49 protein-coding genes and 1 pseudogene (1 of these 50 running past the window's edge) are annotated in these 55175 nt (G+C 67.5%); 8 read left to right on the top strand and 42 right to left on the bottom strand.

The window, feature by feature from the left end; translation table 11 throughout:
- The first annotated feature begins 121 nt into the window (after positions 1-121).
- A pseudogene (locus GEV05_03955) lies at positions 122-1296 on the top strand (mandelate racemase/muconate lactonizing enzyme family protein).
- Between the two features lie 406 nt (positions 1297-1702).
- On the opposite strand, the gene GEV05_03950 reads toward GEV05_03955, so the two are convergent.
- The 12 genes from GEV05_03950 to flgB form a co-directional block, all read right to left on the bottom strand.
- On the bottom strand, positions 1703-2146 hold the full coding sequence (locus GEV05_03950; protein ID MPZ42553.1) for a hypothetical protein: 444 nt from the start codon (positions 2144-2146) through the stop codon (positions 1703-1705).
- 8 nt (positions 2147-2154) lie between these two features.
- Positions 2155-3366, bottom strand: coding sequence for a flagellar hook-associated protein 3 (gene flgL, locus GEV05_03945; GenBank protein MPZ42552.1), 1212 nt, complete (start codon positions 3364-3366; stop codon positions 2155-2157).
- 19 nt (positions 3367-3385) lie between these two features.
- On the bottom strand, positions 3386-5281 hold the full coding sequence (flgK, locus tag GEV05_03940; protein MPZ42551.1) for a flagellar hook-associated protein FlgK: 1896 nt from the start codon (positions 5279-5281) through the stop codon (positions 3386-3388).
- A gap of 52 nt (positions 5282-5333) precedes the next feature.
- Positions 5334-6335: a flagellar assembly peptidoglycan hydrolase FlgJ gene (gene flgJ / locus GEV05_03935; GenBank protein MPZ42550.1), complete on the bottom strand. Its 1002-nt coding sequence runs from the start codon at positions 6333-6335 to the stop codon at positions 5334-5336.
- A gap of 13 nt (positions 6336-6348) precedes the next feature.
- Positions 6349-7482 carry a flagellar basal body P-ring protein FlgI gene (gene flgI, locus GEV05_03930; GenBank protein MPZ42549.1) on the bottom strand — a complete coding sequence of 378 codons (1134 nt, stop codon included), beginning with the start codon at positions 7480-7482 and terminating at the stop codon, positions 6349-6351.
- 91 nt (positions 7483-7573) lie between these two features.
- Positions 7574-8179, bottom strand: a complete 606-nt coding sequence (locus GEV05_03925) for a flagellar biosynthesis protein FlgH (GenBank protein ID MPZ42548.1) — start codon at positions 8177-8179, stop codon at positions 7574-7576.
- A gap of 104 nt (positions 8180-8283) precedes the next feature.
- On the bottom strand, positions 8284-9066 hold the full coding sequence (gene flgG, locus GEV05_03920) for a flagellar basal-body rod protein FlgG (GenBank protein ID MPZ42547.1): 783 nt from the start codon (positions 9064-9066) through the stop codon (positions 8284-8286).
- Between the two features lie 51 nt (positions 9067-9117).
- Entirely contained in the window at positions 9118-9858 is a 741-nt protein-coding gene (locus GEV05_03915; protein ID MPZ42546.1) for a flagellar hook-basal body complex protein, read from the bottom strand.
- 18 nt (positions 9859-9876) lie between these two features.
- Positions 9877-11115 (bottom strand): flagellar hook-basal body complex protein, encoded by a 1239-nt coding sequence (locus tag GEV05_03910; protein ID MPZ42545.1) that lies wholly within the window; start codon positions 11113-11115, stop codon positions 9877-9879.
- A 40-nt stretch (positions 11116-11155) separates the two neighbouring features.
- Positions 11156-11815: a hypothetical protein gene (locus GEV05_03905; protein ID MPZ42544.1), complete on the bottom strand. Its 660-nt coding sequence runs from the start codon at positions 11813-11815 to the stop codon at positions 11156-11158.
- 10 nt (positions 11816-11825) lie between these two features.
- Positions 11826-12224, bottom strand: a complete 399-nt coding sequence (gene flgC / locus GEV05_03900; protein MPZ42543.1) for a flagellar basal body rod protein FlgC — start codon at positions 12222-12224, stop codon at positions 11826-11828.
- A gap of 16 nt (positions 12225-12240) precedes the next feature.
- Positions 12241-12663 (bottom strand): flagellar basal body rod protein FlgB, encoded by a 423-nt coding sequence (gene flgB / locus GEV05_03895; GenBank protein MPZ42542.1) that lies wholly within the window; start codon positions 12661-12663, stop codon positions 12241-12243.
- A gap of 395 nt (positions 12664-13058) precedes the next feature.
- Between flgB and flgA the strand changes: the two genes are divergently transcribed.
- The 4 genes from flgA to GEV05_03875 all read left to right on the top strand — a co-directional run bounded on the left by flgA (position 13059) and on the right by GEV05_03875 (position 16142).
- On the top strand, positions 13059-13763 hold the full coding sequence (gene flgA, locus GEV05_03890) for a flagellar basal body P-ring formation protein FlgA (protein MPZ42541.1): 705 nt from the start codon (positions 13059-13061) through the stop codon (positions 13761-13763).
- Positions 13764-13931: 168 nt separating this feature from the next.
- Complete coding sequence (gene flgM, locus GEV05_03885; GenBank protein ID MPZ42540.1) at positions 13932-14243, top strand: flagellar biosynthesis anti-sigma factor FlgM; 312 nt, start codon at positions 13932-13934, stop codon at positions 14241-14243.
- 16 nt (positions 14244-14259) lie between these two features.
- Positions 14260-14739 (top strand): hypothetical protein, encoded by a 480-nt coding sequence (locus GEV05_03880; GenBank protein ID MPZ42539.1) that lies wholly within the window; start codon positions 14260-14262, stop codon positions 14737-14739.
- 149 nt (positions 14740-14888) lie between these two features.
- A complete protein-coding gene (locus GEV05_03875) occupies positions 14889-16142 on the top strand; it encodes an MFS transporter (protein MPZ42538.1) in 1254 nt (417 codons plus the stop codon).
- A gap of 112 nt (positions 16143-16254) precedes the next feature.
- Here the strand turns inward: GEV05_03875 and GEV05_03870 are convergent, their stop codons facing one another.
- From GEV05_03870 to GEV05_03835, 8 genes are all read right to left on the bottom strand, one after another.
- Positions 16255-18915, bottom strand: a complete 2661-nt coding sequence (locus GEV05_03870; protein MPZ42537.1) for an NAD-dependent epimerase/dehydratase family protein — start codon at positions 18913-18915, stop codon at positions 16255-16257.
- Between the two features lie 70 nt (positions 18916-18985).
- Positions 18986-20935 (bottom strand): AMP-binding protein, encoded by a 1950-nt coding sequence (locus GEV05_03865; GenBank protein ID MPZ42536.1) that lies wholly within the window; start codon positions 20933-20935, stop codon positions 18986-18988.
- Positions 20932-21915, bottom strand: a complete 984-nt coding sequence (locus tag GEV05_03860; GenBank protein MPZ42535.1) for a hypothetical protein — start codon at positions 21913-21915, stop codon at positions 20932-20934. The genes GEV05_03865 and GEV05_03860 overlap by 4 nt, the downstream gene beginning before the upstream one ends.
- The gene (locus GEV05_03855; protein ID MPZ42534.1) at positions 21708-22763 is read right to left on the bottom strand and encodes a methyltransferase domain-containing protein; all 1056 of its coding nucleotides are present in this window, start codon (positions 22761-22763) and stop codon (positions 21708-21710) included. Before GEV05_03855 ends, GEV05_03860 begins: the two co-directional genes overlap by 208 nt.
- On the bottom strand, positions 22760-23596 hold the full coding sequence (locus tag GEV05_03850; protein ID MPZ42533.1) for a hypothetical protein: 837 nt from the start codon (positions 23594-23596) through the stop codon (positions 22760-22762). The genes GEV05_03855 and GEV05_03850 overlap by 4 nt, the downstream gene beginning before the upstream one ends.
- Positions 23577-26327 (bottom strand): hypothetical protein, encoded by a 2751-nt coding sequence (locus GEV05_03845; GenBank protein MPZ42532.1) that lies wholly within the window; start codon positions 26325-26327, stop codon positions 23577-23579. The genes GEV05_03850 and GEV05_03845 overlap by 20 nt, the downstream gene beginning before the upstream one ends.
- The gene (locus GEV05_03840) at positions 26324-26917 is read right to left on the bottom strand and encodes a CDP-archaeol synthase (GenBank protein MPZ42531.1); all 594 of its coding nucleotides are present in this window, start codon (positions 26915-26917) and stop codon (positions 26324-26326) included. The genes GEV05_03845 and GEV05_03840 overlap by 4 nt, the downstream gene beginning before the upstream one ends.
- A gap of 10 nt (positions 26918-26927) precedes the next feature.
- On the bottom strand, positions 26928-28064 hold the full coding sequence (locus GEV05_03835; GenBank protein MPZ42530.1) for a hypothetical protein: 1137 nt from the start codon (positions 28062-28064) through the stop codon (positions 26928-26930).
- Between GEV05_03835 and GEV05_03830 the strand changes: the two genes are divergently transcribed.
- Together GEV05_03830 and GEV05_03825 are read left to right on the top strand one after the other, a co-directional pair.
- Positions 28063-28941, top strand: a complete 879-nt coding sequence (locus GEV05_03830) for a helix-turn-helix domain-containing protein (GenBank protein ID MPZ42529.1) — start codon at positions 28063-28065, stop codon at positions 28939-28941. The genes GEV05_03835 and GEV05_03830 overlap by 2 nt on opposite strands.
- Before the next feature lie 254 nt (positions 28942-29195).
- On the top strand, positions 29196-29966 hold the full coding sequence (locus tag GEV05_03825) for a PEP-CTERM sorting domain-containing protein (protein MPZ42528.1): 771 nt from the start codon (positions 29196-29198) through the stop codon (positions 29964-29966).
- Positions 29967-30043: 77 nt separating this feature from the next.
- On the opposite strand, the gene GEV05_03820 is transcribed toward GEV05_03825, so the two are convergent.
- The 19 genes from GEV05_03820 to GEV05_03730 all read right to left on the bottom strand — a co-directional run bounded on the left by GEV05_03820 (position 30044) and on the right by GEV05_03730 (position 51228).
- Positions 30044-30796 carry an SDR family NAD(P)-dependent oxidoreductase gene (locus tag GEV05_03820; protein ID MPZ42527.1) on the bottom strand — a complete coding sequence of 251 codons (753 nt, stop codon included), beginning with the start codon at positions 30794-30796 and terminating at the stop codon, positions 30044-30046.
- 91 nt (positions 30797-30887) lie between these two features.
- Positions 30888-31631, bottom strand: a complete 744-nt coding sequence (locus tag GEV05_03815; protein ID MPZ42526.1) for a FliA/WhiG family RNA polymerase sigma factor — start codon at positions 31629-31631, stop codon at positions 30888-30890.
- 37 nt (positions 31632-31668) lie between these two features.
- Positions 31669-32550 carry a hypothetical protein gene (locus GEV05_03810; protein MPZ42525.1) on the bottom strand — a complete coding sequence of 294 codons (882 nt, stop codon included), beginning with the start codon at positions 32548-32550 and terminating at the stop codon, positions 31669-31671.
- Entirely contained in the window at positions 32504-33868 is a 1365-nt protein-coding gene (gene flhF, locus GEV05_03805; GenBank protein MPZ42524.1) for a flagellar biosynthesis protein FlhF, read from the bottom strand. The genes GEV05_03810 and flhF overlap by 47 nt, the downstream gene beginning before the upstream one ends.
- On the bottom strand, positions 33868-35961 hold the full coding sequence (gene flhA / locus GEV05_03800; protein MPZ42523.1) for a flagellar biosynthesis protein FlhA: 2094 nt from the start codon (positions 35959-35961) through the stop codon (positions 33868-33870). Before flhA ends, flhF begins: the two co-directional genes overlap by 1 nt.
- Positions 35962-35998: 37 nt before the next feature.
- Positions 35999-37156, bottom strand: coding sequence for a flagellar type III secretion system protein FlhB (gene flhB / locus GEV05_03795; GenBank protein MPZ42522.1), 1158 nt, complete (start codon positions 37154-37156; stop codon positions 35999-36001).
- Positions 37157-37233: 77 nt separating this feature from the next.
- Positions 37234-38097, bottom strand: a complete 864-nt coding sequence (locus GEV05_03790) for an HDOD domain-containing protein (GenBank protein ID MPZ42521.1) — start codon at positions 38095-38097, stop codon at positions 37234-37236.
- 14 nt (positions 38098-38111) lie between these two features.
- A complete protein-coding gene (locus tag GEV05_03785; GenBank protein ID MPZ42520.1) occupies positions 38112-38867 on the bottom strand; it encodes a class I SAM-dependent methyltransferase in 756 nt (251 codons plus the stop codon).
- The gene (motB, locus tag GEV05_03780) at positions 38845-39777 is read right to left on the bottom strand and encodes a flagellar motor protein MotB (GenBank protein MPZ42519.1); all 933 of its coding nucleotides are present in this window, start codon (positions 39775-39777) and stop codon (positions 38845-38847) included. Before motB ends, GEV05_03785 begins: the two co-directional genes overlap by 23 nt.
- An 18-nt stretch (positions 39778-39795) precedes the next feature.
- Complete coding sequence (motA, locus tag GEV05_03775; protein ID MPZ42518.1) at positions 39796-40656, bottom strand: flagellar motor stator protein MotA; 861 nt, start codon at positions 40654-40656, stop codon at positions 39796-39798.
- Between the two features lie 391 nt (positions 40657-41047).
- Positions 41048-41608, bottom strand: a complete 561-nt coding sequence (gene flhC, locus GEV05_03770) for a flagellar transcriptional regulator FlhC (protein MPZ42517.1) — start codon at positions 41606-41608, stop codon at positions 41048-41050.
- A gap of 13 nt (positions 41609-41621) precedes the next feature.
- Positions 41622-41942: a flagellar transcriptional regulator FlhD gene (gene flhD / locus GEV05_03765; GenBank protein ID MPZ42516.1), complete on the bottom strand. Its 321-nt coding sequence runs from the start codon at positions 41940-41942 to the stop codon at positions 41622-41624.
- Between the two features lie 296 nt (positions 41943-42238).
- On the bottom strand, positions 42239-43954 hold the full coding sequence (locus tag GEV05_03760; protein MPZ42515.1) for an EAL domain-containing protein: 1716 nt from the start codon (positions 43952-43954) through the stop codon (positions 42239-42241).
- A gap of 50 nt (positions 43955-44004) precedes the next feature.
- Positions 44005-45960: a diguanylate cyclase gene (locus tag GEV05_03755; protein MPZ42514.1), complete on the bottom strand. Its 1956-nt coding sequence runs from the start codon at positions 45958-45960 to the stop codon at positions 44005-44007.
- A gap of 612 nt (positions 45961-46572) precedes the next feature.
- A complete protein-coding gene (locus GEV05_03750) occupies positions 46573-47709 on the bottom strand; it encodes an MFS transporter (GenBank protein ID MPZ42513.1) in 1137 nt (378 codons plus the stop codon).
- Positions 47710-47717: 8 nt separating this feature from the next.
- On the bottom strand, positions 47718-48506 hold the full coding sequence (locus GEV05_03745) for a DUF72 domain-containing protein (protein MPZ42512.1): 789 nt from the start codon (positions 48504-48506) through the stop codon (positions 47718-47720).
- A gap of 51 nt (positions 48507-48557) precedes the next feature.
- On the bottom strand, positions 48558-49340 hold the full coding sequence (locus GEV05_03740; protein ID MPZ42511.1) for a hypothetical protein: 783 nt from the start codon (positions 49338-49340) through the stop codon (positions 48558-48560).
- Positions 49341-49594: 254 nt separating this feature from the next.
- The gene (locus GEV05_03735; GenBank protein MPZ42510.1) at positions 49595-49876 is read right to left on the bottom strand and encodes a hypothetical protein; all 282 of its coding nucleotides are present in this window, start codon (positions 49874-49876) and stop codon (positions 49595-49597) included.
- 23 nt (positions 49877-49899) lie between these two features.
- Positions 49900-51228, bottom strand: a complete 1329-nt coding sequence (locus GEV05_03730; GenBank protein ID MPZ42509.1) for a DUF21 domain-containing protein — start codon at positions 51226-51228, stop codon at positions 49900-49902.
- Between the two features lie 142 nt (positions 51229-51370).
- On the opposite strand from GEV05_03730, the gene GEV05_03725 reads away from it, so the two are divergent.
- Positions 51371-52657, top strand: coding sequence for an amidase (locus GEV05_03725; GenBank protein ID MPZ42508.1), 1287 nt, complete (start codon positions 51371-51373; stop codon positions 52655-52657).
- 35 nt (positions 52658-52692) lie between these two features.
- Here GEV05_03725 and pxpA read toward each other — a convergent pair whose 3' ends face one another.
- The 3 genes from pxpA to pxpB form a co-directional block, all read right to left on the bottom strand.
- The gene (pxpA, locus tag GEV05_03720) at positions 52693-53469 is read right to left on the bottom strand and encodes a 5-oxoprolinase subunit PxpA (GenBank protein MPZ42507.1); all 777 of its coding nucleotides are present in this window, start codon (positions 53467-53469) and stop codon (positions 52693-52695) included.
- An 83-nt stretch (positions 53470-53552) separates the two neighbouring features.
- Positions 53553-54503 (bottom strand): 5-oxoprolinase/urea amidolyase family protein, encoded by a 951-nt coding sequence (locus tag GEV05_03715; GenBank protein MPZ42506.1) that lies wholly within the window; start codon positions 54501-54503, stop codon positions 53553-53555.
- A protein-coding gene (gene pxpB / locus GEV05_03710; GenBank protein ID MPZ42505.1) for a 5-oxoprolinase subunit PxpB crosses the window boundary here: on the bottom strand, positions 54473-55175 show its 3' portion. 353 nt of this gene lie beyond the right edge of the window; only the last 703 of its 1056 coding nucleotides appear in the window; the start codon falls outside the window, past its right edge; it ends in the stop codon at positions 54473-54475. Before pxpB ends, GEV05_03715 begins: the two co-directional genes overlap by 31 nt.

The raw sequence follows: 55175 nt of genomic DNA, 5'->3' as shown, positions 1-55175 counted from the left end.
TCGCCTGCACCGTCACCGGTACACACGCATGACTCGGAGCCGCTGTGGCTGGCTAGACCTTCAACGTATGAAACTTTCATTCACAACAACTCGCCGGTTTGACCGGCGCACGGAGCCCCCGATGAAGGTCACGAAGGTCGAAACGCTGCGTTGCGATGCCGGCTGGCGGACGTTCTCGTTTCTCAAGGTCATGACCGACGAAGGCATCGTCGGCTGGTCGGAATACAACGAAAGCTTCGGCAGCGCGGGCTTGAGCCAGGTGATCGCGGCGCTCGCGGCGAGCGTGATCGGGAAGGATCCGCGCCAGGTCGAGCTCGTCAATGCCCACCTGCGCACGCAGACGATCCAGTCGCGCGGCGGGATCAACCGGCAGGCGGTGGCGGCGATCGAGAACGCGCTGCTCGACATCAAGGGCAAGGCGCTGGGCGTGCCGGTCTACGACCTCTTCGGCGGCGCCGTGCGCACCCGCATCCCGGTGTACTGGTCGCACTGCGGCAGTTACCGCGCCCGCTATCCGGAACTGCTCGGGGTCCCGCGCGTCAGCAGCTACGACGACCTGGCGCGGCTGGGCGAGGAAGTGAAGCAGCGCGGATTCCGGGCGCTGAAAACGAACGTGATGATCAGCGACGGCAAGACGCTCGGTGCCTATCGTCCGGGGTTCGGCTACAGCAAGGGCTACCCCGAGCTCAACTGGGACGCGGATATCGTCCAGGCCGGGTCGCCACGGCAGCCGCATTCCGCTCCGGCGCAGGCCCCTCCATGGGCATCATGATCGACCTCAACTTCAACTACAAGACCGAAGGCTTCCGCCGCATCGCGCAAGCGCTCGCACCGGTCGGCATGAACTGGATCGAAGTCGACACGCACGACCCGGCGTCGCTCGCGCTCATCCGCCGCGATTCGCCCTGTCCCATCGCTTCGTGCGAGACCTTGTGCGAGCGCCGCGACTTCAAGCCTTTCTTCGAAGCGTACGCGATGGACGTCGCCATCGTCGACGTCATCTGGAACGGATACCTCGAATCGCTCAAGATCGCGGCGATGGCCGACGTGTACGAGATGAACGTCGCCCCGCACAACTTCTACGGGCACCTGTCGAGCGTCATCTCGGCGCACTTCTGCGCAGCCGTGCCGAATCTGCGCATCATGGAGACCGACGTCGACGCGGTGCCGTGGCGGGACGACCTGGTCGATACGCCGCCGGTCATCGACAACGGCGAGTTCGTGTTGCCGACCGGGCCGGGCTGGGGCGTGGAGGTGAACGAAGCGGCGGTCCGAGCCCGGCCGCCGAAGGCGTAGCACGGAGAAATTGGGGACCAGGCTCGCTTCTTACGCGGATATCCCGCGTCGCGCTGACAGCCGACGGGGCAGAATCCTCGTTGCCCCGGCGTCCCGGCGTCGGGATCTCGTGCGGGGGACGCCCTCCGACGGGTCAGCCTTCGTTTTGCTTGTCGGAACTCACCTGCGGCTCACCAGGGGCCGCCGGCTGAGGCTCTTGAGACGTAGTCGGGTTGGCTCCGGTTTTCCGCAGCCGTTTCTCTTCCTTCTTTTGCTTCTTGGCGAGGTCTCTCTGCCGCTTCGCAAATGCGTAGTTCGGTTTGGCCATTCGGTGTCTCTCGTGCCCGGGTTCTCGAAAGCAAAGAGACTAACGCATTTTTGCCGAACAGTGGGCCAATCCCTTGGCGGGAAGGGCGCTGCGGCGTGCTTAGCGATACTGCACGACTCCGTGCGAGACGCGCTGCGCAATCGGCACGTTGGATTCGATCCCGGCGGTGAACTCGAGTACTTCGTAGGCCGCGTAGCCTTGCTCGCGCGCAAGCTCGGCCACACGCCGGCGGAACACCTGCGCGGCTTCGCCGTCGCCACCGGTGGTGAAGCGCTTCTTCTTGAGCGCGAACGCATAGCGCTTGCGGCCCAGGTCGTACTGCTCGATCTGCCAGTTGGGCGCGAGGGGATCGACCACCAGCAAGACGATCGCCCCGAGCACCAGGCCCTCGACGGGAATGGCGAGGGACTTGCTGATTTGCAGCTCCTTGTTTGGGATGAGCACCGGGCTGGGACCGTCGGTGCTCGCGCAGCTTGCGAGCAGCGCGCCCAGCGCAGCCAGGCTGCAGCGAAGCGTCGGCGAAGGGCAGCGCGACGGGAGCACGGCCCCGCTCACAGCAGGTTGAACAGAGACAGCCCGGCGATGCGCACGAACGACTTCTGCGCCGCCTCCAGGTGCATCTGCTCGAAAGTGAGATCGCTGATGGCGCGCGCGTAATCCAGGTCGCGCAATTGCGACAGCCGCGCCTCGTAATTGAGATCGATATCCTCGTTGGCGGTCGTGACGGCATCGGTCTCCCGCAGCCGCGTGCCGACCGAGGCGTGCACGGCAAGCACCCGGTCGAGCGCGTTGCTCAGGTTGAGGTTCGCCGTGTTGAGCGCGTTGGCGAGCTGGGTGTTCGCGACCGGGCCGTTGCCTGCCCCCTGCAGCGCGCTGCGCAGCACATCGAGGCTCGCGAACGCGCTGACGTTGCTGCTCGGGCGCACCGTGAAGCTGTCGCCGCTCGCCGGGTCGCCCTCGATCGCGAGCTGCAGGCCGTCGAAAGCGATCGGCCCGCCGGCCACGTACGCGGCGTTGTTGATCACGGTGGCGGCGGTCGTGTTGTCGACCACGCTGTAGGTCGTGGTACCAGCAGTCACGCTGAACGTGACGGTATAGTTGTGCCCGGTGAGCGAGGCGGCGTCGGCGACCGATCCGGGGCTCACCACGCCGGTCCCGGCGTTGGCCGCCGCGGCGGCCGTAACGAACGTGCCGTTGCCGTTCTTGATCCGCAGCAGGATATCGGAGCCGGGATCGTTGACGGCGATCGAGCGCGAATCGCTGACCGCCACTTCGCGCCGGCCTTCGTCGCCCAGGTAGGCAACCACGCCCGGCGCAGTCTCCGCGAACGGCGTGGTGCCGGTGCGAAAGCCCGCGAACAGGTATTCGCCGCTGCCGTCGGTGGCGTTCGCCAACCCGATCAGCTCCTGGTAGCGCCCGTTCACTTCCTCCGCAATGCTGCGCAGATCGCCCGGCGTCAGCGCCCCGTCGCCGGCCTGCACGGTCAGCGTACGTGCGTCCTGCAGCAGGCGGGTGATCGCGGAGAGCATATTCTCCTGCAAGCCGAGCCGCGCCTCGACCGCTTGCGCGTTGTTCGCGTACTGCTTGTTCAGGGCCTGCGCCTCGGAGATGTTCAGCATCTGCGAGGCCGCGACCGGATCGTCGGAAGGCGTGAGCACGCGCCGGCCCGTGCTGATGTGGTTCTGCGTGTCGGCGACTTCATGCTGGCGCGCCAGCATGTTGTTGACGCCGTTCTCGAACAGGATGCTGGAGCTGATGCGCATGGCGAACCGCCTGAATCGTCTAGATTGCGAGCAGGGTATCGAACAGCTTCGAGACGATCTCGATCATCTTGCCGCAGGCCTGGTACATCTGCTGATAGCGGATCAGATTGGCCGCCTCTTCATCGAGATTGACGCCCGAAAGGCTTTGCTGCGCGGTCGTCGTCTGTGTGACCAGCGCCTCCTGGGCCGCCGCCGCAACCTGAACTTCGCGCGTCTTCGAGCCGACGCTGGCGACCGACTGGCTGTAGGCGCCTTGGTAGGTCGCGGCGCCACCGCCGATCGTCTTTGCACTCTGCAACCCGGCGAGCAGGGTCGCGTTGCGGTTGTCCGAGACCCCGCCGGAATTCGGCGTGATGGTGAACGTATCCCCCGCCCGCGGGGCGCCCGCGATCGACACGGTCCAGCCGTTGTAGCTGATGTCGCCGCCCGAGACATAAGCAAGCCCGGTGGGATTGCCGGTGCCGACGCCGCTCACGTCGTAGCTGCCGGAGCCGGTGAACGTGATCGTCACCGGTTGCAGCAGATTGGCGTTCGTGGGCGGCGGGCCGTTCACCACGCCTGCCGTGATTGCCGCACCGCTCGTATTGCCGGTGCCGGCGGCGCCGCGTATCGGTGCGGCGGCGGCGATCTGCGAACCGTCGACCAGGCGCACCGCGAGGTCGCGCGCGCCGGTGCGGGTGGGCTGCAGTAAAAAGCTGTCGCCGTTGCCCGGCGTTCCGGAGCCGAGGCTGACTCGTACGCCGTCGATGGTCTGGGGCAAGGAGGCGTAAACGGTCACGCTCGAATCCGACAAGCGCGTGACGCTGTAGTTGCCGGCGTTGTACGCGATGCGGTAGTCGCTGGTGGTGAGCGCCGAGGCATCCACGACCGTCGCGTCGAGCACGGCCGATCCGGAATTCCCGGTTCGCCCGATCACGCCGGGTGTAGGCAAGGTGAAGAAATCGGTGCCCGCGGCGCCGTTCAAGTCCTGGCCGAGGCGGTGCTGCTGATTGAAGTCGAATGCCAGCGCGGTGGCGATGCGGCCCAGGTTGTTGAGCGTGGGCGCAGCCGCATCGCGCTGGAACGCGAGCACCGCACCGAGCTGACCGCCGGTGAGGCTCGACGTGATGATGGCGGTGCCGCTGGCGCTGGTGTAGCCGATCTCCAGGCGCTTGGGATCCTCGCGCGACACCGAGGTCGCGAGCGCTAAGGCCTGGTTGCCGACGACGAGGCTCTGACCGGTGCCGATCATGACGTTGAGCGAGCCGTCGCTCTGCGCCACGGTGGTGACGCCGGTCAGCTTGTTCAATTCCGCGATCACCGCATCGCGCTGGTCGCGCAGGTCGTTGGCGGCATGCCCACCGGCCGCGCCTTCGGCCACGATCACGCTCTGATTGAGGCGCGCAATCTCGGTCGCCAGGCCGTTGATCGAGGTGACCAGGTCGGCGATCTGCCCGTTGGCCGCTTCGTACATCTGCGAGACGCGCGCTTCGATCGAGCGAAACCGGCTCACGAGCGTGCCCGCCCCCGACAGCATCGCCTGCCGGGTTGCCGCCGACTCCGGATCCGAGCCGACCTCGTGCACGGTGTTGAAGAACTCGCTCAGCGCGGGCGTCAGGCCCGAATTCGCGTCCGCGAGCAGGTTGTCGATCTGTGCGATCTCGTCGCGATACGTGTTCAGGTACGCCTGGCGCCCGAGCGCGCCCGAGACCTGGTTGTCGAGAAACTCGCTGTAGATGCGGCTGACGGTCGCGACGTCGACCCCGGTGCCGAAGAAGCCGTCGCCGCTGGCTTGCGGTAAACCGTTCTGCAGCTCGACCCGCTGGCGATGGAAGCCGGGCGTCGCCGCATTGGCGATGTTGTGCCCCGCGGTCGCCAGGTGCGCCTGCGCCGCGTTGAGCCCGGTCAGGCCGATGTTGAAGACATTGCTGCCCATGGGATGATCTTTGTCCGGTGTAACGTGTTATCGGCCGGCGTGGCGCCCAACCTTAACCGGCCAGCCCCAGCCGCATCACCGTGCCGGTGATGACGCGCGTGAGCTTGTCCGCATAGGCGGGATCGGTCGCATAGCCGGCTTGCTGCAAGCCGCGGGCGAACGCCGCCGCATCGGTGCGTTCGTTCAAAACGTGCGCATAGCGGGGATTGGCAGCGAGCAGGTTGGCGTAGTCCTTGAAAGCATCGGCGTAGGAGCCATAGGCACGGAAGCGTTCGACCGTCTTCACCGGCGCGCCATTGACGTATTCGGTAGTCGTCACATCGGCCGTGGCGCCCTGCCAGCCGCTGCCCGCCTTGATGCCGAACAGATTGTGGCTGGACGCTCCGTCGGCCATCCGGATCTCGCCTCGACCCCAGCCGCTTTCGAGCGCAGCCTGACCCAGGATGAACTGCGGTGCGACCCCGGTCGTGCGCGAAGCCTCCAGCGCATGGGGCCACAAACGGCTCACGAAATCGCGCGCTGTATCGGCCGCGCTGCCGCTTGTGGTGGCGTCGGAATTGCTCGCCGCGCCGGCCGCGCTCGTGGGCGAGAGCGGGACGGCAGGCGTTGCAGCCGAATGCAGCCCGGGCCGCATGCGCAGGATGTGCGCCACGCGATCCAATAACGTCCCACCTGCATCCGCCTGCTGCAGCGCCCGGGTTACATCGGCTGCCGCGCGACTCGCGTCTTCGAGCGCATTCGCTTCCGCGACGGCGCCCCGACTCAGTTGGCGCACCATGACGTCGGAAAGTCCGACGCCGCGCTTCGCCATGGCCATCGTCAGCTGCTGGTCCAGCATCGACTTGTACGTTTTCGTGTCCTGCGAGTCGGTGGAGCTGGTACTGTCCGCGGCCTCGCGCATGCTCTTCAACATCATCTGCATGAGCAGCGCTTCGAACTGCGCGGCGGCGGACCGCAGCGCCTTGTCCGGATCGGAGCGCGCCTGGCGCTTGAGCGCCTCGACGCTGCCTACGTCGAGCGCGAATCGGGTCGAGAGATCGGTGTCCGGGGTCATGGCGCGGCCTCGCTCAGATGATTTCCAGGTCGGCGCGCAAGGCGCCCGCCGCCTTCATCGCCTGCAGGATCGCGAGCAGATCCTGCGGCGTCGCGCCGACGGCGTTCAGCGCCTTGACCACTTCCGCCAGCGCAACCCCCTTGAGCACGGTGAGACTGCCGCGGTCGGCCTTGATCTCGATCTGCGAGCGCTCGGTCTGCACGGTCTGTCCGCGGCCGAACGGATTGGGCTGGCTCACCAGCGGCTCGGTCGATACCACCACCGAGAGGTTGCCGTGTGCGATGGCGCAGGCGTCGATCTGGACGCTGCGGTTGAGCACGATCGACCCGGTGCGGGCATTGACGATCACCTTCGCCATCGCGGCCGCCGGCGTGATCTGAAGGCTCTCGAGCTGGGCGATGAAGCCGACCCGCCCGCTGACATCGCCCGGCGCGCGCACGCGCACCACGCGCCCGTCGAGCGCCGAGGCGGCCTCGGGAAAGATGCCATTGATCGCATCGACCACGCGCTGGGTGGTGCTGAAGTCGGTGACGTTGAGCTCGATGTAGATGTGCTCGGCATCGCCGATGTGGCTCGGGACCGCGCGCTCGACCAGGGCGCCGGCCGGAATGCGGCCCACGCTCAGGTGATTCACCGTGACCTTGGAGCCGCCGCCTTCGGCGCCCACGCCGCCCACCAGCACGTTGCCCTGGCCGATCGCGTACACCTGACCGTCGGCGCCCTTGAGCGGGGTCATCAGGAGCGTTCCGCCGCGCAGGCTCTTGGCGTTGCCCATCGAGGAGACGGTCACGTCGATCGCCTGGCCCGGCTTCGCGAATGGCGGCAGCGATCCGGTCACGATTACCGCGGCGACGTTCTTGAGCTGAAGATTGGTCCCGGGCGGCAGGTTCACGCCCATCTGCGTGAGCATGTTGAGCACGCTCTGCACCGTGAACGGCGTCTGCGTGGTCTGGTCGCCGCTGCCGTCGAGCCCTACCACGAGCCCGTAGCCGATCAGCGGATTGCCGCGCACGCCCTGGATCGAGGCGAGATCCTTGATGCGCTCGGCACTCGCGCCCTGCACGGCGGCCAGCAGTACGATGAGCGCGAGTGCGCCTTTCGCCGCGAACGCGAGTGCGCGTGCCCCTGACAGGGCGAGTGCGCGCATGGACGCGCGCGCGGCATGGCGCACGCGGCGCACTGAGCTGCGAAGATCGATGTGAGCGTGTGCATTTTGAGCGTGACGATTCATTCCGACCTCAGAACGGCAGGAAAGTGAGGAAGAAGCGCGCCAGCCAGCCCATCACCTGCGCGGACTGGATCTGGCCGTTGGCGCGGTATTCGATGCGGGCGTCCGCAACCTGCGAGGACGACACCGCGTTGCCGTTGGCGATCGTGGCCGGATTGACGATGCCGGAGAAGCGGATGAACTCCGAGCCCTCGTTGATGCCGATCTGCTTCTCGCCCGACACCTGCAAGTTGCCATTGGGCAGCACGTCGATCACGGTCACGGTAATGGTGCCGGTGAAATCGTTATTGCTCGCCGCCGCTCCCTTGCCGTCGAACTTGCTCTCGGAGTTGGCGTCGAGGTTCGAGCCCAGGAACGACTTGCCCGGCAGGCCGAGCAGGCTGGTCACGCCGAAGGCGCTGGTCTGGCTCTTCTCCACGGTCGAGTCGGAGTTCTTGCTCGCCGCGGTCTTCTCGTTGATCTGGATGACGAGGATGTCGCCGACGTGGCGCGGGCGCCGGTCTTCGAACAGCGGCCGGTAGCCGAAGTACGGCTGCGCCGGATGCGCCGCCTGGTAGATCGATCCGTTCGCGGCCTGCAACTGCGGCTGCGGCACGGGCGCCGGCCGGGCCGTCATCGGCTGCTGCACCTCGGTGGGCGGCACGGTGTTGCAGCCGGCGAGCGCGAGGGCGCCGAGCAGCAGCAGCGCGCAGAGCTTCGGGATTCGTATCACGCGCTCGCTCACAGCTGGGTCAGCTTCTGCAGCATCTGGTCGGAGGTCTGGATCGCCTTGGAGTTGATCTCGTAAGCGCGCTGGGTCTGGATCATGTTGACGAGCTCCTCCACCACGTTCACGTTGGAGGTCTCGACATAGCCCTGGCTCAGCAGCCCGAGCCCGTTGCTGCCGGGCTGGTTGACGCTCGCCGTGCCCGACGCGGTCGTCTCGGTGTAGAGGTTCTCGCCCATGCTGAGGAGCCCCGCCGGGTTGACGAAGTTGGCGAGCTGCAACGTTCCGATCTGCGTCGACGTAGTCGAGCCCGAGCGCACGACCGTCACGACGCCGTCGCGGCCGATCGTGACGCTTTGCGAGTTGGCCGGGATCGTGATCGCCGGCTGCACCGCGAACCCGCTGGACGTGACCAGCTGGCCGTTGGCGTCGGTGTGCAGCGACCCGTCTCGGGTATACGAGGTCGTTCCGTCGGGCATCAGGATCTGCAGGAAGCCGGCACCCTGGATCGCGACGTCGAGCGGGTTGCTGGTCTGCTGCAGGTTGCCTTGCGTGAAAATGCGCTCGCTGGCGATCGGGCGCACCCCGGTGCCGATCTGCAGGCCCGAGGGAATCTGCGTCTGCTGCGAGGATTGCGCGCCGGGCTGGCGCAGCGTCTGGTAGAGCAGATCCTCGAACACCGCGCGCGAGCGCTTGAAGCCGTTGGTGCTGACGTTGGCGAGGTTGTTCGAGATCACGTCGATGTGCAGCTGCTGCGCATCGAGGCCGGTCTTGGCAATCCAGAGGGAGCGAAGCATGGGTTGGGTCCTGGTTGGTGTTATGCGCGCGCGAACGTCATCGCGGCGTCTTTAGCGGTTCATCGACAACAGCTGGTTCGCCTGCCGATCGTTCTGATCGGCGTTCTGCAGCATCTTCATGTGCATCTCGAACGCGCGCGCATGGCTGATGAGCGCGATCATCTGCTCCACGGCGTTGACGTTGGAGCCTTCGATCGCGCCCGACGCGATCACGACGCTGCCGTCCGCGGGTGCGCTGCCACCGGCCTTGAGGCGGAACACTCCGTCCTCGCCGCGCACCAGGTCGGCTTCCGGCGGATTGACGAGCTTCAAGCGCCCGAGCACATTCACCGTCGCGCGTCCGCTGGTCGGCGTCGAGGACACCGTGCCGTCCTTGGCGATCGTGAGCGTCACGTCGGGCGGGATGGCAACGGGGCCGCCGTCGCCGAGCACCGGATGGCCTTGCGGGCTCTGCAGCATGCCGCCGGGTCCGATCTGCAGGCCGCCGGCGCGCGTATAGCCCTCCGAGCCGTCGGGCAGCTGCACCGCGAGAAAGCCCTTGCCCATGACGGCTACATCGAGCCCGCGGCCGGTCTGCTGGATCGTGCCCGGCCGAAAATCCGTGCCGACGGTGGAATCGACCACGTACGAGCGCGTCGGCATGCCTTCGCCGAACAGGTGCACCGCGCGCAGCGCATTCAGCTGCGCGCGAAAGCCGGAGCTGTTGACGTTGGCGAGGTTGTGCGCGACGGCCCCTTGCGCTTCCAGTGCATGCCGCGCACCAGTCATCGAGACGTAGATGAGTCGATCCATGATCCTGGCCTATTGCGCCTAGCGCAGATTCACCAGCGTCTGCATCACTTCGTCCTGCGTCTTGATGCTCTGCGCGTTCGCCTGGTAGATGCGCTGCGCGGTGATCATGTTGACCAGCTCGGCGGTGAGGTCCACGTTCGAGTCCTCGACCGCGGAGGACTGCACCGCGCCGAGATTGCCGCTGCCGGGCGTGCCGATCACCGGCAGCCCCGAGTCGGGCGAATCCGACCACTGGTTCTGTCCCAGCGGCTTCAGCCCGTTCGGGTTCGCGAACTGCGCTAGCGCCATCTGCGCGAGGTCCTGCGACTGGCCGTTGGTGTAGCGGCCCTTGATGGTGCCGTCGGAACCGATGTTCAGGCCCACCAGGCGCCCCGACGAGTAGCCGTCCTGGAACATGCTGTTGACGCTGAACGGCGAGCCGAATTGGGTCATGCTGGCCATGTCGAGCGCAAAGTTGATCGGCGTGGTGGCGCCGCCGCCGATGGTGAGCGCGGCATTGACCGGCATGGTGGTCGTCAGCGCGCCGTTGGAATCGAAGTCGAGCGCGAGCGGATTGCCCGCTCCGGCGCCCAGGTCGACATTGCCGATCGCCGTATCGTCGACCGAGGCATGGACGTTCCACTGGCCCGCCGTGGCGGTCTTCACGAAGTAGTAGCTGAGCACGTGCGCGTTGCCGAGCGTGTCGTAGACCGAACCCGAGGTGGTGTTGTTGTAGCTGGCGGGGTCGGCGGTGCTGAACGTCGCCGCGGTGGGCTGCGCGGAGCCGGCGTCCAGGTTGGCGCCGAAACGGAAGGTGGTCGTCGCGAGCGGCGGGATGTCCGCCGTCTGCAGCTGGACCTCGACCGGCGAGGTGGCGATGATGTTCCCGGAGGCGTCCGCGCCGTAGCCTGTGACGCGCTGGTTTTCCGTATTCACCAGGTAGCCCGCCGGGTCCAGGTGGAACTGGCCGTTGCGGCTGAACGTGACGGCGCCGTCCTTGCTCAGGCGGAAGAAGCCGTTGCCGTTGATCGCCACGTCCAGCGGGTTGTTGGTGGAGGTGACGTTGCCCTGGCCGAACTCCTGCGACACCGCGGCGACCTTCGAGCCGATGCCGACCTGGCTTGCACCCGAGCCGTTGAGCGAATTGGCGAACACGTCCGCGAACACGGTGCGCGAACCCTTGAAGCCCACCGTGGCCGCATTGGCCACGTTGTTGCTGATCACGTCCAGGTTCTTGGACGCGCTGTTCAATCCGGAGAGTCCTTGCTGGAAAGCCATCTGCTGCTCCTATCGATGATCCGGGAATTCGTTCGTGCCGCTACTGAACACGCCGCACGTCGGCGAAACGCACTTCGGTGGCACCGTCGATGATGACCGCTGGGTCCTTGCCGGACACACCAATGCCGGTCACTGTGCCCACGATGTGCGTTGCGGCCGAGACGGGCTTGCCTGCGCGCACCGCTTCGGCCTTGAAGGTGTAAGCGCCGTCCTTGGCTGCGCGGCCGTCCTGCGCCGTGCCGTCCCAGGTGAAGGCTTGCAGGCCCACAGGGCTCGGGCCGAGCTCGAGGCGGCGAACCACATCGCCCGCCGGACCGAGGATGCTCACCGTTACCTGGTCGGCCGCCTCGCTCAATTCGATCGCACCGGCGGACTTCTTGTCCGCGAGCGTCAGGGTGTGGCCGGGCGTGACGACCTGGCGCCCGATCATCGAAGTGCTCGCCATCGACTGGCTGGTGGCGAGCGCGGTCGCCAGGTTGGACATCGTTTCGTTCAGCTTGTCGATCCCGCTCACGGTGCTGATCTGCGACAGCTGGGTCGTGATCTGGGCGTTGTCCATCGGGCTCAGCGGATCCTGGTTCTTGAGCTGCGTGACGAGCAGCGTCAGGAAGCGGTCCTGAATGTCGGCGGCGCTGGTGGCGCCGAGCGGGCCGGTGGCGCTCTTGGTGGCGGCGATGACGTCCTGGATGGCGGTGGTCATGGCGGATACCTTACTGTCCGATGGAAAGGGTCTTGAGCGCGAGCTGCTTGGCGGTGTTCATAAGCTCGACGCTGGTCTGGAACGAGCGCGACGCGGAGATCATGTTCACCATCTCGTCGACCACGTTGACGTTGGGCAGCGTGAGATAGCCGCTCTCGTCCGCGGCCGGATGCTTGGGATCGAACACGCGCTTGAGCGGCGAGGCGTCCTCGACCACGGCGGAGACCTTCACGCCTTGCGCGGCCGGCGAATCGAGCGCGACGGTGGAGAACACCACTTGTTTGGCGCGATACGGCTCGCCGGTGGAGCTCACCGTGCTCTCGGCGTTGGCGAGATTGCTCGCAACCGCGTTCAACCGCTGCGATTGCGCCGTCATGGCAAGTCCTGCGATCGTGAATATCGGGTTCATCGTTGTCCTTCGCGTTCTATGACTGCATCGCGGCCAGCAGGCCCTTGATCTTGGAATTGATGAAGGTGAGCGAAGCTTCGTAGTGCAGCGCGTTGTCGGCAAACTGCGCGCGCTCGATGTTCACGTCCACGGTGTTGTTGTCGATGCTTGCCTGCGTGACCGTGCGGTAGGTGAGCGGCGCGTTGGCGGCCGTGCCTTGCGTGCCGCCAGGGCCCATATGCCGGGTGGATGTGCGCACCATCGCCGAGCCAGCCGCGGAGCCGGCGGCCGGCGGGCCACCCAGCGCCTGCGCCAGCGTGGTCTTGAAATCGACATCGCGCGCCTGGTAGCCGGGCGTGTCGGCATTGGCGATGTTCGACGCCAGCACCTGGCTGCGGTATGCCCGCGCGCCCAGTGCGGCCTGGTGCAGTGCGAAGAGTCGATCGATCGAGTTGCTCATGTTGGGTCGGAACGCTCTGGTTGTCGCGCTCTAGTTATCGCGATGGATGCCGTCAATGCAGCGGATGTGCCAGGATAGTAGGCATCTCCCGCGCGGCTGGGTGGCGCGATAAGCCGAACAAAGCGCGGTCATTTCGGCCGCGGCGGCAGCGGCGCGGCAAAGCGGCGGCAATCCTTGCCGTCATGCGCTCAAATGCGGCATGAACCACGCGCAAATTCGGACATCGCCGTCGCTTGCGCGCTCCTACAATGCCGCGCATGAACCCGATCCGCTTCGTCCGCCTATCCAAGAAACTGCCCGCCCCAGCGGGCAGCACGACGCTCCCCTCTCCCCACGGGAGAGGGGCTGGGGGTGAGGGAAGAGACGCCACGCGAGGTCCCTGGGCGCAAGCCGCGATGGGCGCATCGTGGCGTCTCTCCTCCATCGCCGCGACGCTCGCCACAGCGCTCGTCGTGGCGCCCGCCCTGGCGAACGAACACCAGGACCTCGGCCAGCTGCAGCGCGTGGTCGAGAACTACGTGCGCAAGGAAGCCGCGGGACTGCCCGGTGACTTGAGCATCCGGGTGGCGCCGCTGGATTCCCGCCTGAGCCTGCCTCACTGCCCGGCGCCGCAAGCGTTCATGCCGCCGGGCGGACGGCTGTGGGGTCGATCCGCGGTCGGCATCCGCTGTCTCGCCCCGGTTGCCTGGACCGTATATGCGAGCGTGACGGTCGAAGTGAGCGCCGAGTACGTGGTCACCGCGCGCCCGATGGGGCAAGGGGAAACGGTCAGCGCACAAGACCTCGCCACGATGCGCGGCGATCTCGCCCGGCTGCCGGCCGGAATCGTGGTCGATCCGCAGCACGCGGTGGGCAAGCAGCTCGCGATGAGCCTCGGCGCCGGCCAGCCGCTGCGGCGCGACATGCTGCGCCGGCCGAACGTGATCGCACAGGGGCAAGGGGTCAAGCTGATGAGCCAGGGCCCCGGGTTCCAGGTCAGCACCGAGGGCCGGGCGCTCGGCAATGCGGCCGACGGCCAGCTGGTTCAGGTGCGCGCGCCGTCCGGACAGACCATCTCCGGCGTCGCGCGCAGCGGTGGTATCGTCGAGGTCCGTTACTGAAAGGCGAAGGCGGCATGGCGACCGGCGCGCCGGCCGGTGGCAAGGTCTCAAGAACGCTCGGGTAACTCCGTAACAGCAGATGCGGTGATCGTGTCCGGCACGGGCTAAAGGTTTCCTCTTCCCATGCCGTTACGGTCGTATTAGTGGCTAGAAAGCGAGGAAAGCATCGTGAAGATCGATGGGAATTCACGCTCGATCCCGAGCGGCTCCGTAGCGGAGGGGCAGGCCCGCACCGGCAAGTCCGACGCGTCGCATGCGCAACCCGGCTCGAGCAGCGGCCCGCGCGTGGAGCTGAGCCCGCTCGGTTCGCAACTGGCAGGCATCGAAGCAAGCCTCGCCAGCGTTCCGGTGGTCGACAGTCAGCGGGTGGAAGAGATCAAGCAGGCGATCAGCGACGGGCACTTCAAGGTGAACCCGGACGTGATCGCGGACCGGCTGCTCGAGACGGTCCGGGAACTGATCCAGTCGCAAAAGAGCTGAGCGGACGCAATCGGCGATGAGCTCGACACCCACACAGTACGCCGCGGTTCTGGAGCAGGAACGGGACCGCGTGCGCGAGTTTCTGGAGCTGCTGCAGCAGGAACAGGCCGCCCTGGTGGCGGGGGACCATGACGAGCTGATGGCCTTCACGGAGCAGAAGGCCGCCCGCATCCTCGATCTGCGCCGCGTTTCGGATAGCCGCAGCCGCCTGCTCGCATCGCATGGCTTGCGCGCCGACAAGGACGGCATGAGCGCCTGGATCGAGCGCTCACGCGACGAGCCGATCCGCCGGCTATGGGGCGAGATCAAGTCGCTCGCCGCCCAGGTTCGCGCCGCCAACGAGATCAACGGCGCCCTGGTGGCCGCACGGCTCAAGCACAACCAGGCTGCCATCGCCGCCCTGCAATCGGCCGCCCGCAGCGGCTCGGGCGTCTACGGGCCCGACGGCGGGGCGCGCTTCACCGCCTCGACCACCCGCGCGCTCGCCAGCGCGTAGCCATCCGGCCGGCGTTGCGCCGGCTTCCCATCCCCGTCCAGTAGCCGGCCCGGTAAACTACCGGGCGGCGTGCGCACCAGTTCGCCTCGAACAACGAGCCGGCCTCGCGCCGGCGCGCACGGTGCGCCCTATTCAGAGCCCCGCACAACGTGACCGACCGTTCCGACGAGCACGCGCGCGTCGCAACCGAGCATGCGCACTGGCGGCGCAATGCACGCGCGCTGGCGGCGGGCAACGTGCTGATCAACATCGGCTGGAATGCCGCCTTCGCTTTCCTGCCGCTGATCGTCCAGGCGATGGGCGTCGAGCACAATCTCGCACTCTGGGTCGGCGCGATGATGTTCGGCTACTACGGCACGAGCTGCCTCTTCACCCCGGTCTGGGGCGTACTGGCCGATTACTACGGGCGCAAAAGCATGGTGTTGCGTGCCGGGTTCGGCATGGCGTTCGGGTTCGCGGTGCTGTCGACCGTAGCCAATCCGCTCGGTTTCCTGTGCGTGCTGGTTTTGGTCGGGCTCGCCAACGGATTCGTGCCTGCGGGTCAGGCGCTGGTCGCCACCAGCACGCCGGGGACCTACGTCGGCAGTGCGCTCGCGCTCACGCAGATCGGCGCAGCTACCGGCACGCTGCTCGGTCCGCTGGCCGGGGCGGCACTGATCGGGCTGCTGCCGAGCGCGCATGCGCTGTTCGCGTTCACCGCCGCCTTGATGTTCGGCGCAAGCCTCCTCGCCTTCGCCCGCGTGCGCGAAGAGCACGTGCGCCCGGCGCATCCGCTGCGCATCGATCTGCTTGCCGACATCGGGCAGCTGTTGCGGGTACCGGAGCTGAAGCTGCTCTATTACTTGCAGGTCCTGTTCTCCTTCACCGTGTTCGGCGCGATGCCGATCGTTTCTCTCTACACGATGCAGCTGCTCGACGAGCAGCCGGGTTTCGGCGGCCTGAGCGTGGAGAGCTGGGTCGCGGCGACCGCCATGGCGTTCACCTTCGCCGGCATCGCCGTGCTGCCGCTATGGGGACAGGTTCTGAACCGATTCTCGTCGCGGCGGGTGCTCGGCATCCTGCTCGCCGGCACCTGCGCGGCCAGCGTGCTGCTGCCTCTGGTGCGCAACCCCTTGGAGCTGACGGTCGCGCGCATGCTGTTCGCCCTGTTCGTGTCGGGCTTGCCGCCGACCTTGATCCGCATGATCAAGGATCGTGCGCCGCAAGGCATGGAAGCCCGCACGCTCTCCTACGGCACGGCCTTGCAGCAGATGGGCAGTGCAGCCGCACCGCTGATCGCCGGCCTGCTGGCGCCCTACCTCGGCCTGCGTGGCTTCTTCTGGCTGTGCAGCGGCCTCATCGCCCTGGGTTGGGTGTTGTGGAAAAGGCACGGCCGCGGCCCGGCTTCGGGCTCGCAAACATAGTCCGGATGTTTCACCAGGCCGGCCCGAATCCGAACCAAATGCTTTGCGTAACGAAGTGCTCGACCACATCCGGGCCAGGTTTCGACCCGCGCCCGCTACCTGGGCGCGAACTTCACGGCGCCGTACCGAGCGCGTTCGCAAGCTGCCACCAGGTGCGGGTGACACGCTCGAGAAAGCTTTGCGGCCGGAAGCGATGGGCGATGAAATACATCGGCAGGCGCCGCAGGCCGAAGTGCGCAAGCGCGATGCGGGCGCCGCTGTGCCATGCGGCGACATCGAACGCGCGCCTGGAAACCCGTTCCAGCGCGAGCCGCGCATATTCGAGGTAGCGCGTTGCTTGTGCTGCGCTTTCCGGCGTGAGCACGAAGCAGAGCAGCTCCATCAGATCGCGCTGCGGCAGGTCGTAGGCCGCCAGCTCCCAGTCGAAGGCGCATAGCCGCGGGCCGAGCGGCGTGGTGCGCAGCGCGATGTTGCGCGGATTGAAGTCGTGGTGGACGAGCGTGCGCGGCAGCTTGCTCGCAGCTTGCAGGCGCGGCCGCCCAGCGGCCGCGAGTTGAACATGCGCGCGAGCCGCCGCGTCGCCGAGCCATTGCCGCACCCAAGGCCCGGCGTGCGCGGCGAGCGCGGCCAGCCAACGCTCGGTTGCCGCAGGATCGGCGCCAGCGCCGCTGGAACGCACATGCAAGCCCGCGAGCTCTTGCGCGCGCCCGAGCCACTGGGCGTGGATGCGCGCGGCGCCGTCGAGCGCCGCTTGCACGCACGCCGGGCTCCAGAGCGCCGGCGTATCCACGCTATCGATGAGCGCGGCGTCGCGCACGCGCTCGAGCAGTAGCACCAACGTGCCACGCACCTCGATGGCACCGAAGTACACCGGCATACATCCCCGCAGCGGGCCGGAAGCGCCCGCATACAAGGCAAGCTCGCGTTGCGCCGTGCCCGCGAATTCGCTCGTGGCCCCATAGGCCGTGAACGCGGCGCCCAGCTCGGGATTGCAGCGCGCCGCCACTTCCGCGGTCAGCGCGCGCAACCGCTCCGCCCCTGGCTTGGGCTTGAGCATCAATTCGAGCGTCGATGCCCGGCCGCCGGCACGAATCACGCGCAGCGTGCGCGCATGCAGCACAGCCGCGCTTTCCGAGCGCCACGACGCGAGCTCTCCCAGCAGACTGTGCTCGGAACCGCAGTCGTGCGCGCTGGAATCGCGCAGCGCGAGGCCGGGCTCCGCGAAATGCGCCCGCAATGCCGCTTGCAGTGCCGAGTCCCATTCCTCCGCGGTGGGGCCGCTCGCGCGAAGCTGTGCAGCAGACGGCCGCGACAGAACGCCCTCGCGCACCCAGCTTTCCGCATAGCGCTCCAGGAGCTGCGAACCGAGGCGGGGACATTGCACGCCGAGGCGCTGCAGCCACGCGTCCGAGCTCTCCGCGCGCAAGGCGGGTACATGAGGCCGCGCGTAGAGCTGCGGCAGATAGCGCCCGCCCTCCCCCGCCGGTCGCTCCAGCAGGAAAGGCCGCAGCGGCTGCAACGGGTGAGCGGGCTCGCGTGTCTCCCGGCGCACGCGCTCGATCCAGGCCGCGAACGGCTCCAGCGCCACGCGGTGTCCATGCAGATCGAGCCACAGCACGGCTTCGTTCCAGTGCGCGGGCCGTGAATTGCGCAAATGCACGACGCGCTGCCCGCATTGCGGCTCGCGCGCAATACGGGCGATCGCGCGGACGACGAAGTCCACCGGGCAGACATCGAGCAGCCAATCGAGATCGGGCGCATGGCCGAGCGCCACGCAGCCGCCGATCAGGCGTGCGATCAGGTCCTGGTCGTTGCCCGCGCCGCCGGCGCTGTGGCCACCGATGAGCGCCGCGCGGTAGGTGACGGTCTCGAGCCCGCGCTCGTGCGCGCTCGCAACTAGGCGCTCGGCCGCCCACTTGCTCTGCGCGTAACCCAGATGAATGCCTTCGAGGTCCGGGATACTGTCGTCTTCGTGCACCGTGCCACTGCCACGCGTGGAGTAGCACGCGGCTACGCTGGAGACGAAATGCACGCGCTTGCGCGCGCCCGTGCAGGCGAAGCGCAGCATCGCTTCGGTTGCGCCGACGTTGATCGCGCTCAACGCTTCGTAGGGTGCGGCCCAATTGAGATCCGCGGCACTGTGCAGCACGGCCGTGGCCGTGTGCGCGAGCTGCGCATAGCGCGCTGAGGACAATCCGAACGCAGGCCGGCCGATATCCGCGGCAAAGATGCGCACTCGCGGGTGCGGAAGCGCCGGGCCGAGCGCATAGCGCGCGAGTGTCGCGCGCACGCGCGCCTGGGCTTCCGCGTCGGAGGCGGCGCGCACCGGACAAAGCAGCGTGTGCACGTCCGCGGCCAGCAGCTCCGCGATCAGGTGCGCGCCGAGGAAACCGTTGGCCCCGGTGAGGAGCACCGTCGCGCCCGACGCCGCCGGCACGCGCATGGGGTCGATGTCGGCGGGAAGCTCGGCGTCGGCGCGAATCCGCGTCAGACGCGCCAGGTGTGCCTCGCGTTCGTCTTGCTCCTCCTGCGGCACCGCGCGCTCGAGCACGCGCTGCGCGAGGCTGCGAATGCTGGGCGAATCGAGCAGCCAATCCTCGCCGACCTCGATGCCGACGGCGTCGCCGATCGCGGTGCCGAGCTCGAGCGCGCTCAACGAATCGAGTCCATAGCGGGCGAGCGGCGCTTGCGGATTGATGCCGGCGGGATTCATCCGCAGGCACCGGGCCGCGACGGCGATCAAGGTCGGTTCGAGACTTTCCACAACTCCCATCAGGCGCTCCTTGTTCGATCATTCCGTAGACGACCGTGCAATACGGATACGACGCTTATCCTCGACTCGATCAGGCAAGCCCGCTCGCCGGTGTGTCGAAGCGGGCGATCAGACGCAGGCGCGATTCGATGAAATCCTGCCGGCAACGAAAGCGCATGAGCTTGCCGCTGCTGGTGCGGGCGAGTGATCCGGGGCGCACGAAACCCAATGCGTCGATGGCGATCTCGTGGCACCGGTACACGTGGCTGCGAATCCGCTCGGCCAGCGACGCCGGCTCGTCCGCGTGTGCGCCGTGGCGTAGCTCCGCGAGCACGACCACGCCTTCGCCGTCGGCCTTTTGCAGCGCAAACGCGGCGACCGCGTCGAGCCGCGGCGCCAGCAGCGCGTGCACCGTGTGCTCGATGTCCTGCGGATGGAGCTTGCGCCCGCGCAGGATGATGAGATCCTTGCGCCGCCCCGTCACATACAAGTCGCCGTCCAGCAGCAAGCCCAGATCGCCGGTGCAAAGCCAGCGCGCCGTGATGCCGTCGATCTCGGCCAGGCGAAAAGTGTCGGCATCGCGCTCGCGCTTCCAGTAACCGGGCGCCACCGCCGGGCCGCTCACCCAGATCTCGCCGCTGGCACCCTCGGGCAGCGCGCGCGCAGTGGACGGGTCGACGATCGCGATGCGGGTGCCGGGCTGCGGCCTGCCGCAGGCCACCAGCGCAGCTCCGTCGGGCGCCGCGACGAAGTGCCCGGATTCGAGGCCGTGGCGCTGGGCGCGGCGAACCCGCGGACGCGGCGCGGCTGGATCGGATGCGCTGACCAGCAACGTCGCTTCCGCCAGGCCGTACACCGGGCGCAGCGCTCGGGCGCGAAACCCGCAGCGCTCGAAACGTGCGGCGAAACGCTCCAGCGTATCCGCCTGCACTGGCTCGGCACCGCAATAGGCCACCTTCCAGCACTGCAGATCGAGCCCGGCCAGATCGTCGTCGGTTACGCGCCGAACGCAGGCGTCGAAAGCGAAGTTGGGTCCGCCGCTCACGCTCGCGCCATGGCGCGAGATCGCGCGCAGCCAGCGCACCGGCCGCTGCAGGAACGCAGCGTGCGGCATGAGCCAGGTCGAATAGCCACCGTAGAGCGGCTGCAGCAGGCCCTCGATGAGGCCCATGTCGTGGTAGCTCGGCAGCCACGAGACGCCCCGACTGTCGGCGTCATTGCCCTCGGCGGCGTGAATGGCGGCGAGGTTCTCCATGACGTTGGCGTGCGTGACTTGCACCCCGCGCGGGCTGCTGGTGGAGCCGGAGGTGTATTGGAGGAAGGCGAGCGCTCCCGCGGCGATTCGATGGATGCCGTTGCGCTGGCTTGCGCCAAGACCCTCACCCCCAACCCCTGACCAGGAACTTGCCCGCTCGGGCACACGAAGCCCCCCTCTCCCCCCGGGAGAGGGGGTGGGGGTGAGGGAAAAGCGTTGGGCCGCGCCACCAAGCGTCGAAGCGCACGCCATCGCCTCGTCGCGCGCTTCCTGGATCGACCCGCGATCGGTGGCGATGATCGCCATGCCGGCCAGGTCGCGCGCCGAAGCGGCCCATTGGCCGATCGCGTGGGTCGTGAGCAACTGGCGCGCGCCACAATCGGCCGCGATCGCGGCCAGACGTTCGTTATCGCGGCGCGGGTGCGGCGGACCAACGGGCACGGCGACCACCCCGGCCTCGAGGCAGGCAAAGAAAGCGACAATGAACTCGAGCCCGGGCGGATACGCGAGCAGCACGTTACTGCCCGCCTCGATGCGCCCAAGCAATGCGCGCGCGAGCGCCTTTGCGCTGCCAGCGAGCTCGTCGAAACTCAGCGCCTCCGCTTCGTTCTCGCCGTCGGGGAGGAAAGTGTAGAGCCGCTTGCAGCCGAACCGGTTTGCCTGCGCGTGCAGCAGGGCCACGAGGTCCTCGGGTCCGTTCGCCGCGCACGAAGCTGCACGACTCGTGCGCTCCGTCGTAGCGTGCGCGTCGAGCACGCGATCGGCGCGCGGGGGATGTGTGCTCATTCCCAACCCGTCCCGACGAGCTCGGCGTGCCAGCGCACGTAATGCGCGCGCATGGCGTCGCGATGGGCTTCGACATCCTCGACCCGCCACCGGCTGGTATCGATCGGCGCGCCGACGAAGACGTCGACCCTGCCTGAGCGCGCGGCCAGGCCCTTGCCCGGATCGATGTCGCGCGGAATGCGGATGAAGAGCGGCACGATCGGCGCGCGCAGGTCGGCGGCGAGATGGAAGGCGCCCTTGTTGAAATGTCCGATGCGCCCGGTGGTGACGCGTTCGCCCTCGGGACTGAGGTATACCGATTCGCCGCTCGCGCGCAGGGTCGCTGCCGCGCGCCGGAAGATGCGCCTGCGCTCGTGCGGACGCTCCTGCGGCACCGTCCAGAAGATGCCGGTGAGATAGCCGATGAGGCCCAGCGGCAGCAGCTTTCGCAGGAAGCCCGAGAGGAAGAAGCGCGCATTGGGCAATCCCAGCGCCACCAGCACGAACACGTCGATGGTGGAGGTATGGTTGGAGACGTACACCACCTGTCCGGCGGGATACGACGCCTCGCGGTGCACGACGAAGCGCACACCGAAGATCGCGAGCACGATGCGCCCAAGCGTTGCCGCCAGGCACTCGCTATAGAAGCGGCGCAGCTGAAAACCGGTGACCAGCGCGACCAGCAGCATGACGAGCGCTCCGACGGTCATGACCATGAGGCTCGCGCCCACCTGCGCGCAGTAGCGCACGCGCGCGCCGAGATCGCGCTCGTTCGCCGTAACCGCCGCGGTGCTCATGGTGCGCCCCGCGTGCCGACGACGACGGTCTGCATCGCCAGGTTCAGACGCTTCTCGAACAGGAGCAGCGGTGCCAGCAGCGCCTCGCCTGCGAAGTAGGGACCAACCGCCCGGCCGAGATCGAGGCCGCGCCCGCGCAGCAGCTTGAAGGCGACGCCGGCGAAGAGATAGAAGTACGCCGGGAATGCGCCCCACGGCAGCCATTCGATCACTTCGAGCCCGGCGCGCTCGACCATGGCGAGCAGCGTGTCGCGACTGTAGAGCACGGTGTGCTGCGGCGCCTGCAGGCCAGGCCAGCGGTTGCCGAACAAGCGGAAGCTCATGCTATCCAGGCGCGGCACTTCGATCACCATGCGCCCGTGCGGTGCCAGCCAAGCGCGCGCCTGCGCGAGCGTGGCTTGCGGCTCGTAATCGTGTTCCAGAAAGTGCCACAGCGTGATCAGGTCGAAGCGGCGATCGAAACGCTGCTCGTGCGGCCGGCCGCAATGGAACTCGATCGCGCTCATCCAGGGAAGATCCGACAAGTCCTTGAAGTCGACGCCGGTCGCATGCGCCCCGGTCGTTGCTCCTAGCTTGGCGAGAAAAGTGCCGGCGCCGCAGCCCAGGTCGAGCACGCGGCTGGATGCGTTCAACGCCAGGTAGCGCTCAACCAGGGCGAGCTTGCGCCGGTCGTGCCGGTCCATCGCCCAGCGGTACAGCGGAGTGAACGGACCGAAATCGCTTTTCTTGCGGTGCGCGATGTACTCGTCGTCGTACCAGTCGGCGATCCGCTCGGCCGAGATGCGCGGATTCTGATAGACCAGCGCGCAATCATCGCAGCGCACGAAGCGGAAGCGTCCGGGCTTGCCGGTGAGATCGTCCTGCGCATCGATGAAGTGCGTCGCTCGCGTCGAGCCACAGGCGTAACAGACGACAGGCTCGGTCGCGGCCGCGCCAGCGTAGGCGCCGGCCGCGACGCCGGTCGCCGGCGCGGGCCGCGACGAGGCTTGCGCGCGCTCGAATGCGAGCGTGCCGGTGCGCGCGGTGCCCGGCAGATTGGATTGCGAGCTCATGCCTCGACTCCCAGGTGAATCACGAAAAGCGCCGCGGCGGCGCACACGAACGGCAGGTAGCGGGCCGGGCTTGCTGGCGAGCTTGCGGTAAATGCCTCACGGCTCGCTCCCTCACCCCCAACCCCTCTCCCGGAGGGAGAGGGGAGCAGATGCGTGCACCGCGCGATCGCCATGAGCGCCAGGCATAGCGCCCCGCTCCCGATGGCGGCGATGCCCGGGCGCAGCAGCATCGGCGCGACGGCGATTGCGAGCGTATGCGCAGCGAACGCGATCGGCTCGGCGGGCGTGCGCGCCAAGCCCGAGTCCAGCAGCTCGAACGCGCACATCGCGGCGTACACGATGAGCGCCGCGGCCATCGTTGCGGTCCCGAGCGGGGACGCAGCCAGCAGCAGGACGAATGCCGGGTACTTGAGCAGCAGGACATTCGCGTGCACGCGGCCGCGCGCGCGATGCCCGCGATACCACAACGCGAGCGCCCCGAACAGCGCCGCGGCCCCGAGCCCGTGCGGCCAGCCGCGAAGCGCCGCCAGGGCAATCATGTTCGCCGCCGCCAGAACGACGGCGGCATGCACGAACGGACCGGACGCCACGCCGGCGGCAAGCAAGCGCTGCGGATGCGTGCTGCGATCGCTGTTGCGGTCGACGAGGTCGTCCCACAGGCGGCACTGCGCGACCAGGCTCAGCGCGAGCACAACCAGAGCCAGTCCGCGTGCGCTCGCAAGCGCGCTGCCGCAAGCTGCCCAGGCGATCAGGACCGCCAGGGGCGCGAAGCGCGCGAGCGGCAGGCGCTGCGCGCGCCACGCGCCGATCGATTCAAGTGAGGACGTGAACATCGCCTTGATCCGCGTCGACCCGCACCGTGGCGCCGTCGGCAATGCGCCCGGTCGCGCCGGCGATGCCGACGATCGTCGGGATGCCGAATTCGCGTGCGAGGATCGCACCGTGAGAAAGCATCCCGCCGCGCTCGAGCACCAGCGCGCCGATGTGCACGAAAGCGGGCGCCCAACCGGGATCGGTCTGGCGCGTGACCAGAATGTCGCCCGAGGTCAACTCGCGGGTCTGGGACACGTCGGTCAACACGCGGGCGCGCCCGGTCGCCACGCCGCCGCAGACGCTGGTACCACGAAGGCGCGAGGTCGTGTCGAGCGCCATCGGCTGCGCGCCGGCGAAGCTCGGATACTTGCCTTCTTCCGCGACGAACGTATCCGGCGGCGACAGTGCATCGAAACGCGCATGGGCAGCGCGACGCAGCGCCACCAGGCGAGCCGTCTCGCCGGGAAACATGGCACTGCCGCTCATCAGCTCGTCAAGCTCGGGTGCGGTCAGGAAGAATACGTCGTCACGCGCCGCCAGTGTTCCGGCGCGGGCATGACGTGTTCCGATCTCGAGCGCGATGCGGCGCAGGCGGTTGTAGAGCAGCGCCTGCTTCAGCCGCGCCCGCTCCCGTAGCGCAATGGCGGCATGAGTCGCGGCGATGAGCGGCGGCACGACGGTTGCGCGATTCGGCCAGGGCAGCCAGCGCAGGTAACGTTGGCGCGATGCCTGCGCGAGCACGCGCCGGGTCGCGGCCGCGCGTTCGGTCCGTTGCCGCGCAAGCCGCGTCTGCGGCGACGCCTCGCTTTCGCGCGCATAGCTGCGCACGATCTCCAGCAACGCCTCGGGGCGCTCCTGGAAGCTCGCGGTCGTCAGCATCAGCTCTCCGGAGCAGCGGAAGCCCCAATGCTCCAGGTAGTCGTGGAACTGCTGCTGGAATTCTGCGCAGCGCGGATCGTTCTCGATGCGCTCGGCGATGCGCTGCGCGGGCTTGGCCGCGAACAACGCCGCCAGGTGCGCGTCGCTTCGCACCGCGTGCGCCAGCGCCCACAACGCGTTCACCGGCTCGGCGCTCTTGAGCCCCGTGAGGCCCTTCAGCAGGTCGTTGTGCAGGCTCGTTGGGTCGCCGCCCTGCGGATCGGCGTGCGCGACCGCCGCCTTGAGCGCGCCGTAGCACACCATGGCGGCCGCATCGCACAGGGCGGCATCGGTCCAGCGCTCTAGACGGATCTGCATGAAGCCACGCAGCAGATCGCGCAACGCCATCGCATCCAGGGACCCCAGGCTTTGCGGCGCCGAGCGAGCCGCGAACGCGTCAACGCGCTTTTCGAAGCGCTCGATGCGCCGGCCGATGCGTACATACTGCCACGCCGTTTTTGCGCCGATCCGGGCGAGCTCGAAGGCGTCGCGCAGGCCGCGCACGAACCCGGCCCTGGGTCCCGGCCCGCTCGGTTGCGGCGCGAATGCGCCGGTGAAATCGTCGAACCACGCGACCAGACGCTCGCCGAGCGGCACTTGGCGCAGGACCGAATGAATCGCCGTGAGGTTGTAGTACAAGCGGCCGGCGTGCACGCCTACGATCGCGCGCAGGTCCGCGGCCATGCCGTCCAGGCGCCAGCGGGCGATGCCGAACGCCCGCCCCAAGTTGCTGAAGTACGCGCTGTAGCCGGGCGCGACCACCGAGTAGAGCAAGGGCGAGATCGGCGCCGGGAAGTTCTCGTTGACGTTGGCGTTCGACCATACGATGCGTTGCGGTTGCGGTTGCGGCGCCGCGACCGTGATCGGCCGCGATTGGACCAGCCACAGGCGTCCCGCATGATCGAGCGCCCATTCGATGTCCTGCGGCGCATCGAACAGCCGTTCGGCCGCAGCCGCGGCCGCAGCGAGCGCTTCGATCTGCTCGCGCGGCGGCTGCTCGGCCTGCGGCAGCTCGTCGTCGCGGCTGAATTCGAAACTCGCGCGATCGATGCGCAGCCGCGCCGGCACGATCGCTCCGGCGACCAGGCGCTCCGCGAGCCCCGTGCAGTATTCGCACAGCATCTCGTGCGCCGAATCGCGGCCGGGACTGCGCGTGAACAGCACCCCCGCGTAACGCGCGTCGACCTGGCGTTGCACGATCACCGCGATGCCGGCAAGCAGCTGGCCGTGCGTGCGCGCGTAGGCCGCCACACGCGCCGACCAGCGCGAAGCCCACACGCGCTTGAGCGCCACCTCGAGCCCCGTCGCCGGGTCGACGTCGAGCACCGAATCCAGCAGCCCGGCATAGGACGCCTCGCCCGTATCCTCGCCCACCGCGGAGCTGCGCACGGCGAGCGGGCCGGAAGAGCCCAGCGCGGCTCGCACCCGAGCCAGCAGCTCGCGCGTCTCGGCGGGCAAGGGGGTCTGCGAAAACAGAAGACGCACCGACTGCTCCAGCTCCTGCGCACCATCGAAGCTTTCGCCGGCCTGCTTCTGCAGCAGCTCGATCTCGCGCTCGAGCCCGGTGGCGCGCAGGAAGTCGTGCAGCGCGTGCACGCTGATCACCAGGCCTGAGGGAACCGGCAACCCGGCCCGCATGAGCCGGCCCAGGTTGACCGCCTTCGCCCCGCACAGGGTCACTTCGGCCGCGCGTTCCAGCGACAGCCAGCGATCTTGGGACAGCGAGCGATCTTCCGGCGGCGAGCGATCTTCCGGCGGCGAGCGATCCTGCGGCGCCCCGCGCGCATCGGCGCAGGCATGTCGGAAAGCATCCCGGAGCGCGGCCGCGGTCATGCCAGCCGCGCCTTCACGCCGATTGCGAACAAGGCCGCGCTGAATGCCAGGTGCACCACCGGTCCGAACAGGGCGACCAGCACGGCCGTCTGCCACGGCAGCGGCGCGACCAGGGTCAATCCCAACAGCATGGCGGCGGTCGAGTCGATGCGATCGAGCGCAAGACAGAGCCAGCGCGCGCCGCCCGTCGTCGGCACGGCGCCTGGCGCGATGCCCCGCCTGCGCTTGTAGAACGAGTTCGGCAGCTCGCCCGCCATGAAGCAGAATCCCGCCCACACGCCGAGCGCGAACAACGCCGGCGCATCCCAGGACCACAAGCCGCAGGCAAGCCATGACGGCAGTGCATCGCGCATGGCTCCGAGCAATGCGAACGCCGCGCCGGCCGCGAGCGGCAGCATGACGAGTCCCCGCACGGTCTTGTGATCGCCGAGCAGGCGCCGGCCTCGCCACGTGAGGCCGGCGTCGAGCGGCACGCGCAGCGCAGCCGACCAGCGACACCGCATCCACCAGGCGTGCGCGATACCGGCCGTGCTCATCGCAATCACGATCACGCCCGCGCATGCAACCGGATCTGGCGCCGGTGCGTTCATGGGGCAAGCCTCATAGCGTGAAGCCGGTGCTGTCCCGGCTCTGGAACAGGAACACCGATCCCCGCATGCGCTTGACCGCCCTGAGCCAGGTCCACCAATGGACCTCGTTCGGCGCGGCGCAGGCGATTCGCCCGAGCCGGTACCCCGGTACGGCGGGGAAGCGGTGGTGCAGCTCGTGGGCGTTGAAGTTGATCAGCACGCCGTGCGCGAACCAGCACGGAAACGCGAGTGAGCGGGTATGGCGCAGCTGCGCACCGGGATCGAGCGGCGCCACCCGGCGCCCGCCGCTCAAGCGCTGCGGCAGGTGCGTGTGCTGGCTCAGCAGCAGCGGGTCCTGCAGCGCGAAGCTCAGCACGCCTGCCAGGGCGAACAGGCGCAAGAACTGCTCCAGCCCGAGCAGCCAGCACAGGAGCGCATACGCCGCAGTCAGCGCCGCGATGTTCGCCTGCATGGCCCGGCGCTGATCGGGCGCCGTGAAGAGGGCGCGCAGGCGCCGCAGGTGCCAGTAGTTGCCCCAGCGATAGATGAGCGAGAACAGCGGCAACCACAGCCGCCAGGCGAGATCCACCGCTGCGATCTCGGCCCTGCCGCGTGCACGCGGCGCCAGCGCCGCGGTCGTCGGGTCCCGGTCCTGCCAGCCGGTCCAGAGGTGATGCAGGCCGTGCACGCGCCGCCAGCAAGCGAACGGAACCAGCGCCATGAACCCGGCCAGATGACCGGCGGCGACGTTCAGGCCGCGCGAGCGAAAAAGACTTTTGTGCCCCGCTTCGTGCAGCAGGACGAACCACTGCAGCAGGGCGAGCGCAAGCAGGGCCTGACCGGCAAACCATGCGACAGGCGAGGGGCGGCTCGAGAGCCAGAGCGAGAGCAGCGTCGCGGTGGCTGCGCCGAGCAAGTAGGCGCCACCGACGCGGTCGCTGGGCGCGAGCGCTGCCTCGTCGCCACGTAGCGCGGCGCTTGCGAGCGCAGCCTGACTTGCGCGAGTTGCAGCCGTCATGTACGCGTCCTCGAAGAGAAAGACCCGCGATGCCGCTGGCATCGCGACGTAGCGCTCTGTGCTCTGTGCTCTGTGCTCTGTGCTCTGTGCTCTGTGCTCTGTGCTCTGTGCTCTGTGCAGTGCCGTCTCGGTCGAACCCGAAACCGGCATGGCCTGGCGCGCAGTATCGTCCGCCGAAGCATCGCTATGCAATACTTTTTTTTATGGTATCGTTTTCCGCTACCCATCCGCTCGGATCTTCGTCTTCGTCGGAGCGCGTTGCCGGAGCCACTATCCGAACATGACCGGTGTCGCCGAGATCACCGCTGCGCTCAAGCGCTGCCTCAAGTCGCGCGGGATGACCTATGCGCGCCTGGCCGCGGCGCTCGGGCTGAGCGAGGCGAGCGTGAAGCGGCTCTTCTCCGGCGGCGGCTTCACGCTCAGGCGGGTCGAGCAGATCTGCCGAGTCCTCGATATCGATCTGTTCGAGCTGGCGCGCCTCGCGCGCAGCGACGCGGCCGCCGTGACCGAGCTCACGGCTTCGCAGGAGCAGGCGCTCGCCGCGGATCACAAGCTGCTGCTCGTGTTCCATCTCGCGCTGGGCGGCTGGCGCGTCGACCAGATCGTCGCGCAATACAGCGTCTCGCGTGCCGAATGCCTGAAGCTGCTGCTCGCGCTGGACGCTCTGCGGCTCATCGACCTCAAGCCCGGCAACGAGGTGCGCCTGCGCACCGCACGCCACGTCAATTGGCGCCGCGACGGGCCGATTCGGCGCGCCTATCAGGAGAAAGTGCTGGACGAATTCTTCGCGACCGCCTTCGGCGGCCCCGGCGAGACGCTGCGCTTCGAGGCGAAAGAGCTCTCGGCCGCCTCGCGCGAGGTCGTGCGCCGCAAGCTCGAGCGCCTGGTGCGCGAGTTCAACGAGTTGGCGGAGGTCGATGCCGCGCTCGAGCCTTCCGAGCGCGACAGCGTGGGTCTTGTGATCGGTTTGCGTCCGTATGTGCTTTCGCTCTTTACGCGCATGCGGCGCGGGAAGCGCATTCGTTGACGCTCCGGAACGCCGAATCACTCGCTTTGTCCGTTTGGATTAGTTCATCGCTCGCGGTCTGCGGCAGCACCAGGACCTCGCGCTGAGAGCCAAAGCGCTCCTTTCGCTCGAAAGATGGGCATTCGACCTAATGCCTCCGGCGTATGGAGCGCGCCGGGCGCCAGGCCTATCGTTCCTCCACCCCGGTCGGCGGTGCCGATGCGATTCGCGCACGGCCCTCGATGCCGGCCGGCACCGTGACGAGGAGACTCGAGATGAAGCGCTTTTCCGCTCTGGCCGCAGCATTGCTCGCAATCGGATCGAGCCACGCGGCATTGCAACCGGGCGAGATCGCCTTCACGGCGTTCAACGCCGATGAAGACGGCTTCGCTGTCGTCGCCCTGCGCGATATCGCACCCTTCAGCGCCATCTATTTCACCGACAACGAGTGGAGCGGCGGCGCTCCGGGCGGCGGCGGTTTCAACACCGGCGAAGGTACGTATGCATGGGTCACGGGCGCGAGCGTAATTGCGGCCGGCGGGGTGGTGCGCTTCAGCGACATCGATGGCGCGGCGCGCGCTGCCTCGATCGGGGCGTTCGGCCAGGTGCTGAGCGGCCTGGCCGGATTCGCCGCAACCGGCGATACCCTTTTCGCCTACAGCGGCGATTCGGCAGCGCAACCCACCGCGTTGCTGGCCGCGATCTCGACCGACAACTTCAGCGGCAGCTCGCTTGCCGACAGCGGCCTCAGTCTCGGCGTCAATGCGCTGAGCGTGCAATCGGGCGCCGATTTCGCCGAATACAGCGGGGTTCGCAGCGGGCTTGCCGGCTTCGGCGCGTATGCGGCTCGCATCGCCGATTCGAACCAGTGGGTCTCGCATGCCAGCGGCGATTTCGCCGCGGCTGCGCCGAATCTGACGCCGTTTGCCGTGACTGCGGTGCCCGAGCCGCAAACCTATGCGCTGCTGGCCACGGGACTCGGGCTGATTGGCCTGCGGCTGCACCGGCGCCGGCAACGCCATGCGCTGTTGCCGCTGGCCTACTGAACGGCGCCAGGAGAGAGAGCCGCGCTCAGCCGTGGCCGACGAACGCCGCGCTCAGTCGCGGCCGACGAACGCCGCGCTTAGCCGCGGCCGACGAACGGCATCTTGGTCGCCATGATGGTCAGGAACTGGATGTTGGTGTCCAGCGGCAGGGCTGCCATGTACACCACGGCCTCGGCCACCCGCTTCACGTCCATCATGGCCTCTACCGCGACCGTGCCGTTCGCCTGCTTCACCCCCCGCGCCATGCGCGCGGCGAGCTCGGTCATGGCGTTGCCAACGTCGATCTGGCTGCAGGCGATATCGTATTTGCGCCCGTCCAGCGACAGCGTCTTGGTGAGCCCCGTGACGGCGTGCTTGGTGGCGGTGTAGGGCGCGGAATCCGGGCGCGGCGCGTGGGCCGAGATCGAGCCGTTGTTGATGATGCGCCCGCCGCGAGGGTTTTGGTCCTTCATGATCCGGAATGCCGCCTGCGCACACAGGAAGGAGCCGGTGAGATTGCAATCGACCACGGTCTGCCACTTCTCGTAGCTCAGATCCTCGAACGCAACGCCGGGTGCATTGGCGCCGGCATTGTTGAACAGCACGTCCACACGTCCGAAGCGCTCGACGGTCTTCTGGAAAAGGTTGGCGACTTGCTCGGGCCGCGCTACGTCGGTCGGCACCGCGAGTGTGCGCTCGGCGGCGCCGCCCAGAGCCAGGGTTTCAGCGAGTGCATCCTGGCGCCGGCCAGCCAGCGCAACGCAGTAGCCAGCCTCGAGCAATGCCAGCGCGCTTGCGCGCCCGATGCCCGATCCGGCGCCCGTGACCACCGCAACTTTCTTCGTTTCCATAGCTCCCCTCCGTGGTTGGGAGCATGGTAATCGGGAACGGGGATGGAGGGAAGAAGCGGCTCACCCTTCACCTTTCACGCTTCACTCGTAATTACACTTTGTCCCGTAGTCGGGAACGAAGCCGCGTCACGGCCTGCCCGTGCAGCTGACACACGCGCGATTCGGACACGCCCAGCACCTCGCCGATTTCGCGCAGGTTGAGCTCTTCCTGATAATAGAGCGCCATCACCTTCTGTTCGCGCTCGGGAAGGTCCTCGATCGCCTTGATGAGCGCGGCTCGCATGCGCTCGTCGAGCAGGCGCTCCAGCGGCTCCTCGGTCCAGTCGGCGAAATGCCGATCGAGTACGTCTTCGTCCTCGCCCGAGCGGAAGTCCTCGTAGTACACCAGCTGATGGCCGCGGGCGTCCTGCAGCATCTGCTGGTACTCGGGCAGCGGGACGCCGAGCGATTCCGCCAGCTCGGTTTCGTTCGGCGGCCGGCCGTTGGCCTGCTCCAGCCTGGCGATCGCGGTCTCGATCTTGCGCAGGTTCTTGCGCAGTCCTCGCGGCAGCCAGTCCGACTGGCGCAGGCTGTCGAGCATCGCGCCGCGGATGCGCTGCACCGCATAGGTCTCGAATTGCGCGCCCTGCGATTCCTGATAGCGCTTGGCGGCGTCGATCAGGCCCAGCATGCCCGACTGGATCATGTCGTCGACATGAACCGAGGGCGGAAGCGTGGCCATCATGTGATGCGCGATGCGCTTCACCAGCGGCGCGTACTTCACGACGCATTCGTCCGGGTCCATGAATCCATTGATGACATACTGCTTTGCGGATCGTGCGGCTTGGGCTTTCATCGAAGTCCTCGAATCGATTGCATCAGGTTCTTTCGGGTCATGGGGTCGGCTGCAGGCTCGCCGCCAGCAGCGCGGGCGCTTTGCGCCGCGCGCTGCGTGCCGCCGGGCGTACGCCTTTAGTCACAAACTCGGCCAGGCGGCGAAACGCGCGCGTGGCAGGTGCGTCGGGTTCGGTGTCCAGAACGCTCACGCCGTGCGCGGCCGCGCGTGCCAAGGCCTCGTCGGTGGGCACGAAACCGCACAGCTGCAGCTGGATATCGAGATAGCCTTGCGCGACCGCAGCCATGTTGCGGTAGATCAGGCGCGCTTCGTCCTCCGAGGCGACGCGGTTGACCAGCACGTGGAAGCGCGTCTGCATGCCCTGCACGCTCATGCGCTTGATGAGCGCATAGGCGTCGGTGATGGAGGCGGCCGCGCGAGAGAGCACGATCAGCACCTCGTGCGATTCGTGCTCGCCGGTCCATAGCAGCGAGCGGCCGCAGGCGCTATTCACCAGCACGCAATCGGGCAGCCGCGTACGACCGGGCAGCCGGGCCGGAATCGGGGTGGGCTCGAGCCCGCGCCCGCGCTGGGCGAGATCGAGCGGCCAGACGGCGAGGCCTTGCGTCGTCGTGACCTCGAGCGGCTGCGCCAGCGCGGCCGCCCATGCGCTTTGCGCATCGAGCCCGAGGTAGTCGAGCGCGCGCGCTTCGCTCGGATGGCGCACGGCCTCGACCAGCAGCGTGTCGCGTCCGGCTTGTGCCAAGGCGACAGCGAGATTGACCGCTACCGATGTGCGGCCCACGCCGTCGCGCCCGGCGACGATCTGGATCACGCGCGGGCGCCCGGGTGCGAACATGCGCCGCAGCCCGTGCGCCTGGTCGATTGAGCGATCAAGCAACATAGCCTCCCATGCGGGCAGCGAAGCCGCTCGCGGCATCGCGCTGCGGCTCCTGCCGCGCGGGGGCGAGCATCAGTGGATATTCCTCGTGCTCCAGCCCGAACACCGAGCCGCCGGCAGCGGCGCGCAGTGCGCGATGGATGAGGTACTGGCGGTTGGGGGTGTGCAGGTCTTCGGGTACGCGCTGGCCGTTGGCGACGAAATGCAATGCCAGGCGATTGCGCATGATCACGTCCAGAGATGCCCCGATCGCCTGCGCTTCGTCGATCTTGGTGAGGATGCAGCCGTCCAGGCTCGCTGGCTCGTAGCAGCGCACCACGTCTTCCAGCGTGTCACCGTTGCAGGTCGCGTTCAGCAGCAGCAGGCGCTTGACGTTGCCGCCGGAGCGCGTGAGCGCATGCACCTGCTCGGTTACGAGCTTGTCGCGCTGGCTCATGCCGACGGTATCGATCAGCACCATGTGCTTGCCGCGCAGCTCGGACAGCGTGCTCTTCAGCTCTTGCGCGTCGCGCACGATGCTGGTGGTCACACCGAGGATGCGCCCGTAGATGCGAAGCTGCTCGTGCGCGCCGATCCGGTAGGTGTCGGTCGTGAGCAGCGCCACGCGATCGGCGCCGTGGCGCACCACCCCGCGCGCGGCGAGCTTGGCCGTCGTGGTGGTCTTGCCCACACCGGTGGGGCCGACGATCGCATAGACGCCGCCGCGCTCGACGATGTCGTTGTCGGCTCCCGCCGTGACCAGGTTGCGATTCACTTCGGCCACCAGCCACTTCATGCCCTCGACCTCGTCCGAGCCGTCGGGCATCGGGTCGGTCAACCGGCGCGCCAGCTCCCCGCTGAAGCCGGCGGTGAGCAGCGCCTGCAGCGCCGCTACCTTGGCCGGATCGCGCCGCGAGAGCTCCGTCCAGGCGAGCCCCGACAGACGCTGTTCCAGCACGGCGCGCATGTTGCGCAGCTCCGCCACCATGTTGTGCACCAGCGCCTCGCTCAGCGCTTCCCTCGGCGGCGCAGGCGGGGCGGCCGCGATCATGGGTTGGGCCGGCTCCGCGCTGGTCGAAACCGCGGCGGGTGCTGCCTGACTCGGCGCGGCGGTGGTTTCGCGCCGGCGCGGCTCGGCCGTGGCGGCCGCAGGACTCGGACGCGCGGCGGCCGTTTCGCGCAGCGGCGCTGCCACGAGCGCCATCTCGGCACGGCTCGCCCCGACCAGCTCGCTGATCGAGGTTGCCGGCAGCGCGATCACCTCGAAACCGCCGGCGACCTTGGCGTTCGATACGATGAGCGCGTCCGGCCCGAGCGCATCGCGCACCAGCTTGAGCACCTCACGGGAATTCGCAGCGAAGAATTTGCGTGGTTTCATCATCGAGCTCCAAGCACGGCACTGACACGGATGCCCTTGCTATCGGGCACCTCGGAATGGGACAGCACGCGCAGCGTGGGCACGCTGCGACGCAGGAATCGGGACAGCAACAGGCGCAGCGCCGCCGGCACCAGCAGCACCGCCGACAGGCCGACGGCTTCCTGCTCCTCGGCGGCGCTCTTCGCCTGCTCGGCCAAGGTTTCGGCCAGGGCCGGCTCGATCGCGGCGGCATCGCCAGAGCCGACCGCCTGCATGAGCAGGCGCTCCAATGCCGGATCGAGCGCGATCACGCACATCTCCTGCGATCCGGGGAAGAGGTTTTGCACGATCGAGCGGCCGAGCGCGCCGCGCACCGCCGCGGTCAGCTCCGAGGGGTCCTGCGTGCGGCTGCAATGCTCGGCCAGCGCCTCGATGATCGAGCGCATGTCGCGCACGGGCACCGCTTCGTCGAGCAGGTTCTGCAGCACCTTCTGCAGCACCCCCAGCGGCACGGCCTTGGGTACGGTGTCTTCGACCAGCTTGGGCGAGTCCTTCGCCAGTCGCTCCACCAGGCCCTGGACTTCCTGGCGGCCGAGCAGCTCCGAGCCATGCTTCTGCATCAGATGATGCAGGTGGGTGGCGATCACGGTCGCGGCATCGACCACGGTATAGCCGTAGCCCTGCGCCGTTTCGCGCTGATTGGCTTCGATCCACACCGCCGGCAACGCGAACGCCGGGTCCTGAGTGCGTAAACCCTGCAGCTCGGCGCTGACCCGGCCCGGGTTGATCGCGAGGAACATCGTGGGATGGGCGTCGCTGCGCCCCAGCTCCACGCCCTTGAGCAGTATGCGGTAGGCATTGGGCCGCAGCTCGAGGTTGTCGCGGATGTGGACTGCGGGCGAGAGGAATCCGGCCTCCTGCGCGAACTTCTTGCGGATCGCCTTGATGCGCTTGAGCAGCTCCCCGTCCTGCGCGCGATCGACCATGGGAATCAGCCGGTAGCCGACCTCGAGCGCGAGCACGTCGACCGGCACGACGTCGTCCCAGCTCACGTCCGCCGCATCGGTCGAAGCGGCCGGCGTGTCGGATGCGACGGCAGCGGCCGCCGCTTCGGGTTCCGCGGGCTTGCGATTCTTCAGCATCCACGCCATGCCCGAGAGGGTCCCGGCCAGCACCAGGAAGGCGATGTTCGGCATCCCCGGGATGAGTCCCATGATGGCGAGAATGCCGGCGGTGAGCATGAGAGGCTGCGGGCTTCCCAGCATCTGCCCCACGAGCTGCTGGCCGATATTCTGATCGGTGCCGACGCGAGAGACGACGAGGCCCGCGGCGGTCGATATCACCAGCGCCGGGATCTGCGCGACCAGGCCGTCGCCGATCGTGAGCAACGTGTAGGTGCGTGCCGCGGTGGCGAGATCGAGATCGTGCTGCGCCACGCCGACGATCAGGCCGCCGATCACGTTGATGAGCAGGATCAGGATGCCGGCGACGGCGTCGCCGCGCACGAACTTGGAAGCGCCGTCCATCGACCCGAAGAACTCGGCTTCTTGCGAGATCGCCGCGCGCCGGTTACGCGCCTCGTCCTCGCCGATCAGTCCGGCGTTCAGATCGGCATCGATCGCCATCTGCTTGCCGGGCATCGCATCCAGGGTGAAGCGCGCGCTCACCTCGGCGATGCGGCCCGCGCCCTTGGTGATGACGACGAAGTTGATCACCACCATGATGATGAACACGGTAAGGCCGACGGTGTAGTTGCCGCCGACCAGGAAGTGGCCGAAGGCTTCGATCACCTTGCCGGCCGCGTCCGGTCCGGTGTGACCTTCCAGCAGCACGACCCGGGTCGAGGCGATGTTGAGCGACAGGCGCAGCAGTGTGGTGAGCAGCAGGACGGTGGGAAACACTGCGAACTCGAGCGGCTTGCGGGTGTTGACGCTCACCAGCAGCACCAGGATCGAGATCGCGATATTGAACGTGAACAGCACGTCGAGCAGGAACGGCGGCAGCGGCAGCACCATCATGGCGAGCACCATGACGATGAGCACCGGCCCGCCCAGGCCGAGCAGGTTCTTGCGGTCGAACACGGCGGGCATTGCGGCGGCGGCGGCCTGGCTCATGCGCGCACCTTCGCGGCAGGCGTGTCAGCGATCGGCTTCATCGTGTCTCTCGTGCGGTGGTCGCATGTTCCGGATCGAGCTCGACCGGAACGGCGATGCCTTCGGGCGCGACCGGCGCGGCGCCGCCGTGACTCGCTTGACGGCGCAGCTGGAACACCCAGGCGAGCACTTCCGCCACCGCGGCATACAGTGCAGCCGGAACCTCGTCGCCGATCTCGCTATGACGATAGAGTGCGCGCGCGAGCGGGGGCGCCTGCAGCACCGGCACGCGATGCTCTTCCGCCAGCTCGCGAATGCGTCCGGCGATGAGATGCATGCCCTTGGCGACCACGCGCGGCGCGCGCATGGCTTTGTCGTCGTAGCGCAGCGCGACGGCATAACGCGTCGGGTTCACCACCACCACGTCGGCGGTCGGCACCGCCGCCATCATGCGCTTGCGCGCCATCTCGCGCTGCTGGCTGCGGATAGCTGCCTTCACATGCGGATCGCCTTCCTGCTCCTTGGCTTCGCGGCGCAGGTCTTCGCGGCTCATCTTGAGCTTGGAGCGGTGGTGCCAGATCTGGAACGGGACATCGAGCGCGGCGATCACCGCGAGCGAGCCCACGACCGCGAGAAAGCACGATCCCACGATCCGTCCCCCATGCGCGAGCGCGGCCGGAAGCGGTTCGCTGGCGAGCCCCATGGTCGCATCGGTTTGCCCGAGCACGACCCAGACGGCCACGCCGAAGATCAGGATGACTTTTGCGATGGCCTTGGTGAGCTCGGCGAGGCCCGTGGCGGAAAAAATGTTGCCCAGTCCCTTCACCGGGTTCAGGCGAGCGAAATCGGGCGCGAGCGACTTGGAGGAAACAAGCCAGCCCGATAGCAGCATGGGCGCGACCAGCGCGACAACGAAAAGCACACCCAGTAGCGGTGCGATGGTGATGGCGGCCTCGATCGCCAAGGCCTGGAAGCGCTCGATCATTGCCGCAGGTTCGCCGATGTCGCCGGGCGCGATCGCAAGTCCCGAGCGCAGCAGACCGGAAAACGAGCCGCGCATCGCACCGGCGGACAGCCACAGCCCCATGCCGGCCGCGGCAAGCAGCATCAGCGTGTTGAGCTCGCGCGAGCGCGGCACCTGCCCTTCTTCCCGCGCCTGCTCGAGGCGGCGTTGTGAAGGGGCTTCTGTTCGTTCGAGATCGGATTCTTCGGCCATCCCGGCGCTCCTGGACGAACGCGATTATGGGATGGGGGGTCGAGCCCCAAAGGAGCGAGAAAGCGGGGGTTAAGCAGTCAAATGCCGCAACCAGGGTCGGCGGCGACCGACGAGGACTCGTCGGCGACGAAAGGCAGGAGCGCTAGAGCGGGCAGCGTACGGTAATAGTGCCATTCGCGTGCGGCGGCGAGCGCGATCTTGCGCACCCGTTCCCATGCCTGCGGCTGCGAGGTGCGCAGAAAGCGCTGCAGCTGGGCAAGATCGTCCTGGATCGGCGCGCACGGCCAGCCGGCGTGGCAATGGCGTGCGAGAACGCAGGCCAGACGGACGTTTACGACCCGCGGGTTGGGCGCGGCGGTGTCGTCGTTCAGTTCCGCGACCAGGCCGGGCACCTCGAGCCGCGCGAGGAGCTGCGCGCGCAGTTGGTCGGCTAGCGACGATTCGACATCGACCGGCAGTGCGCAAAGCACGAGCAGCAGGTGCGCGCTATCGTGCAGCAGCGCCGCCACCATGATTTCCTCCGGATCGATGTCATGGCGCTGCAGCGCCCAGTCGCGCGCGAACAGCGCGGCCAGCCGCGAGCGGCTCATGAGTGCCCGCACCTGCTCGAGCGCCGCACCGCTCAGGCGCTCCTCCAAAATGGGAAGCTGCTCGAACTCGCGGAAGAAGCGCGCCTGGCCGAGCATCATGATCGCGTGCGCGATGGTGGTGATATCGGCGGTCTGGCTGCGGGTGCGATGGCTGTAGAGAAAGCGCAGGACACGCAGGGTCATGAGCGGGTCGCGCAGGATCGCGGCGGCCAGCGCATTGCCCGAAACGCGCTCCTGTTCCGCGCGCAGGCTCGCGATCTCGTCCGCGGTCGCCCGCAATACCGGCACGCCGGCCGCCGCCTGCTGCAGCAGCATATCGACCCCTGGGTCGCAGTCAGCGGCTGGCGGCATGGTCGGCTCGGCGTTCACATGGTCCAGATGTAGAGCGTGTGGCGGGGCTTGGATCCGACCGCGATCACCCGATCGGCCGGCACGCCGGGCACGGCGAAGGCAAGGCTCACGAAGCGGCTGCCCGGGCGCATCTCGCGGCGCGCTTTCGCCCACAGCTGCGGCATCGGCGCCGGCGACAGGAATGCGTACACCACGTCGTAGCGCGACAGGTCCACCGCCATGAGGTCGCGCCGCTCGACCCGACAGCCCGAGCGCGCGCCGCGCAGGCGGCTCACCAGATAGGGCAGCAGCGCAAGCTCCACGCCGTGGCAATCGCACTCGGGGCGCAGTCGCTTGAGCGCCGTGATCACGCTGCCCAGCCCGCAACCGAGATCGACGATCTTGAGGCTGCGCGCAGGATCGACCAGCTCGCAGAGCGCAGAGCGCACTTTGCGCGCGGTGAGGAACAGGGGCACTTGCGTTCGAAAGGTCGCACCGAACGCGGCCAGCAGCAGCACGAACGCCCCCGCCCACCACGCGGGCGAGAGTGCGAGCGCGTGCGTCCAGACCGCCGCCGGTGCGAACACGACGTGCAGCCCGATCCACCACGATGCGGCGCCGGCGAACAATGCGATGCGCATGGCGATCGCGCCCTGGACCACGGCCCACTGGGCCAGCGTCATGTCCATGCCGGCGAGCAGCGGCAACAGCGCGCAAGCGGCGGCGCCCGCCTGCGTGAGGCCCGCCTGCAGCGGCGCGCGCATGCGCTCAGGGCTTGGCTGGCTTGTCATCGAGGGCCTCGGCCGTGAGCTCGGAGGACTTGCCGATGCTGACATGACGCCCGGTTGCTTCGGCCTCCGCACGCTTGTTCATGACGATGATGCTGATGCGGCGGTTGACCGGGTTGTGCGGGTCCTCCGGATCGTACAGCACCGAGGAAGACAACCCCACCACGCGCGCGATCTTGCTCTCTTCGATGCCGCCGGCAAGCAGCTCGCGGCGCGATGCGTTGGCCCGGTCCGCCGACAGTTCCCAGTTCGAGTAGCCGCGCTGCCCGCCCGAATACGGGTGCGCATCGGTATGGCCCGATATGCTGATGCGGTTCGGCACCTCGTTCAGGACTTTGGCGATCTCGTGCAGGATCTCGCGCGTGTACGGCTGCAGCGTGGCGCTGCCGATCGCGAACATCGGCCGATTCTGCTCGTCGACGATCTGCACCCGCAGGCCGTCGATGGTGATATCGATCAGCAGCTGGTTCTTGAACGGCTTCAACGCGGGCAGGGTCTCGATCGAGGCCTGCAGGCGGCCCTTCAGCTCGCTGAGCTTGCGTTTCTCGATGCGCGCGAGCTCCTGCTGGGCGGCCTTCAGGTTGAAGCTGCGCCGGGGGGCGTCCATCTCGCCCTGCTTGATCTGGCCTTCGAGGCGCGTCAAGTCCTTGCCGCCGTTCTTGATCACGTGCGAGGCATCGCCGGCGCCGGAGCCGCCGGAGAAGGCCACCTGCAGCGGTGTTTGAAAGTAATCTGCGATCCCCTGCAGATCGCCCTTGGCGGTCGAGCCCAGCAGCCACATGAGCAGAAAGAACGCCATCATGGCGGTCACGAAGTCCGCGTAGGCGATCTTCCAGGCGCCACCATGGTGACCGGCCGCCTTCTTCTTGACGCGGCGGATGACTATGGGGCGCTGGCTATCGTCGAGGGCCATTGGTTATTCCTCCCACCCTTACCGCGCCTTCGACTGCTTCACATGCGCTTCCAGCTCGAGGAAGCTCGGACGCTCGGTGGAAAAGAGCACCTTGCGGCCGAACTCCACCGCAAGCGCCGGGGCGTAGCCGTTCAAGCTCGCGAGCAGCGTGACCTTGATGGTCTGCAGCATCTTGGTCGCTTCGTTGAGCTTCTGCTCGAGCACGCTCGCGAGCGGCCCGATGAAGCCATAGGCAAGCAGAATCCCGAGGAACGTTCCAACCAGCGCCGCGGCGATCAGCCTCCCCAGCTCGGCCGGGGGAATGCCGACCGATTCCATGGTATGCACCACGCCCATGACGGCTGCCACGATACCGAACGCGGGCAGTCCGTCGCCGAGCTTCTGCACGCAATGCACCGGCACTTCGCCCTCGTGATGGTGCGTTTCGATCTCGTTGTCCATCAGGTTTTCGATCTCGAACGCGTTCAGGTTGCCCGCCACCATGAGCCGCAGGTAATCGGTCATGAACTCGATGATGTGGTGATCGGCGACGATCCCCGGGTACTTGCCGAAGAGCGGGCTTTCCTCGGGCTTTTCGATGTCGCCCTCGATCGCCATCAGGCCTTCCTTGCGCACCTTGGCGAGAACGTCGTAGAGCAGCGCCATGAGCTCCATGTACATCGTCTTGGTGTACGCCGAGCTTTTCAATACGGACGGCAGCGCCTTGAGGGTGGCCTTGACCGCCTTGCTGGTGTTGCCGACGCAGAACGCGCCGAGCGCCGCTCCCCCGATCATGATCAGCTCCACCGGCTGGAACAGCGAAGCAATATGCCCGCCGGCCATGGCGAAGCCGCCGAACACCGACACGATCACAATCAAGTAGCCGACGATTACCAGCATCCGAGCATCCAGCGTGAAGCGCCGCGCGCCGCAGGGGCACCGGCCGGGTTGGAACGCGTATCCGGGAGAATTTACGGCCGAGCAAGCGTGAAGCTTTACGGGGTTCTGCGGTGTGACGTGGGGGGAGCCGCTGGCGCAGTGAAGAGTGAAAGTGAAGCGCGATGACGGAAAGCTGCAGGATTGGCCACCAAAACGGCAACGGGCGAAGCCCCTGGAGCCCCGCCCGTCGCATTGCTGCGGCTGAAAGGGGCACCCGCCCCTTTCACCCTTCACTATTCACTATTCACTATTCACTCGGTCCAGCGCAGAGGACGACGCTCATCCCCTTCACCCTTCACTTTTCATTCATTCACGCTTCACTCCAACCGTCACCGCTTCACTTTTCACTCATTCACGCCGCTGCCTGCTGCAGCAGGGCCATGCGCGCCTGATCGGCGGCCTTCTTGGTCTTGCCGGCCCGCGAAGGCACGCGGCAAAGCCCGCAGACGAAGTTGTTGTACAGATCGAGCGAATGCACCACGAACTGCCCGCCGCAGCGGGTGCAGGGGGCCGTTTGCAGCAGCTTCGCGTCGAAGAAGCGAACCAGGCTCCAGGCGCGCGTGAGCGAGAGCACCGGCTCGAGCTGGTGCGCCTGGCAATGTTCGAGGTAGAGCTTGAAGGCCTTCAGCGTCGCTTCGACGCCGCGGACGTCGGCATGGGCGTGAAGATACTTGAAGGTGTCGATGAACAACGACGCATGGATATTGGGCTGCCAGCTGATGAACCAGTCGGTCGAGAACGGCAGCATGCCCTTGGGCGGGGAGACGCCGCGCACTTCCTTGTAGAGCTTGAGCAACCGCTCGCGCGAGAGCGTGGTTTCGGCTTCCAGCAGCTGCAGCCGTGCGCCATGCTGAATGAGGTCGATCGCCAGCTGGGTCTGGCGCGCTTCGTTGACGAGACTCTTGCCGGCCATGATCGGGTTCCCCTTAGGCTGCAATCGGCTCGGCCTTCTGGCCGGCCATCAGTACGGCGGCGTGCGAAGACGCCATGATCTTGTCCTTGACGTAGCCGGAGAGCATGTCGCCCAGCACCCGGTTGTCGAAGCGGAACCGGCACAGCAGCATGTTGCCTGCGGCGATCTTGAGCATCTGCGCAGGCGTGAGCGCTTCGATCAGCTCGGCGGCGTCCTTGGCGATGCCGAGGCGGAACAACGCCGCGGCCTTGTCGTCCTTGATCATCCGTTGCGCCAGCAGCAGGTAGGTGAGGTTTGTTTCCCGGATCTCGTTCAGCAGTTGCGAATTATCCATTTGGGTCTCCGTCGTTCCTGGTTTGCGCTGCACCGAATTGCAACGGTTCGCAGTGTGCCGGTGGAAACAGGGCAGCTTAATCGGTCGTATTCCGAAAATTGAGGGGTGCCAAGCCTTACTGGCTGTAGGAATTTTTCCTACATGCCCGTCAGGCGACGAAATCTGGACGCAAGCCCTTAAGCGCAGGGAGAAACCACGCGCTCCAGCGGTTCTCCGAGGAGGGCCGCAGCGATCGCCGCTACCGCACCCTGTCGGGAAAGCGCGACACCCGTGTCAGCAAGGCGAAATCTCGTCGCTCAGGCCGCGGGCAGGAGCCGCCCGGCCGCACGCACGAAATCGAGCAGGGCATGGGGCGGCAAGGGCTTGCTGAAGTAGAAGCCCTGCAGCCGGTCGCAGCCTTCGGCGCGCAGAAACTGAACCTGCTCCTCGGTCTCCACGCCTTCGGCGATCGACTCCAGGTCCAGATTCTTCGCGAGCGAGATGACGGTACGCACGATCGCGGCGTTGTGACCGTCGCGGGTGCAGTCGCGCATGAAGGACTTGTCGATCTTCAACGTGTCGATCGGAAAGCGTCTCAGGTAGGCGAGCGAGGAATATCCGGTGCCGAAGTCGTCCACCGAGATGCACACGCCCATCGCCTTCAGGGCAAGCAACGTGGCGATGGTCGCATCGGCATCCTGCATCAGCACCGTCTCGGTGATCTCGAGGTCCAGGCACCAGGGCGGAAGGCCGGTCTGGGCCAGCGCTTCGGCCACGATCTGCACCAGGTCGCACTGGCGAAACTGCACCGCCGAGACGTTCACGGAGACCTTCAACCCGCTCAAGCCCGTGTCGTGCCAGCGCCGCGTCTGCGCGCAGGCCTCGAACAGCACCCAGTGGCCGATCTCGCCGATCAGCCCGGTCTCGTCGGCCAGCGGAATGAACTTGTCGGGCGCGATCATGCCGCGCAGCGGATGGTCCCAGCGCACCAGCGCTTCCACCGCGGTGATGCCGCCCGACGCCAGATCGATGCTCGGCTGGTAGTGCAGGACGAGCTCGCGGCGCTTCACCGCATGGCGCAGCGCGGTCTCCAGCTCCAGGCGCTCGGCCGAAGCGTTGTTCGGATCGTGCACGTAGAACTGGAAATTGTTGCGGCCGTTGCGCTTGGCCAGGAACATGGCGTTCTCGGCATTGACGAGCAGGCTCGCGATGTCCTCGCCATCGCGCGGAAAGCGGCATACGCCGATCGAAAGCGTGAGAAAGAACTCGCGCCCGTCAAGCTTGAACGGCTGCGTGAAAACCTCGATGACGTGCTCGACCAGAGCCTGCGCCTCGGCCTCGCTGCCGGCCGAGCAGTCGAGCAGCGCGAAATCGTCGCGGCCCATCCGCGTCACGATGCCTCGCTGCGACACCGCACTTTGCAGCCGCCCGGCGACGTGTCGCACCAGCAGGTCGCCCACGTCGTAGCCGAACGTGTTGTTGATGCGCATGAAGCGGTCGACGTCCAGGAACAGCAGCGTCGCGCCGCTGCCTGCGGCGCACTCGGCAATGAGCCGCCCCGCCTGCTCGGAGAAGAATTGCCGGTTCGGCAGCCCCGTGAGCTGGTCGTAGTGGGTAACCCGGTGCAGCCGGTTCTCGGCCCTGACCCGTGCGCGCGCCTGCGCGACGGTCTTCATTTCGCGCTGGATGACGGGCAACAGGCGGCGCAAATTGCCTTTCTCGACGAAATCGTGCACGCCCTTGGCCATGGCCGTCAGCGCCGCGGTCTCGTTGATGGTGCCGGAATAGATGATGAAGGGGATGTCCTTGCCGCAGCGGCGCACCAGCTCGAACGCCTCGTCGGAGCTGAAACGCGGCATGGCGTGATCCGAGATCACGAGATCCCAGTCTTCCTCGCTCAACGCGGCGCGCAGCGCTTCCGGCGTATCGACGCGCTTGCAGCAGACTTCGCCTGCCGCCTGCTTCAGCTCGAGCGTGAGCAGCAGCGCCTCGTCCTCGGAGTCCTCAACGAGCAATACGCGCATGCCGTTCATGGTTCTTGCCTGGACGGGCTCAGCTTGCATGAAACGCTATCCCGAGCCGATCACGCACTGGCGGCGACATGGATCGGCGCCGTGCTGCGCGGACGGTAGACGCAGATGCGGTTGCGTCCGGCCTGCTTGGCGGCGTACACAGCCTGGTCGGATGCCTTGATCATCGCATCCGGGGTCGACATCCCCGCATCCATCGCCGCCACGCCGATGCTGATCGTGAGCGTGAGCGTCGCGGAGCCGAGCGGGATGCGCATCGCGCCCACGGCCTGGCGCAGGCGCTCGGCGCACTGGCCGGCGGCCGAGGCATCGCTATCGGGACACACCACCAGGAATTCTTCGCCGCCGATGCGGCAGATCACATCCTGCGTGCGGGCGCTGTGCTTGAGCGTGTCGGCCACGCGTTGCAGCACCAGGTCGCCGACATCGTGGCCGTGGGTATCGTTGATGCGCTTGAAATGATCGACGTCGATCAGCATGCAGGCGAGCGGACGGGCACCGCGTTCGGCGGCCGCCCATTCCTGCTGGATGCGATCCATCGCGTAGCGCCGGTTCGGTATGCCGGTGAGCGGATCGAGCAGCGCCGCATCCTGCAGGCGGCGGTTGGTCATGGCGAGCTCGGCGGCGAAGCGGCGGATTTCCTCGCGGTCGGACTCGACCTCGGATTGCAAGCTGACCACCCGTTCCCCGGCGCGCAGGCGCGCCAGCAGCATCTTCGGATTGATCGGCTTCAGCACGTAGTCGTCGACACCGGCCTCGAACGCTTCCACCAGGCGCGCGTCGTCTTCGACGCCGGTCAGCAGGACCAGGTAGACGCCGCGTCCCATCTTGGCCTTGCGCAGCGCGCGGCAGAACGCCAACCCGTCCATCTCCGGCATGAGCCAATCGGCGACGATCAACTGTGGACGGCACTCCATGGCCGTGTGCAACGCCTCGCGCCCATTGGCGGCGGTGAACACGGTGTAACCGGCGTGGGTCAGCAACTTCTCCAGCAGCATCAGCACCGACTTGTCGTCATCCACCACCAGCAGGCGCAGTTTCCGCCGGCCTCGCGTCTCGGTCTCGACGGGCGCGCCGGGCGCGCTGGCCGGATCAGGCTGCGGCGCCAGATCGGCGAGCGAGCGCACCGGCGGCGACGGCACTTCCAGCAGCTTGCTCCAATCCGCCCAATGGCAGATCGCCTCGTCGGCGATGGCGGCGACCTTGTCGGCGTCGAGTGCGATGCGCGTTCCGAGCAGGTACAGATTCGGCAGCAGCGTCGCGCGCGCGGCCTCGGGGGCGAGGCACAGATCGGCGAGGTAGGTTGCGAGATGGAGCGCGTGCGCGAGCACGAAACCGCGCGAGCCTTCGGCGAACTTTCCGCTCGCAGGATCCTCGTGGTAGAGCACCGGATCGACCAGCACCCTGGGCAATCCCCAGTCGCTCAGCAGCGACGCGGTCAGCTCGTTGTGATCGGTGGCGAAGGCCTGCTTCTCGCTGAAGGCGAGGTCGACCATCCCGCGCGAGCCGTGCGCATCCAGCAATTCGCCGTACTCCTCGGGATAAACCGTCGCCAGCGCAAGACAGCCGATGCGGCTCAGCAGCCCGAGCAGAAAACATTCCTCCGGCACGCCCACCCGCACCCGCGTGATGATGCCTTGCATGGCCAGCGCCGTCACCAGCGAACGCGACCAGAACGCGTCGTAGTCGAATCCGTTGCACTTGCCGCTGCGGTGGTCCGAGACGAGCGAAAAGCCGAGCGAAAGCTGGCGCACGGTCGAAAGGCCGAGCACCACGATGGCTTCGGGAATCGCGGCCACCGGCCGGCGGCCACCGAACTGCACGGTGTTGGCCGCTCTTACGATGCGGCCCGAAAGCGCCGGATCGGTCTTGATGGTGCGCGCCATCTGCGCATTGGTGGTGGCTTCGTCCTGGGCAAGGCGCATGACGGTGAGCGCAACGCCCTTGGGCGAGGGCAACAGGCCGCTCGCCTTGAGTTCCTCGAATCGCGACCTCTCGCTTATGCTCATTGAATCCTGCCTGACAGCGCGGCGCTTCAGGACGAAAGCCGGCGCACCCCGGAGAATCGGCTCGCAGCCGCCGAACTTGAGCCGCCCCTCGCGCCCAGGCCCCTCTGGGGCGCGGCGGTACTCGTCGCGCCCAGGCGCTCTTGGGCGCGGCGGCACTCCTCGGGTGCAAGCGCGCTTGCGCGCGGCATACGCCCGGTTCGGTCAGCCGCAGATAACGGCCATGCGCGCAGGAACCTTGAGGCCAGGCGAGCCTGAGCGAGCAATCCGCGCGCGTCCAGCGAGCTCACGCCGCGATGCAGCAGCGATACCCACAATTTTTGTGGATAACCCTGTGTACAAGCTTGGGATACGCGGCAGGCGCAGTCGTATCGCGCGCCGGAGCTGGGCGCTGCTCATTTCGTAGGCGGTGCGCGCGCAAGCTCACGAGTCGAGCCGGCCTGCCGCCGCTTCCTTACGCGAATGCTTGCCGCTCGACAAACCACGAGCAGCTGACAGCGTGCCCGCTGCAGTACGTGCGCGCTCGATGGTTCGAGCCACAGTCGTCTATGTCCCGAATCAGAACTTCGCCGCGAACGCCAAGAACATTGTTGCAACGACTTCCGACTCGGAACACTAGCGGCGGGCGGATGCGCGCAAGCTCAGATATCCGCCGGCGGCGAGAAAGCCCGCGTTGGAATAGAACACCGCCGCGAAGCCAACCGTGGAACCGACCGCACCGAACAGCAACGGCACGGCGACGTGCATGATCTGGTTGACTGTGATGCGCATGCCGGTCGCCTCCCCCGCCCGTCCCTTGGGCGTGGTGTTGAAGACGAGGGTCATCGATAGCGGTTGGCCGCAGCCGCAGCCGATGCCGAGCAGGAACGACACGCCGGCGAGCGCCCACGCGCTATGGAAGAACGGAAACAGCGCGAAGGCGCCGCAGGCGACGAACATCGCCCAGGTCAGCAGCTGCGCTTCGCCGGCCCGGCGCGTCGCGACCGGAAGCACCAGGCGCACCAGGATGATGGAGATGCCGAACGCGCTCATGACCACGCCGATTGCGGTTGCCGACAGACCCTGCGCGCGGCCGTAGATCGGCATGAAGAATTGATAGACGTCCCAGCCCGCCGACACGATGCCGCTCGCGATCAGCGTATCGCGCAGCGGCTTGATCTTGAGCAGATCGAGGAAGCCGGCGCGCGCTGCTTCGGCTTTCGCGCTCACCGGCGGTATCCAGCGCTTTCCGGCGAGCGCGATCGCGATCGCCGGCAGCAGCGGCAGCGCAATGGCACCGAAGGTATTGGCATAACCGATCTGGTCGATGAGAAAACCGGTCAGAAGCGGCCCGCTGAAGTTCGCCAGGGCGAATCCAATGCTGAGGAGACTGAAGTTGCGTGCGCGCTCGGACGGTTGCGCGATCGCACCGGCAAGCGTCTGGGTCGCGAGCTGCAAGGCCATGAACGCGATGCCGATGATTGTCGCGGTCACGTACAGCGTCCCCAGCGTCGGCCACAGGAAGGGCAGCAGCAGCGCGATCGCGACACCGGAGGTGCCGATCACCAGCGGCATCTTGAACCCCAGCCGGTCGGCGATGCGCCCGGCCGGTATGGCGAGAAACGCCGGAAACGCGGCGTACAGCGCCATGACCGTTCCGACCACGAACGGCGAGGCGCCTTGCTCGACTGCGAACAGCGGCACTGCCAGCCGGCTGCCCGCGAAACCCACATGCACCAGGAATGCGAGCGCGACCAGGAGATAAATCGTCATGCGCTCGATCAAAGCATGGACAGAAGCGCGCACGCCGCGGCCGGAGCACGCTCCTTGGCGCCGCTGATGAAATAGACGAACACGTCGCGCGCTCCCGCTCGCGCGCCGCCGGCAGGCGTATCGATGCGAGGCAGGTCGTCAGGCTCCGAGCCGCTTTCCCAGGTCTTCGCCCGCTGCGCCCACGCTTCGAGCGCCGCTTCGGAATAGCCCGTGGGTTCGGACGCCGCCGAGCGCATCAGCCGCGCATAGACGAAATCCGCCGTCACATCGGCGAACGCGGGGAACTCGTCGGTGTCGCTGAATACGACCTCCGCCTGGTGACGCCGCGCGAGGGCGACGAATTCGGTGGTCGCGAAGCTCCTGTGGCGCACATCGAGCACGTGGCGCAAGCGCCGGGCGCCGAGCTGCGGCGGCAGCAAAGCGAGGAAGCGCTCGAAATCCTCCGGCTCGAAGCGCTTGAAGGCCGAGAACTGCCACAGGATGGGACCGAGTTTCGGGCCCAGCTCGGCCAGCCCGCTCGTAAAGAAACGTTCGACGGAGTCGCCGGCCTCGGCCAGAAGCGCGCGGTTGGTGGCGTAGCGCGGCGCTTTTACCGAGAAGACGAAGTCATCGGGCGTCTCGTCGCGCCACTTGGCAAAGCTCGCAGCGCTCTGGGTGCGATAGAACGTGCCGTTGATCTCGATGCTGGTGAGCTTGCGGCTCGCGTACTCGAGCTCGCGTTTGTGCGTAAGTCCCTCGGGATAGAAATTGCTGCGCCAAGGTGCGTACGTCCAGCCGCCCACGCCGACCCGGATCATGCCGAGCTGCGTTCTCGCCCGGTCCTGCGCGCTTGCGGACTGGCGCGCGATCTAGCGGGCCGCGCTCTGTTCGCAGCGCTGCACGAAAGCCGGCCCGGGGCCGGCCGCCTCGGCGCATTTGAGCAACGGCACCAGGCTGCGGCCGTTGTGTTTCGCCGCCAGCTCGGCCGCCGTGTAGCCGCTGTTGATCAGGCGCGCGCGCGCATCGGCGCCGGCCCGCAGCAACAACACCGCCGAGCTCGTGTGTCCTTGTATGGCGGCCATCATGAGCGGCGTATTGACGTGCACCTGGCCGGGATTGAAGCCGGTGTTCACGCGCGCGCCGTGCTTGATGAGATATTGGATCAGCTGGTCCCGCCCCTGGAAGGCGGCGTATGCGAGCGCGGTGTAGGCGTACGGATGACTGTTGACCGCGGCACCCGCCTCGACCAGCATGTGCGCAACCTGTTCCTGCCGGCCGCCCAATTCGCCGCCCTCGGTCGGAAAATAAGTCGCGAGCATCAAGGCGGTTTCATAGGCCGGTGTCATGGCATTGAGGTCCGCTCCGGCCGCGATCAGATAGCGCACCACTTCCACCGAACCGGCGCGTGCCGCGATGGTGACGAGCGGCGTGCCTTCCATGTACACCGGCGCCGGAATGTTCGAATTGACATCGACCCAGCGTGCCTCGACCGCGGCCCGTACGTAATCTGCGCGATCCGCCACGATCGCATTGTGCAGCCCGTCGGCATCGAGCCGGGTGCCCGGTCCGGGCAGGTTGGCGCAGCCGCTGGCCGCAAGCAGCACGAAAAGAACAAGCCCCGCTCGTTTCAGTTCAGTCAGCCATGTGGTCATACCGGTTCTCCCGAGGTGTTTTGCTGCACGCGCATTGCGTACCGACTGTACGCCGGCGGTGCGTATTTCGGTCGAGGAAGATAAGCCCCGGAATAGTACCAAATGCGCGAATCGCGGTCGTGGGCTACTCTCTTCCAACGTGGTCGGAGCCTGAGCGAGGGCCGTGTCTCCAACGGGCTACGAGACTGAAGAAGGTTTGGCTCGATCATCCCGAGCAGGGTGATCGCCCTGAACGAAACGAGCGTGGCCCCGATTCAGCTCGCCGGCTCGAACCCGCGGGCGCGGAAGACTTCGCACGCGGGCGGCGAGGCGAGAAATTCGATCAGGCGCGAAGCCGCCGCCCCGGCTTGCGACCGGGCGAAGACGCCCGCCGCCGTGGTATTGATCTTCTGCACTTCGTCCGGAAGCGGCCCCACCACGTCGATCCCGGGCACGGCCAGCAACTCGGGCAGCTGTTGGATCGCGATCTCCGCTTGACCGGCGACGACCAGCTCACCGACCAGACCGCCGGGCTGCGTGCGCGCCTTGGCCCGCACGCTCTCCCCCTTCTTCTTCGATGTTAGCCGAGATCGGTTCCGCTGGTCGCGCTACCGGCGCGCGGCAGCGCGCGCTCGTGTTGGGCAGCAAGCACCTTGTCGACGCGCTTTCCGTCCATGTCCACGACCTCCAGGCGCCACGACTCCCATTCGACGATATCGCCGGTTCGCGGCACCCGGCCCAGGAGCAGCATGACCATGCCGCTCAGCGTGTTGTAGCGGCCGCGCTCTTCTTCCGGCACGCGCTCCAGGTCCAGCCGGTCCTTGAGCTCCGGCACCGGCATGAGACCATCGATCAGCCAGGAGCCATCCGCGCGTGGCACCGCCCACGCTTCCTCGACGTCGTGGTCGTGGAATTCTCCGGTGATCGCCTCGATCACGTTGCGCAACGTCACGATGCCCTGCACCTCGCCGTACTCGTCGATGACGATGACGAGCTGGGCGGACGAGGAACGGAAATTCTGCAGCAGCTCCATGCCGGTGAGCGATTCCGGCACGAACACCGCAGGCGCCAGGTTGCGCGCCAGATCCGGCGTCTGGCGGCGCAAGAACTGCGTGAGCAGCTCCTTCGCGCTGATCACCCCGACGATATCGCGCAAGCCGCCGCGACATACGGGAAAGCGGGTGTGCACGGCCTCCGCCATGCGCTTGAAGTTCTCTTCCAGCGCAAGCTCGAGATCCAGGTACACGATCTCCTTGCGCGGGACCATCATCGATGCAATCTGGCGGTCGTCGAGGCGGAAGACGTTGCGCACCATCTGGTGCTCTTCGGTTTCGATTACGCCGCTGTCCGAGCCCTCTTCGAGCAGGGCGTGGATCTCCTCCTCGGTCACGCTGGACGGCTGCTTGCCGTAAACGCCGATCACCTTCAACAACAGGTCCGTCGACCATGCCAGCAGCCACACGAACGGCTTGGCGGCAAGCGCGATCCCTGCCATCGGGCGCGCCACCATGCGCGCGATGTCTTCGGCGCGGATCTGCCCCAGGCGCTTGGGCACCAGCTCGCCGATCACGATCGTCAGGTAAGTGACGAGGATGACCACCAGCGCAGTGGCGACAAGGGCGCTGGTAGCGGGATCCAGACCAAGGCCCTGCAGCCATAGCGCGAACGGCGGCGAGAACGCCGCATCGCCCACGATGCCGTTCAGGATGCCGATCGAGGTGATGCCGATCTGCACGGTCGACATGAACTCGGTCGGCTCGGCGCCCAGCCGGATGGCGGCAGCCGCGCCGAGGTCGCCGCGCACTTCCAGCGACTGCAAGCGGCCGCGTCGCGCCGTCACGATGGCGATCTCGGACATCGCGAAGACGCCGTTCAACACGATGAGGCCCAACAGGATTGCAATGTCCATGACTGTGCGTCTCCGCCAATGCGCTTGCAGCTGTCCGCCGTAAGGATAGCGTCCAGTCATCGTTCCATTCCACCCCGGTATACTGCCGCTGCGTGCCGCAACGCGGCGCGCAGGCAACCGACCAACGACGGAATCGCCGCCCATGACCGCACCGAATCGTCTCAGCGCCACCGAAGCGCTCGCGCGCATGCGAGCCGGCACACTGAGCGCCGAGGCGCTCATGGCTGCGTGCCTGGATCGCATCCGCGCGCGCGAGCCTGAAGTACGAGCCTGGGTTCATCTCGAAGCGGCGGCCACGGCGCTCGAACGCGCGCGCGCCTTCGACCCGGCGTCGATGCGCGGCGCGCTTGCCGCAATCCCGCTCGGCGTGAAAGACGTGATCGACAGCGGCGACATGCCCACGCAATACAACTCGCCCTTCTATGCCGCTTTCCGGCCACGGGTGGACGCCGCTTGCGTGGCCATGGCGCGGCGCGAGGGTGCGATCGTCGTCGGCAAGACCGTCACGACCGAGTTCGCATCCCGCGTCCCGGGTCCTACGTGCAATCCGCACAATCCCGAACACACGCCGGGCGGCTCTTCCAGCGGTTCGGCGGCCGCCGTGGCCGACTGCATGGTCCCGATCGCATTCGGCACCCAGACGGGCGGCTCGGTCATCCGGCCCGCCGCGTACTGCGGCGTGGTCGGCTACAAGCCGACGTTCGGCTCGATCAACTGCGCCGGCATGAAGCACTTGTCCGAGTCGCTCGATACCATCGGCGTGCTGGCGCGATCGGTGGAGGATTGCGCGCTCACCGTGCACGCGACTTCGGGTCGCCTCCTGCCCGACTTCGCGGCGGCGGACCATGCACCGCGCATCGGCCTATGCCGCACGTCGCGCTGGGACAAGGCGTCGCATGCGACCCATGCGATCCTCGAGCGGGCGGCGCAGACGCTTTCGCAGCGCGGCGCCGCCGTGCGCGAGGTTGCGCTGGCCTCCGACTTCGATCGGCTCTACGAGGAGCAGCAGACCATGTCGAATTTCGAGATGGCGCGCGGTCTGGCCGCCGAGTGGCGTGCTCACCCGGCGCTCCTGAGCGAACACATGCGCCGCCAGATCGAGCTGCATATCGACATGCCGCGCAGCCGCTATACCGAAGCCGCACAGCACGCAGTGCAATGCCGCAGCCAGTTTGCCCGGCTGCTCGCGGAAAGCGCGGTGGATGTGCTGCTCACGCCCAGCGCGCCCGACGAGGCGCCGAAGGGTCTGGCCAGCACGGGCGATTCGCTCTTCAATCGCAACTGGACGCTGCTTGGTGCTCCGTGCGTCACGCTGCCCGCCGGCACAGGGCCGAACGGGCTGCCGATCGGCGTGCAGCTGGTCGGCGGGCGCGATGACGATGAGCGGGTGCTGTTGTCGGCGTACTGGGCACAGCGCGCACTGAGCTGACCTGAATTCCCGCGTGCGCGGGAATGACAGTCCAATCAGGTTTCGCGAACGATCTCTCGCATCGGCCGCACGCGACAGCCCGCACGTTCCAGCGCTGAGCGCACGGCCCGCACGATCGCCGGCGCGCCGGGCGTGTCGCCATGACAGCAGATCGTGTGCACGCGCAGATCGATGTCGGCGCCGTCGATCGCGCGCACCTTGCCCTCGGTCGCCATGCGTGCGGCCTGCGCGGCCGCACGCTGCGGATCGTCGATAAGCGAGCCCGGCAGCTTGCGCGACACCAGCGTGCCGTCGGCATTGTAGGCGCGGTCGGCGAAACCCTCGGCCGCGACCCGCAGCCCCTTTGCCCGGCAACTCTGCTCGGCCTTGCTCCCGGCAAGGGTCACCATGACGAGCGATCCGTCCCCCGATTCGAGCACGGCTTGCGCGGCAGCTGCGGCGAGCGCCTCGTCCTTCTCCATCATGTCGTAGAGGATGCCGTGGGTCTTCACGTGCTGCAGTTGCGCTCCCGCGGCCCGAGCGAACTCGCGCAACGCCCCGGTCTGGTAGCAGATGTAGTCCTTCAGCTCCTGCGCCGTGACCGCCATCGCCCGCCGGCCGAAGCCCATCAGGTCGGGCAGAGAAGGGTGCGAGCCGATCGCAACGGCGTGCTCGGTCGCGAGCGCCACGGTCGCACGCATGACATGCGGATCGCCGCCGTGAAAACCGCAGGCGATACTTGCCGAGGAGATGAAGGGCATGATTTCGGCATCCGCGCCGAGCGTCCAGCGGCCGTAGCTTTCGCCCATGTCGCAGTTGAGATCGATGTCCATGCCGTTGATCCCCCATGCGGCCCAGGCCGCGCATCGTGTCGTGGCTGCGGATTTCGGTTGCTGCGTAACCCAGGCGGCCGCGCTCAAACCGCCAGCTCGGAGAGCATCGTACGCCATTCGCGCAGTAGCGCGTGCGCCTGGGCGATTTCGACGGCTTCGAAGCGAAGCGTCTGACCCGGCCGCAGCTGGGCGATGCGGCCGATGTCGAACGAGCACACGGTCGCAGCCTTGGTATAGCCGCCGGTCGACTGCCGGTCGACCAGGAGCACGATCGGCTGGCCGTCGCCCGGCACCTGCACCGAACCGAGCGCGATGCCATCGGAAACGATGTCGTGGCCGCGCACGTGCTCGATGCGGCTGCCTTGGAAGCGCGCGCCCATGCGATCCGACTGCGGCTGCAAGGTGTAGCTGCTGCGCAGGAACGTTTCGATGCCCGCGGGCGTGAAGCGATCGGCCTGCGGGCCGAGCATTACGCGCACGCACGTCTCGGCCGCGTAGACCGGACACGCATCGCGCGGCACGGTGCGCACGCGCGGACGAGCGGCGGGCAGGGTCGCCAGCCGATCGCCCTTGCGCAATGCACGTCCTTCCAGCCCGCCCAGCCGCCCGCGCAAATAGGTCGAGCGCGAGCCCAGGCGCAATGGAACGTCGAGCCCGCCGCAGAACGCGACATAGCCGCGAAGCCCGCTACGCGCGGCTCCGACCTTCACCATGTCGCCCGCAGCCAGCAGCAGCGTCGACCAGTTCGCGACCGACTCGCCGTTCACGGCCACCGGCATGTCCGCGCCCGTCACGGCGATCGCGCATGGCGCGTCGACCCGAAAACGCGGCCCGGTGAGGGTGCATTCGAGCGCAGCCGCAGCGTCGGCATTGCCCGCCAGCCGGTTGGCCAGCACGAAAGCGAACGCGTCCATCGGCCCGGACGGCGGAATGCCGTAGCGCAACTGACCGTGACGGCCGAGGTCCTGCACCGTGGTCTGCGGGCCGGGCTCCTGGATCTCGATCATGCGCTGCGCGGCCGATAGCTGCCACACGCGACCTCGGCCGCGATGGCGTCGTATTCGTCGCGCCCGATGCTGCGAAAGCGCAGCCGGTCGCCGGGCTCGAGCAGAATCGGCGCTCTAGCGTCGGGGTCGTACAGCCGCAGCGGCGTATGACCCAGGATCCAGAAGCCGCCCGGGCTCTGCACCGAATAGATGCAACCCTGCGTGCCGCCGATGCCCACGGCGCCGGCGGGTGTCTTCGTGCGCGGGCTTTCCAGGCGCGGGATCGCAAGCTGCGGCGCAAGCCCGGTGAGATACGGCTGGCCGGGCGCGAAGCCGATGAAATAGACCAGATACTCGGCCGCGCTGTGCAGCTCGATCACGCTCTCGACGCTCACGGCCAGCCGCGCCGCCACGGCCTGCAGATCGAAGCCGAGCTCCGGATCGTTGTAACAGCACGGGATCTCGATCGAGCGCGTGTCCGGAGCGGGCGTGTGCGCCGTCTGTCCGACGCGCGCCTCGATCGCCGCGCACAGTGCGTCGTAACCGATCGCATCCGGATCGTAGTAGACCAGCAGTGAGCGGAAGCTCGGCACCGTTTCGGTTACGCCCGCAAGCCGGCCCTCGCCGAGCAGCCATTCCAGCACGCGCAGGCGGCGATTGAGCTCAGGCCCGATCTCGGCGTCGAGCTCGATCACGACGGCGCAATCGCCTGCGGGAAGA

The sequence above is a fragment of the Betaproteobacteria bacterium genome (assembly GCA_009377585.1).
In the GTDB taxonomy this organism is placed as follows: Bacteria; Pseudomonadota; Gammaproteobacteria; order Burkholderiales; family WYBJ01; genus WYBJ01.
The sequence above is the reverse complement of the archived record's forward strand: the minus strand, read 5'-3'. Positions and strand labels throughout refer to the sequence as shown.

What these genes read in the sequence shown, in the direction of transcription:
- flhA (MPZ42523.1), bottom strand. Translation starts at nt 35,961, where the DNA reads ATGAGCCAGGCCGCCGCCGCCGCAATGCCCGCCGTGTTCGACCGCAAG.
- GEV05_03835 (MPZ42530.1), bottom strand. Translation starts at nt 28,064, where the DNA reads ATGCCGGTTTCGGGTTCGACCGAGACGGCACTGCACAGAGCACAGAGC.
- GEV05_03865 (MPZ42536.1), bottom strand. Translation starts at nt 20,935, where the DNA reads ATGAGCACACATCCCCCGCGCGCCGATCGCGTGCTCGACGCGCACGCT.
- motB (MPZ42519.1), bottom strand. Translation starts at nt 39,777, where the DNA reads ATGGCCCTCGACGATAGCCAGCGCCCCATAGTCATCCGCCGCGTCAAG.
- GEV05_03840 (MPZ42531.1), bottom strand. Translation starts at nt 26,917, where the DNA reads ATGAACGCACCGGCGCCAGATCCGGTTGCATGCGCGGGCGTGATCGTG.
- GEV05_03725 (MPZ42508.1), top strand. Translation starts at nt 51,371, where the DNA reads ATGACCGCACCGAATCGTCTCAGCGCCACCGAAGCGCTCGCGCGCATG.
- GEV05_03850 (MPZ42533.1), bottom strand. Translation starts at nt 23,596, where the DNA reads ATGTTCACGTCCTCACTTGAATCGATCGGCGCGTGGCGCGCGCAGCGC.
- pxpA (MPZ42507.1), bottom strand. Translation starts at nt 53,469, where the DNA reads ATGGACATCGATCTCAACTGCGACATGGGCGAAAGCTACGGCCGCTGG.
- GEV05_03750 (MPZ42513.1), bottom strand. Translation starts at nt 47,709, where the DNA reads ATGACGATTTATCTCCTGGTCGCGCTCGCATTCCTGGTGCATGTGGGT.
- flgA (MPZ42541.1), top strand. Translation starts at nt 13,059, where the DNA reads ATGGGCGCATCGTGGCGTCTCTCCTCCATCGCCGCGACGCTCGCCACA.
- GEV05_03760 (MPZ42515.1), bottom strand. Translation starts at nt 43,954, where the DNA reads ATGAACGGCATGCGCGTATTGCTCGTTGAGGACTCCGAGGACGAGGCG.
- flgC (MPZ42543.1), bottom strand. Translation starts at nt 12,224, where the DNA reads ATGAACCCGATATTCACGATCGCAGGACTTGCCATGACGGCGCAATCG.
- GEV05_03825 (MPZ42528.1), top strand. Translation starts at nt 29,196, where the DNA reads ATGAAGCGCTTTTCCGCTCTGGCCGCAGCATTGCTCGCAATCGGATCG.
- flgI (MPZ42549.1), bottom strand. Translation starts at nt 7,482, where the DNA reads ATGCGCGCACTCGCCCTGTCAGGGGCACGCGCACTCGCGTTCGCGGCG.
- flhB (MPZ42522.1), bottom strand. Translation starts at nt 37,156, where the DNA reads ATGGCCGAAGAATCCGATCTCGAACGAACAGAAGCCCCTTCACAACGC.
- flhF (MPZ42524.1), bottom strand. Translation starts at nt 33,868, where the DNA reads ATGAAACCACGCAAATTCTTCGCTGCGAATTCCCGTGAGGTGCTCAAG.
- GEV05_03745 (MPZ42512.1), bottom strand. Translation starts at nt 48,506, where the DNA reads ATGATCCGGGTCGGCGTGGGCGGCTGGACGTACGCACCTTGGCGCAGC.
- GEV05_03730 (MPZ42509.1), bottom strand. Translation starts at nt 51,228, where the DNA reads ATGGACATTGCAATCCTGTTGGGCCTCATCGTGTTGAACGGCGTCTTC.
- GEV05_03925 (MPZ42548.1), bottom strand. Translation starts at nt 8,179, where the DNA reads ATGACGGCCCGGCCGGCGCCCGTGCCGCAGCCGCAGTTGCAGGCCGCG.
- GEV05_03910 (MPZ42545.1), bottom strand. Translation starts at nt 11,115, where the DNA reads ATGGCTTTCCAGCAAGGACTCTCCGGATTGAACAGCGCGTCCAAGAAC.
- flhD (MPZ42516.1), bottom strand. Translation starts at nt 41,942, where the DNA reads ATGGATAATTCGCAACTGCTGAACGAGATCCGGGAAACAAACCTCACC.
- GEV05_03815 (MPZ42526.1), bottom strand. Translation starts at nt 31,631, where the DNA reads ATGAAAGCCCAAGCCGCACGATCCGCAAAGCAGTATGTCATCAATGGA.
- flgJ (MPZ42550.1), bottom strand. Translation starts at nt 6,335, where the DNA reads ATGACCCCGGACACCGATCTCTCGACCCGATTCGCGCTCGACGTAGGC.
- flgK (MPZ42551.1), bottom strand. Translation starts at nt 5,281, where the DNA reads ATGGGCAGCAATGTCTTCAACATCGGCCTGACCGGGCTCAACGCGGCG.
- GEV05_03870 (MPZ42537.1), bottom strand. Translation starts at nt 18,915, where the DNA reads ATGGGAGTTGTGGAAAGTCTCGAACCGACCTTGATCGCCGTCGCGGCC.
- GEV05_03790 (MPZ42521.1), bottom strand. Translation starts at nt 38,097, where the DNA reads ATGCCGCCAGCCGCTGACTGCGACCCAGGGGTCGATATGCTGCTGCAG.
- GEV05_03785 (MPZ42520.1), bottom strand. Translation starts at nt 38,867, where the DNA reads ATGACAAGCCAGCCAAGCCCTGAGCGCATGCGCGCGCCGCTGCAGGCG.
- GEV05_03830 (MPZ42529.1), top strand. Translation starts at nt 28,063, where the DNA reads ATGGCCTGGCGCGCAGTATCGTCCGCCGAAGCATCGCTATGCAATACT.
- GEV05_03880 (MPZ42539.1), top strand. Translation starts at nt 14,260, where the DNA reads ATGAGCTCGACACCCACACAGTACGCCGCGGTTCTGGAGCAGGAACGG.
- GEV05_03845 (MPZ42532.1), bottom strand. Translation starts at nt 26,327, where the DNA reads ATGACCGCGGCCGCGCTCCGGGATGCTTTCCGACATGCCTGCGCCGAT.
- flgB (MPZ42542.1), bottom strand. Translation starts at nt 12,663, where the DNA reads ATGAGCAACTCGATCGATCGACTCTTCGCACTGCACCAGGCCGCACTG.
- GEV05_03860 (MPZ42535.1), bottom strand. Translation starts at nt 21,915, where the DNA reads ATGGCTGCCGTGGGGCGCATTCCCGGCGTACTTCTATCTCTTCGCCGG.
- GEV05_03740 (MPZ42511.1), bottom strand. Translation starts at nt 49,340, where the DNA reads ATGACCACATGGCTGACTGAACTGAAACGAGCGGGGCTTGTTCTTTTC.
- GEV05_03915 (MPZ42546.1), bottom strand. Translation starts at nt 9,858, where the DNA reads ATGGATCGACTCATCTACGTCTCGATGACTGGTGCGCGGCATGCACTG.
- motA (MPZ42518.1), bottom strand. Translation starts at nt 40,656, where the DNA reads ATGCTGGTAATCGTCGGCTACTTGATTGTGATCGTGTCGGTGTTCGGC.
- GEV05_03810 (MPZ42525.1), bottom strand. Translation starts at nt 32,550, where the DNA reads ATGCCGCGAGCGGCTTCGCTGCCCGCATGGGAGGCTATGTTGCTTGAT.
- GEV05_03820 (MPZ42527.1), bottom strand. Translation starts at nt 30,796, where the DNA reads ATGGAAACGAAGAAAGTTGCGGTGGTCACGGGCGCCGGATCGGGCATC.
- GEV05_03755 (MPZ42514.1), bottom strand. Translation starts at nt 45,960, where the DNA reads ATGAGCATAAGCGAGAGGTCGCGATTCGAGGAACTCAAGGCGAGCGGC.
- flgL (MPZ42552.1), bottom strand. Translation starts at nt 3,366, where the DNA reads ATGCGCATCAGCTCCAGCATCCTGTTCGAGAACGGCGTCAACAACATG.
- GEV05_03905 (MPZ42544.1), bottom strand. Translation starts at nt 11,815, where the DNA reads ATGACCACCGCCATCCAGGACGTCATCGCCGCCACCAAGAGCGCCACC.
- flgG (MPZ42547.1), bottom strand. Translation starts at nt 9,066, where the DNA reads ATGCTTCGCTCCCTCTGGATTGCCAAGACCGGCCTCGATGCGCAGCAG.
- flhC (MPZ42517.1), bottom strand. Translation starts at nt 41,608, where the DNA reads ATGGCCGGCAAGAGTCTCGTCAACGAAGCGCGCCAGACCCAGCTGGCG.
- GEV05_03855 (MPZ42534.1), bottom strand. Translation starts at nt 22,763, where the DNA reads ATGAGCTCGCAATCCAATCTGCCGGGCACCGCGCGCACCGGCACGCTC.